This window comes from Streptomyces sp. NPDC001796 (assembly GCF_042892355.1).
Taxonomy (GTDB): Bacteria; Actinomycetota; Actinomycetes; order Streptomycetales; family Streptomycetaceae; genus Streptomyces.
In genome coordinates this window covers 113,700-171,157 of the sequence record NZ_JBIAUC010000004.1, presented here as the reverse complement: position 1 = coordinate 171,157, position 57,458 = coordinate 113,700, and the positions used below count along the sequence as shown (strand labels likewise).

General features: G+C 69.8%; 49 protein-coding genes and 1 pseudogene (2 of these 50 cut by a window edge). 28 read left to right on the top strand and 22 right to left on the bottom strand.

What is annotated here, in order from left to right; genetic code table 11:
- From ACFYZE_RS10370 to ACFYZE_RS10355, 4 genes are all read right to left on the bottom strand, one after another.
- A protein-coding gene (locus ACFYZE_RS10370; protein ID WP_388991441.1) for a multifunctional oxoglutarate decarboxylase/oxoglutarate dehydrogenase thiamine pyrophosphate-binding subunit/dihydrolipoyllysine-residue succinyltransferase subunit crosses the window boundary here: on the bottom strand, positions 1 to 2,835 show its 5' portion. It extends 996 nt beyond the left edge of the window; only the first 2,835 of its 3,831 coding nucleotides appear in the window; the start codon lies at positions 2,833 to 2,835; the stop codon falls past the left edge of the window.
- Between the two features lie 282 nt (positions 2,836 to 3,117).
- On the bottom strand, positions 3,118 to 4,227 hold the full coding sequence (locus ACFYZE_RS10365) for an ATP-binding protein (RefSeq protein ID WP_388990840.1): 1,110 nt from the start codon (positions 4,225 to 4,227) through the stop codon (positions 3,118 to 3,120).
- Complete coding sequence (locus ACFYZE_RS10360; RefSeq protein ID WP_388990838.1) at positions 4,224 to 4,961, bottom strand: response regulator transcription factor; 738 nt, start codon at positions 4,959 to 4,961, stop codon at positions 4,224 to 4,226. The genes ACFYZE_RS10365 and ACFYZE_RS10360 overlap by 4 nt, the downstream gene beginning before the upstream one ends.
- A gap of 112 nt (positions 4,962 to 5,073) precedes the next feature.
- Complete coding sequence (locus ACFYZE_RS10355) at positions 5,074 to 5,760, bottom strand: spermidine synthase (protein WP_388990836.1); 687 nt, start codon at positions 5,758 to 5,760, stop codon at positions 5,074 to 5,076.
- 234 nt (positions 5,761 to 5,994) lie between these two features.
- Here ACFYZE_RS10355 and ACFYZE_RS10350 point away from each other — a divergent pair, with 234 nt between their 5' ends.
- The 3 genes from ACFYZE_RS10350 (at position 5,995) to ACFYZE_RS10340 (ending at position 10,162) form a co-directional block, all read left to right on the top strand.
- Complete coding sequence (locus tag ACFYZE_RS10350; RefSeq protein ID WP_388990834.1) at positions 5,995 to 6,774, top strand: rhomboid-like protein; 780 nt, start codon at positions 5,995 to 5,997, stop codon at positions 6,772 to 6,774.
- Positions 6,775 to 7,063: 289 nt separating this feature from the next.
- Positions 7,064 to 9,481 (top strand): endopeptidase La, encoded by a 2,418-nt coding sequence (gene lon, locus ACFYZE_RS10345; protein ID WP_388990832.1) that lies wholly within the window; start codon positions 7,064 to 7,066, stop codon positions 9,479 to 9,481.
- Positions 9,482 to 9,649: 168 nt separating this feature from the next.
- Complete coding sequence (locus ACFYZE_RS10340) at positions 9,650 to 10,162, top strand: MarR family winged helix-turn-helix transcriptional regulator (RefSeq protein ID WP_388990830.1); 513 nt, start codon at positions 9,650 to 9,652, stop codon at positions 10,160 to 10,162.
- Positions 10,163 to 10,231: 69 nt separating this feature from the next.
- On the opposite strand, the gene ACFYZE_RS10335 is transcribed toward ACFYZE_RS10340, so the two are convergent.
- The gene (locus tag ACFYZE_RS10335; protein WP_388990829.1) at positions 10,232 to 11,020 is read right to left on the bottom strand and encodes a protein phosphatase 2C domain-containing protein; all 789 of its coding nucleotides are present in this window, start codon (positions 11,018 to 11,020) and stop codon (positions 10,232 to 10,234) included.
- A gap of 373 nt (positions 11,021 to 11,393) precedes the next feature.
- On the opposite strand from ACFYZE_RS10335, the gene ACFYZE_RS10330 reads away from it, so the two are divergent.
- The 5 genes from ACFYZE_RS10330 to ACFYZE_RS10310 are packed head-to-tail and all read left to right on the top strand — an operon-like array spanning position 11,394 to position 17,163.
- Positions 11,394 to 14,366, top strand: a complete 2,973-nt coding sequence (locus ACFYZE_RS10330) for a nitrate- and nitrite sensing domain-containing protein (protein WP_388990827.1) — start codon at positions 11,394 to 11,396, stop codon at positions 14,364 to 14,366.
- A complete protein-coding gene (locus tag ACFYZE_RS10325) occupies positions 14,363 to 14,866 on the top strand; it encodes a roadblock/LC7 domain-containing protein (protein ID WP_388990825.1) in 504 nt (167 codons plus the stop codon). Before ACFYZE_RS10330 ends, ACFYZE_RS10325 begins: the two co-directional genes overlap by 4 nt.
- Positions 14,863 to 15,267, top strand: a complete 405-nt coding sequence (locus tag ACFYZE_RS10320) for a DUF742 domain-containing protein (RefSeq protein ID WP_388990823.1) — start codon at positions 14,863 to 14,865, stop codon at positions 15,265 to 15,267. The genes ACFYZE_RS10325 and ACFYZE_RS10320 overlap by 4 nt, the downstream gene beginning before the upstream one ends.
- Positions 15,248 to 15,886 (top strand): ATP/GTP-binding protein, encoded by a 639-nt coding sequence (locus ACFYZE_RS10315; protein ID WP_388990821.1) that lies wholly within the window; start codon positions 15,248 to 15,250, stop codon positions 15,884 to 15,886. Before ACFYZE_RS10320 ends, ACFYZE_RS10315 begins: the two co-directional genes overlap by 20 nt.
- A 23-nt stretch (positions 15,887 to 15,909) precedes the next feature.
- On the top strand, positions 15,910 to 17,163 hold the full coding sequence (locus ACFYZE_RS10310) for a styrene monooxygenase/indole monooxygenase family protein (protein WP_388990819.1): 1,254 nt from the start codon (positions 15,910 to 15,912) through the stop codon (positions 17,161 to 17,163).
- Here the strand turns inward: ACFYZE_RS10310 and ACFYZE_RS10305 are convergent.
- The 4 genes from ACFYZE_RS10305 to ACFYZE_RS10290 form a co-directional block, all read right to left on the bottom strand.
- Complete coding sequence (locus tag ACFYZE_RS10305) at positions 17,136 to 18,185, bottom strand: hypothetical protein (RefSeq protein ID WP_388990817.1); 1,050 nt, start codon at positions 18,183 to 18,185, stop codon at positions 17,136 to 17,138. The genes ACFYZE_RS10310 and ACFYZE_RS10305 overlap by 28 nt on opposite strands.
- Before the next feature lie 102 nt (positions 18,186 to 18,287).
- On the bottom strand, positions 18,288 to 18,602 hold the full coding sequence (locus tag ACFYZE_RS10300) for a hypothetical protein (RefSeq protein ID WP_388990815.1): 315 nt from the start codon (positions 18,600 to 18,602) through the stop codon (positions 18,288 to 18,290).
- A gap of 10 nt (positions 18,603 to 18,612) precedes the next feature.
- Positions 18,613 to 19,338 carry a TetR/AcrR family transcriptional regulator gene (locus ACFYZE_RS10295; protein ID WP_388990814.1) on the bottom strand — a complete coding sequence of 242 codons (726 nt, stop codon included), beginning with the start codon at positions 19,336 to 19,338 and terminating at the stop codon, positions 18,613 to 18,615.
- Between the two features lie 187 nt (positions 19,339 to 19,525).
- Positions 19,526 to 20,455 carry a diiron oxygenase gene (locus ACFYZE_RS10290; RefSeq protein ID WP_388990812.1) on the bottom strand — a complete coding sequence of 310 codons (930 nt, stop codon included), beginning with the start codon at positions 20,453 to 20,455 and terminating at the stop codon, positions 19,526 to 19,528.
- Between the two features lie 137 nt (positions 20,456 to 20,592).
- Between ACFYZE_RS10290 and ACFYZE_RS10285 the strand changes: the two genes are divergently transcribed.
- Entirely contained in the window at positions 20,593 to 21,705 is a 1,113-nt protein-coding gene (locus tag ACFYZE_RS10285; protein ID WP_388990810.1) for a ferritin-like domain-containing protein, read from the top strand.
- A gap of 81 nt (positions 21,706 to 21,786) precedes the next feature.
- The gene (locus tag ACFYZE_RS10280; RefSeq protein ID WP_388990808.1) at positions 21,787 to 22,425 is read left to right on the top strand and encodes a Uma2 family endonuclease; all 639 of its coding nucleotides are present in this window, start codon (positions 21,787 to 21,789) and stop codon (positions 22,423 to 22,425) included.
- Here the strand turns inward: ACFYZE_RS10280 and ACFYZE_RS10275 are convergent.
- From ACFYZE_RS10275 to ACFYZE_RS10250, 6 genes are read right to left on the bottom strand one after another with little or no spacing between them, the layout of a single operon-like run.
- Positions 22,370 to 22,858, bottom strand: a complete 489-nt coding sequence (locus tag ACFYZE_RS10275) for a DUF3291 domain-containing protein (protein WP_388990806.1) — start codon at positions 22,856 to 22,858, stop codon at positions 22,370 to 22,372. The two genes, ACFYZE_RS10280 and ACFYZE_RS10275, sit on opposite strands and share 56 nt — an antisense overlap.
- Before the next feature lie 59 nt (positions 22,859 to 22,917).
- Positions 22,918 to 24,393: a penicillin-binding transpeptidase domain-containing protein gene (locus tag ACFYZE_RS10270; protein ID WP_388990805.1), complete on the bottom strand. Its 1,476-nt coding sequence runs from the start codon at positions 24,391 to 24,393 to the stop codon at positions 22,918 to 22,920.
- Entirely contained in the window at positions 24,390 to 25,763 is a 1,374-nt protein-coding gene (locus ACFYZE_RS10265; RefSeq protein WP_388990804.1) for an FtsW/RodA/SpoVE family cell cycle protein, read from the bottom strand. The genes ACFYZE_RS10270 and ACFYZE_RS10265 overlap by 4 nt, the downstream gene beginning before the upstream one ends.
- A gap of 50 nt (positions 25,764 to 25,813) precedes the next feature.
- Positions 25,814 to 27,094, bottom strand: a complete 1,281-nt coding sequence (locus ACFYZE_RS10260; RefSeq protein WP_388990803.1) for an ATP-binding protein — start codon at positions 27,092 to 27,094, stop codon at positions 25,814 to 25,816.
- Positions 27,091 to 27,924 carry a hypothetical protein gene (locus ACFYZE_RS10255; RefSeq protein WP_388990802.1) on the bottom strand — a complete coding sequence of 278 codons (834 nt, stop codon included), beginning with the start codon at positions 27,922 to 27,924 and terminating at the stop codon, positions 27,091 to 27,093. Before ACFYZE_RS10255 ends, ACFYZE_RS10260 begins: the two co-directional genes overlap by 4 nt.
- A gap of 60 nt (positions 27,925 to 27,984) precedes the next feature.
- Positions 27,985 to 28,491 (bottom strand): dual specificity protein phosphatase family protein, encoded by a 507-nt coding sequence (locus tag ACFYZE_RS10250; protein ID WP_388990801.1) that lies wholly within the window; start codon positions 28,489 to 28,491, stop codon positions 27,985 to 27,987.
- Positions 28,492 to 28,588: 97 nt separating this feature from the next.
- Between ACFYZE_RS10250 and ACFYZE_RS10245 the strand changes: the two genes are divergently transcribed.
- On the top strand, positions 28,589 to 29,392 hold the full coding sequence (locus ACFYZE_RS10245; RefSeq protein ID WP_388990800.1) for a nuclease-related domain-containing protein: 804 nt from the start codon (positions 28,589 to 28,591) through the stop codon (positions 29,390 to 29,392).
- Positions 29,393 to 29,467: 75 nt separating this feature from the next.
- Here the strand turns inward: ACFYZE_RS10245 and ligD are convergent, their stop codons facing one another.
- The gene (ligD, locus tag ACFYZE_RS10240) at positions 29,468 to 30,349 is read right to left on the bottom strand and encodes a non-homologous end-joining DNA ligase (RefSeq protein ID WP_388990798.1); all 882 of its coding nucleotides are present in this window, start codon (positions 30,347 to 30,349) and stop codon (positions 29,468 to 29,470) included.
- 62 nt (positions 30,350 to 30,411) lie between these two features.
- Between ligD and ACFYZE_RS10235 the strand changes: the two genes are divergently transcribed.
- Positions 30,412 to 31,491 carry a Ku protein gene (locus tag ACFYZE_RS10235; RefSeq protein WP_388990796.1) on the top strand — a complete coding sequence of 360 codons (1,080 nt, stop codon included), beginning with the start codon at positions 30,412 to 30,414 and terminating at the stop codon, positions 31,489 to 31,491.
- Positions 31,492 to 31,524: 33 nt separating this feature from the next.
- Here ACFYZE_RS10235 and ACFYZE_RS10230 read toward each other — a convergent pair whose 3' ends face one another.
- The gene (locus ACFYZE_RS10230) at positions 31,525 to 32,874 is read right to left on the bottom strand and encodes a beta-ketoacyl-[acyl-carrier-protein] synthase family protein (RefSeq protein ID WP_388990794.1); all 1,350 of its coding nucleotides are present in this window, start codon (positions 32,872 to 32,874) and stop codon (positions 31,525 to 31,527) included.
- Positions 32,875 to 33,056: 182 nt separating this feature from the next.
- Between ACFYZE_RS10230 and ACFYZE_RS10225 the strand changes: the two genes are divergently transcribed.
- The 3 genes from ACFYZE_RS10225 to ACFYZE_RS10215 all read left to right on the top strand — a co-directional run bounded on the left by ACFYZE_RS10225 (position 33,057) and on the right by ACFYZE_RS10215 (position 37,496).
- On the top strand, positions 33,057 to 33,539 hold the full coding sequence (locus tag ACFYZE_RS10225) for an SLATT domain-containing protein (protein ID WP_388990792.1): 483 nt from the start codon (positions 33,057 to 33,059) through the stop codon (positions 33,537 to 33,539).
- A gap of 173 nt (positions 33,540 to 33,712) precedes the next feature.
- Positions 33,713 to 34,819: an NAD(P)/FAD-dependent oxidoreductase gene (locus ACFYZE_RS10220; RefSeq protein ID WP_388990790.1), complete on the top strand. Its 1,107-nt coding sequence runs from the start codon at positions 33,713 to 33,715 to the stop codon at positions 34,817 to 34,819.
- Between the two features lie 256 nt (positions 34,820 to 35,075).
- Positions 35,076 to 37,496 (top strand): MFS transporter, encoded by a 2,421-nt coding sequence (locus ACFYZE_RS10215; protein ID WP_388990789.1) that lies wholly within the window; start codon positions 35,076 to 35,078, stop codon positions 37,494 to 37,496.
- A gap of 428 nt (positions 37,497 to 37,924) precedes the next feature.
- Here the strand turns inward: ACFYZE_RS10215 and ACFYZE_RS10210 are convergent, their stop codons facing one another.
- Positions 37,925 to 38,137, bottom strand: a complete 213-nt coding sequence (locus tag ACFYZE_RS10210; RefSeq protein ID WP_388990787.1) for a hypothetical protein — start codon at positions 38,135 to 38,137, stop codon at positions 37,925 to 37,927.
- 55 nt (positions 38,138 to 38,192) lie between these two features.
- A complete protein-coding gene (locus tag ACFYZE_RS10205; RefSeq protein ID WP_388990785.1) occupies positions 38,193 to 38,414 on the bottom strand; it encodes a hypothetical protein in 222 nt (73 codons plus the stop codon).
- Between the two features lie 756 nt (positions 38,415 to 39,170).
- Here ACFYZE_RS10205 and ACFYZE_RS10200 point away from each other — a divergent pair.
- The 7 genes from ACFYZE_RS10200 (at position 39,171) to ACFYZE_RS10170 (ending at position 46,020) form a co-directional block, all read left to right on the top strand.
- Positions 39,171 to 40,514 (top strand): toll/interleukin-1 receptor domain-containing protein, encoded by a 1,344-nt coding sequence (locus ACFYZE_RS10200; protein WP_388990783.1) that lies wholly within the window; start codon positions 39,171 to 39,173, stop codon positions 40,512 to 40,514.
- The gene (locus ACFYZE_RS10195; protein ID WP_388990781.1) at positions 40,507 to 41,523 is read left to right on the top strand and encodes an AAA family ATPase; all 1,017 of its coding nucleotides are present in this window, start codon (positions 40,507 to 40,509) and stop codon (positions 41,521 to 41,523) included. Before ACFYZE_RS10200 ends, ACFYZE_RS10195 begins: the two co-directional genes overlap by 8 nt.
- 1 nt (position 41,524) lies before the next feature.
- Positions 41,525 to 42,493 carry a hypothetical protein gene (locus ACFYZE_RS10190; protein WP_388990779.1) on the top strand — a complete coding sequence of 323 codons (969 nt, stop codon included), beginning with the start codon at positions 41,525 to 41,527 and terminating at the stop codon, positions 42,491 to 42,493.
- Entirely contained in the window at positions 42,472 to 44,202 is a 1,731-nt protein-coding gene (locus tag ACFYZE_RS10185) for a S1 RNA-binding domain-containing protein (protein WP_388990777.1), read from the top strand. Before ACFYZE_RS10190 ends, ACFYZE_RS10185 begins: the two co-directional genes overlap by 22 nt.
- Before the next feature lie 331 nt (positions 44,203 to 44,533).
- The gene (locus tag ACFYZE_RS10180) at positions 44,534 to 44,710 is read left to right on the top strand and encodes a hypothetical protein (RefSeq protein ID WP_388990775.1); all 177 of its coding nucleotides are present in this window, start codon (positions 44,534 to 44,536) and stop codon (positions 44,708 to 44,710) included.
- Positions 44,711 to 44,714: 4 nt separating this feature from the next.
- A complete protein-coding gene (locus tag ACFYZE_RS10175; protein WP_388990773.1) occupies positions 44,715 to 45,044 on the top strand; it encodes a hypothetical protein in 330 nt (109 codons plus the stop codon).
- Complete coding sequence (locus ACFYZE_RS10170; RefSeq protein WP_388990772.1) at positions 45,013 to 46,020, top strand: YrhB domain-containing protein; 1,008 nt, start codon at positions 45,013 to 45,015, stop codon at positions 46,018 to 46,020. Before ACFYZE_RS10175 ends, ACFYZE_RS10170 begins: the two co-directional genes overlap by 32 nt.
- Before the next feature lie 12 nt (positions 46,021 to 46,032).
- Here the strand turns inward: ACFYZE_RS10170 and ACFYZE_RS10165 are convergent, their stop codons facing one another.
- From ACFYZE_RS10165 to ACFYZE_RS10155, 3 genes are all read right to left on the bottom strand, one after another.
- Entirely contained in the window at positions 46,033 to 46,182 is a 150-nt protein-coding gene (locus ACFYZE_RS10165; protein ID WP_388990771.1) for a hypothetical protein, read from the bottom strand.
- Between the two features lie 986 nt (positions 46,183 to 47,168).
- A complete protein-coding gene (locus tag ACFYZE_RS10160; protein WP_388990770.1) occupies positions 47,169 to 47,324 on the bottom strand; it encodes a hypothetical protein in 156 nt (51 codons plus the stop codon).
- A gap of 179 nt (positions 47,325 to 47,503) precedes the next feature.
- On the bottom strand, positions 47,504 to 48,997 hold the full coding sequence (locus ACFYZE_RS10155; RefSeq protein WP_388990768.1) for a DUF4041 domain-containing protein: 1,494 nt from the start codon (positions 48,995 to 48,997) through the stop codon (positions 47,504 to 47,506).
- A 527-nt stretch (positions 48,998 to 49,524) separates the two neighbouring features.
- Here ACFYZE_RS10155 and ACFYZE_RS10150 point away from each other — a divergent pair.
- From ACFYZE_RS10150 to ACFYZE_RS10125, 6 genes and pseudogenes are all read left to right on the top strand, one after another.
- Positions 49,525 to 49,758 (top strand): hypothetical protein, encoded by a 234-nt coding sequence (locus ACFYZE_RS10150; protein ID WP_388990766.1) that lies wholly within the window; start codon positions 49,525 to 49,527, stop codon positions 49,756 to 49,758.
- 44 nt (positions 49,759 to 49,802) lie between these two features.
- Positions 49,803 to 50,027, top strand: coding sequence for a hypothetical protein (locus ACFYZE_RS10145; RefSeq protein WP_388990765.1), 225 nt, complete (start codon positions 49,803 to 49,805; stop codon positions 50,025 to 50,027).
- 90 nt (positions 50,028 to 50,117) lie between these two features.
- Positions 50,118 to 51,245: pseudogene (locus ACFYZE_RS10140) on the top strand (tyrosine-type recombinase/integrase); the annotation flags it as partial.
- A gap of 1,405 nt (positions 51,246 to 52,650) precedes the next feature.
- The gene (locus tag ACFYZE_RS10135) at positions 52,651 to 52,944 is read left to right on the top strand and encodes a hypothetical protein (RefSeq protein WP_388990763.1); all 294 of its coding nucleotides are present in this window, start codon (positions 52,651 to 52,653) and stop codon (positions 52,942 to 52,944) included.
- Positions 52,944 to 53,456, top strand: coding sequence for a hypothetical protein (locus tag ACFYZE_RS10130; RefSeq protein WP_388990761.1), 513 nt, complete (start codon positions 52,944 to 52,946; stop codon positions 53,454 to 53,456). The genes ACFYZE_RS10135 and ACFYZE_RS10130 overlap by 1 nt, the downstream gene beginning before the upstream one ends.
- Before the next feature lie 287 nt (positions 53,457 to 53,743).
- Positions 53,744 to 57,458, top strand: partial view of a LamG-like jellyroll fold domain-containing protein gene (locus ACFYZE_RS10125; protein WP_388990759.1) — the 5' portion only. 7,259 nt of this gene lie beyond the right edge of the window; the window shows 3,715 of its 10,974 coding nt (coding positions 1-3,715); it begins with the start codon at positions 53,744 to 53,746; its stop codon lies beyond the right edge, outside the window.

Below are 57,458 nucleotides of genomic sequence, written 5' to 3'. Positions count from 1 at the left end.
GCCCTCCAGGAGGAGGGAGCCGACCGCGAGGGTCTCGCCCATGCCCCAGTCGATCGTGCCGTCCTCGACCATCGCCGCCCGGCGCTGCAGCTGCGGCAGCAGACGCGGGTGCACGTGGAAGGAGTCGGGGATGTTGACCTGGGACTCGGCGATCCGCTTCACGACCTCCGTGGAGATCGCGGTGTTCACGGCGACCGGGAACTCCGCCTGCGGGTCCGGCACCGGGCCGGCGGTCGGCTGGGCCGTGGTGGCCTCGCGGACCTCCGTGAAGACCTTCTCCAGCTGGCCCTGGTAGTCCTGCAGCGCCTGCTCGGCCTCCTCCAGGGTGATGTCGCCGCGACCGATCAGGGACTCGGTGTAGAGCTTGCGCACCGAGCGCTTCTTGTCGATCAGGTCGTACATCAGCGGCTGGGTGAAGGCCGGGTTGTCCGACTCGTTGTGACCGCGGCGGCGGTAGCAGATGAGGTCGATCACCACGTCCTTGTTGAACGCCTGGCGGAACTCGAAGGCCAGACGCGCCACGCGCACGACCGCCTCCGGGTCGTCGCCGTTCACGTGGAAGATCGGGGCCTCGATCATGCGGGCCACGTCCGTCGCGTACATCGAGGAGCGCGAGGACTCGGGGGCCGCGGTGAAGCCGACCTGGTTGTTGATGACGATGTGGACCGTGCCGCCGGTGCGGTAGCCGCGCAGCTGCGACATGTTCAGGGTCTCGGCCACCACGCCCTGGCCCGCGAAGGCCGCGTCGCCGTGGATCGCCACCGGCAGGACCGTGAAGTCCGTACCGCCCTTGTTGATGATGTCCTGCTTGGCCCGGGTGATGCCCTCGATGACCGGGTCGACCGTCTCCAGGTGGGACGGGTTCGCGGCCAGCGAGACCTTGATCTGCTCGCCGTCCAGACCCGTGAAGGTGCCCTCGGCGCCCAGGTGGTACTTCACGTCGCCGGAGCCGTGCATCGACTTCGGGTCGAGGTTGCCCTCGAACTCGCGGAAGATCTGCGCGTACGACTTGCCGACGATGTTCGCCAGCACGTTCAGGCGGCCGCGGTGGGCCATGCCGATGACGACCTCGTCCAGGCGGGACTCGGCAGCGGAGTCGATCACCGCGTCGAGCAGCGGGATGACGGACTCGCCGCCCTCGAGGGAGAAGCGCTTCTGGCCGACGTACTTCGTCTGCAGGAAGGTCTCGAAGGCCTCCGCCGCGTTCAGGCGGCGCAGGATGCGCAGCTGCTCCTCGCGCTCCGGCTTGGTGTGCGGGCGCTCCACGCGGTCCTGGATCCACTTGCGCTGCTTGGGGTCCTGGATGTGCATGTACTCGATGCCGGTGGTGCGGCAGTACGAGTCGCGCAGCACGCCGAGGATGTCGCGCAGCTTCATCATCGACTTGCCGGCGAAGCCGCCGACGGCGAACTCGCGCTCCAGGTCCCACAGGGTGAGGCCGTGCTCGACGATGTCCAGGTCGGGGTGCTTGCGCTGGCGGTACTCCAGCGGGTCGGTGTCGGCCATGACGTGGCCGCGGACCCGGTAGGAGTGGATCAGCTCGAAGACGCGGGCGGCCTTGGTGACGTCGTCGTCGTGCGAGGCGTCGATGTCCTTGAGCCAGCGGACCGGCTCGTAGGGGATGCGCAGGGCCTCGAAGATCTCGTCGTAGAAGCGGTTCTCGCCGAGGAGGAGGCCCGCGACGATGCGCAGGAACTCGCCGGAGGCGGCGCCCTGGATCACCCGGTGGTCGTAGGTCGACGTGAGCGTCATGACCTTGGAGATGCCGAGCTTGTTCAGGGTGTCCTGGGAGGTGCCCTGGAACTCCGCCGGGTAGTCCATGGAACCGACGCCCATGATCACCGACTGGCCGGGCATCAGGCGCGGCACCGAGTGGACCGTGCCGAGGCCGCCGGGGTTGGTGAGGGAGACGGTGACGCCGGTGAAGTCGTCCATCGTCAGCTTGCCGTCGCGGGCACGGCGGACGATGTCCTCGTAGGCCTGCCAGAACTCGAAGAAGTTCAGCGTCTCGGCCTTCTTGATCGCCGCGACGACGAGCTGGCGGTCGCCGTTGGGCTTGACCAGGTCGATGGCGAGGCCGAGGTTGACGTGGTCCGGCTTGACGAGGGTGGGCTTGCCGTCCTTCTCCGCGTAGTGCCAGTTCATCGACGGCATCGCCTTGATGGCCTGGACCATCGCGTAGCCGATGAGGTGGGTGAAGGAGATCTTCCCGCCGCGGGCGCGCTTGAGGTGGTTGTTGATGACGATCCGGTTGTCGAAGAGCAGCTTCACCGGGACCGCGCGCACGGACGTGGCCGTGGGGATCTCCAGGGAGGCGTTCATGTTCTTCGCGACGGCGGCGGCGGGGCCGCGCAGCGTCACCAGTTCGGGGCCGGCGGGGGCCTCGGACACGGGCTCGTCCTTCTTGGGCTGGGCAGGGGCCGCGGCGGGCTTCGCGGCGGCGGGTGCGGCGGGCTTGGCCGGAGCCGGTGCGGCGGCCGCCGGAGCGGGCTTCGCCGGGGCCGGCGCGGCGGCCGGCTGCGGTGCGGCGGCGGCCGGGGCCTGCGGTGCGGCGGGGGCCGCGGGCGCGGCCTGCGCCGCCTGGGGCGCCGTGGTGGTCTCCGCGGCCCCCGCAGCCGCGGTACCCGACGGAGCCGAGGAGGCAGCCGCGGCGGCCCCCGGCTTGTAGTCGGCGAAGAAGTCCCACCAGGCGCGGTCTACCGAATTCGGGTCCTGGAGGTACTGCTGATAGATCTCGTCGACGAGCCACTCGTTGGGACCGAACGCAGCAGCGGGGTTCTTCCCGGCTTGGTCGTCGGTCGAGACGCTCGGGTTACTGGGGGACTGTGGCGACACGGCGGCAACCGCCCTCTTCCGCTTCACAAGGTGATTGGACAGCGGGAATAAAGGCTACGCCTCCAAGACCGCGAAGGTCAGGTCGGGCCGGTTCATCGTCGCGTAAGTCACATCGGAAAGTGCGTTTCAGGGGTTGAAATGGCGGGAAACAAGCGTGGTTCCGGTTGTGGGCGGGTGCGACGACCCGGACCCGGCGCGGGGAGTGCGCGGGCCTCTGCCTGATCACACGTGTCCGGCTGCGCGGACGGACGTGGATCTTGTTGCTCCGCTTCGAACTTTACGTCAACTTGGCAGAGATGGCTCTCCCGGAAGGGTGACCTGGATCCGGCAGCCGCGCGGGGATTCGGCCACACCGATCCGGCCACCGTGCAGATCCACCGCCCAGCGGGCGATCGCCAGGCCGAGGCCCGTGCCGCCGTCGCTGCCGGGCCCGTGCGGCCGGTTCACGGCGCCGCGGTTGAAGCGCTCGAAGACCCGGTGCCACTCCGACCGGGGGATGCCGGGGCCCTCGTCGAGCACCTCCAGCACCAGGGAGTCCGGTGCGGGGCCGCGCCGGGCCTTCACCGTGACGCGGCCGTGCGGCGGGCTGTGCTTGACGGCGTTGTCGATCAGGTTGGCGACGACCTGGTGGATCCGCTCCGGGTCCGCGTGCGCGGTCAGCTCCGGCGGGGAGACGTCGAGGTGCAGATGGACGTCCGTACGGGTGTGGCTGCCGGAGCCCGAGGCGATGCCCGCGCGCGCGGAGGACACCATCTGGGCCTCCTTGAGGACGCCCGAGAGGTACGGCCACACCTCGAAGCGACGTTTCTTCAGCGGAACGACGCCGTTGTCCAGGCGGGAGAGGTCCAGCAGCGTCTCCACCAGGCGTCCGAGGCGCTCGGTCTGCTTCAGAGCCGTGCGCATGGTCTCCGGGTCGGCTTCGGTGACCCCGTCGACGATGTTCTCCAGCACCGCGCGCAGCCCGGCGATGGGCGTGCGCAGCTCGTGCGAGACGTTCGCGACCAGCTCCTTGCGCTGACTGTCCTGGGCCTCCAGCTCGTCGGCCATCAGGTTGATCGTCTGGGCCAGGTCACCCAGCTCGTCCCTGCGGTTGTCGCGCACACGACGGCTGTAGTCGCCGTGCGAGATGGACCGGGCCACCGCGTTCATCTCGTCCAGCGGGGCGGTGAGCGAGTGCGCCACGAACTGCGTGATCAGCAGGGTGGCGATCATCGAGAACACCGTGATGAACCGCAGCTCGGTGGCGGTACGCACCGCGATCATCAGCAGGCCCGTGGTGATGAACACCGAGATGACGACCAGCGCGCCCAGCTTGGTCTTGATCGAGAACGGACGTACGCCGCCCCAGGGCTGCCCGGGGCTCCTCCGCGCGGCCGACCGCCCGTCGCTCATGGCGTCGGGGTCTCCAGGGCGTAGCCCACGCCGTGCACCGTCCGGATGCGCTCCGCGCCGATCTTCCGCCGCAGCGCCTTGATGTGGCTGTCCACGGTGCGGGTGCCGGAGGCGTCCGCCCAGTCCCACACCTCCGCGAGCAACTGCTCACGGGAGAGCACGGCGCGTGGCGTGTTGGCCAGGCACACCAGCAGATCGAACTCGGTGGGCGTCAGATGGACGTCCTCGCTGCGAACCCGCACCCGGCGCTGTGCGTGGTCGATCTCCAGTTCGCCGAGGCGCAGTATGCCGGTGCGCGGGGTCGAGGCGGCCAGCGCCGCCCGCTCCACCCGGCGCAGCAGCACGTGCACGCGCGCGGCCAGCTCCCGCATCGAGAACGGCTTGGTCATGTAGTCGTCGGCGCCGACACCGAGCCCGACCAGCATGTCGGTCTCGTCGTCGCGCGCGGTGAGCATCAGCACCGGCACCGGGCGCTGGGCCTGCACGCGTCGGCAGACCTCCAGGCCGTCGAAGCCCGGCAGCATGATGTCGAGGATCAGCAGGTCGGGCTGCCAGGCCTCCGCCGTGTCGACCGCCGCCGGACCGTCACCTGCCGTTTGCACGAGGAATCCCTCCGCGCGCAGACGGGTGGCGATGGCGTCGACGATCGTCTGGTCGTCCTCGACCACCAGGACGCGCCGCTGAGCGCCCGGGGTCGCCGTCGTGCCGTTGTGGGAGGTGTGTGTCTGCTCCATCGCCCGCCCCTGGGGTTGCTTTCCGGAATCCGTGGGGTGATCCCATGACTGCGTTTGACGCTTGAATGATCCGCGTCAGGGATGCAGCGTACGGGGAGTTACCGCCGGTCGGCTATCCAGGTCCGATCGCGAGGTGCACGACGTCGGGAACGCCCCGGGCAACGGGGACCTCTTCGGTACGCACCTGCCGGAACCCGGCATTCCTAAGGGTTCCTTCAAATTCCGGAGAAGGCTCGGCCGACCAGACCGCGAGCACACCGCCGGGTTTCAACACCCTTGCGCAGCTTGTGAGTCCGTGCGTCGAGTAGAGGCTTCCGTTGTCGTCCGTGACCGTCCACGCGGGGCCGTTGTCGATGTCCAGGCAGAGGGCGTCGTACGTGTCGGATGTCTCATTGACGTGGGCGACGAGGTCGGCCTCCACGATGTGGGTGCGCGGATCGGCGAGCGCGTCGGCGGACAGCGTGGACAGGGGGCCGTCGAGGTGCCAGTCGATGACGGCGCGTTCGCGTTCGACGACGGTGATGCGTCCCCAGCGGGGGTCGGCCGCGGCGTGCGCGAGCGAGAAACCGACGCCGAGTCCGCCGATCAGCACGCTCGGGTCCGGGCGGCCGTCCAGGGCGTTCGACGCGGCCTGCACCAGCAGCCGTTCCGAGCGTCCGTCGGAGGTGTCCATCAGGAAGCAGCCGTTGGCGATGATCTGCAGCAGCTCACCGTGGCGCCGCAGCACGACCTCGCCGTGCGGTCCCTCGCGACGGTCCAGGACCACCGGGGTCTCGTGGGTGTCGTACGGATGAGGCATGAACAACATTCTGGTGACCGGCGGTGCGGGGGACGACGGATTTTCTCCGGCGATCGAACTGGTTTTCCCGCAGGGGTCGAACGGAGCGCCGATGCCGCCGGCAGCCGCGCGCGGTCGGCCCGGACGCCGGAAACAGCTGGGAAGTTGCTATGAATCGCGTCTCGGGTGGCGTCGGTCATAGACAGCGACCGGCGCGGCGCGAAGGGTGGAGCGTGACGGAAGGAGCGCCGCACCTTGGAACGTACGGTCTCGGCGGCTGACGCCGTGCTCACGCCCCCCGAGACGGGCGCGCCGCTTCTGGACGGCATGCCGCGCCAGCGCACGGCGCCGCAGCCCGTCGCGCCCCCGGCTGCGCTCCCGGTGCCGTGGACGGCACCGCGCCTGGTGTCGCTGCTGCCGGGCCCCAAGCGGGCGCCGTTCACTTTCGGCTACGCCGCCCTGCTGCTGGTGACCTCGCTGTTCGCCCAGTTCGCCGACCCGTCGCTGATGGACGCCCTGTACCAGGGATCCAGCACGGACGTCGCGCATCTGATGCGCAGTCCGGCGGTGGTGCTGCTGACCAGCGCGCTGTGGATCGCGGGCGGGGTGATGTCGTACTACACGCTCGTCTTCCTGGTCGTGCTGACGGCGCTGGAGCGGCGGATAGGCGGCGCGCGCACGGCGGTCGTCTTCCTGCTCGGGCACGTTCTCGCGACGCTGGGCACCGAGGTCCCGGTCGGCCTCGCGGTGCTGGCGGGCCATCTGCCGGACAGTTCGCTGCACCGCCTCGACTACGGCATCAGCTTCGGCGTGGCGGCGAGCCTGGGCGCGCTGACGGGATTGCTGCGGCCGTGGCTGCGCTGGACCGTGCTGATCATGTTCACCGCGCTACTCCTCCAGGACCTGGCCGAGTTCACGGACCCGCTGAGCAACTGGGGTCATCTGCTGGCGCTGACGGTCGGCATCGCGACCTGGCCGCTGGTACGGCGCTGGGCCCGGACCGGCGCCGAAGCCGAGGTGGCGCCGGCTCGGTAACTCCGGCCTCCGCCCGGCGGTTCCGTTGTCACGCGCCCCTCAGGCGGCGCCGTCGTAGGTTCCGCTCGCGGACGCCGTCCCGGGCTCTCGCCGTGATCCGTCCCGGCCTCTCGCGGTGATCCGTCCCGGCCTCTGCCGGTGATCTTCCCCCCTTCCCCCGGCGCCGATCCGGGCCTGGTCACAGCACTCGCAGCAACTGATCGCTGACAGCGAACAAGGGTCGGGGAACAATCGAATCCTCTCGTGCATTGAGTCTGCACAGCTCAACTTGACTGCCGAAGGGGAGATCATGGCTTCGACGTCCTCACCGCTCACCCTGCCTGTGCTGCCGCTCGACGGCGAGGTTGTGCTGCCCGGCATGGTGGTCCCGCTGGACCTGAGCGACTCCGAGGTCCGCGCGGCGGTGGAGGCCGCCCAGGCGGCCGCCCGTTCCGAGCCCGGAAAGCCGAGGGTCCTGCTCGTTCCACGCATCGACGGCACCTACGCCGCCACCGGTGTCCTCGGCACCGTCGAGCAGGTCGGCCGGCTCGCGGACGGCGACCCGGGCGCCCTCATCCGCGGCCTGGGACGGGTGAAGATCGGTGCGGGCACCACCGGACCCGGCGCGGCACTCTGGGTCGAGGGAACACGCATCGACGAGACGGTTCCCGACCCGCTGCCCGGCCACGTCACCGAACTCGTCAAGGAGTACAAGGCCCTCGCCGCCAGCTGGCTGAAGAAGCGCGGCGCCTGGCAGGTCGTCGACCGCGTCCAGGCCATCGACGACGTCTCAGCGCTCGCCGACAACTCCGGCTACTCGCCCTTCCTGACCACCGAACAGAAGGTCGCACTCCTGGAGACCACCGACCCGGTGGCCCGGCTGAAGCTCGCCACCCAGCAGCTCCGCGACCACCTCGCCGAGCAGGAGGTCGCCGAGTCCATCGCCAAGGACGTCCAGGAGGGCGTCGACAAGCAGCAGCGCGAGTTCCTGCTGCGCCGCCAGCTCGAAGCCGTCCGCAAGGAGCTGCGCGAGCTCAACGGCGACACTAAGGAGGGTGAGGAGTCCGACGACTACCGCGCCCGCGTGGAGGCCGCCGACCTGCCCGAGAAGGTCCGTGAGGCCGCGCTCAAGGAGGTCGACAAGCTCGAGCGCACCAGCGACCAGTCCCCCGAGGGCTCCTGGATCCGCACCTGGCTCGACACCGTGCTGGAGATGCCCTGGAACGAGCGCACGGAGGACGCGTACGACATCCGCGGCGCCAGGGGCGTCCTGGACGCCGAGCACGCGGGCCTGGAGGACGTGAAGGAGCGCATCACCGAGTACCTCGCGGTGCGCAAGCGGCGCTCCGACCGGGGTCTCGGCGTCGTGGGCGGCCGCCGCGGCGGCGCCGTGCTGGCGCTCGTCGGCCCGCCCGGCGTCGGCAAGACCAGCCTGGGCGAGTCCGTCGCGCACGCCATGGGCCGCAAGTTCGTCCGCGTCGCCCTCGGCGGCGTCCGCGACGAGGCCGAGATCCGCGGCCACCGCCGTACGTACGTCGGCGCCCTGCCCGGCCGTATCGTCCGCGCCATCAAGGAGGCCGGTTCCATGAACCCGGTCGTCCTGCTGGACGAGATCGACAAGGTGGGCTCCGACTTCCGCGGCGACCCGGCCGCGGCCCTGCTGGAAGTCCTGGACCCGGCGCAGAACCACACCTTCCGCGACCACTACCTGGAGGTCGAACTCGACCTGTCGGACGTGGTGTTCCTCGCCACGGCCAACGTCCTGGAGGCCATCCCGGAGGCGCTCGCCGACCGCATGGACATCGTCCGCCTGGACGGCTACACCGAGGACGAGAAGGTCGTCATCGCCCGTGACCACCTGCTCCCGCGCCAGCTGGAGCGGGCCGGTCTGGACAAGGACGAGGTCACGATCGACGAGGCCGCGCTGCGCAAGCTCGCCGGCGAGTACACCCGCGAGGCGGGCGTGCGCACCCTGGAGCGGTCCATCGCGCGGCTGCTGCGCAAGGTCACGGCCCAGCACGAACTCGGCGAGCGGGAGCTGCCGTTCACCGTCCGGGACGAGGACCTGCGCGGGCTGCTCGGGCGCCCGCACCACGTGCCCGAGTCCGCCCAGGACCCGGCCGAGCGGCGCACCGCGGTCCCCGGTGTGGCGACCGGCCTCGCGGTCACCGGCGCGGGCGGAGACGTCCTGTACGTGGAGGCGTCGCTGGCCGACCCGGAGACGGGCGCGGCGGGCCTGACCCTGACCGGTCAGCTCGGCGACGTGATGAAGGAGTCCGCGCAGATCGCCCTCAGCTTCCTGCGCTCCCACGGCGCCGAACTGGAACTGCCCGTCGGCGACCTGAAGGACCGGGGCGTGCACATCCACTTCCCGGCGGGCGCGGTCCCCAAGGACGGTCCGAGCGCGGGCATCACGATGACGACCGCGCTGGCCTCGCTGCTGTCGGGCCGGCTGGTCCGCACGGACGTGGCGATGACCGGTGAGGTCTCGCTCACCGGCCGGGTCCTGCCGATCGGCGGGGTGAAGCAGAAGCTGCTCGCCGCGCACCGGGCGGGGGTCACCACGGTGATCATCCCCAAGCGCAACGAGCCCGACCTGGACGACGTCCCGGCGGAGGTGCTGGACAAGCTCGACGTCCACGCCGTCACGGACGTCCGCCAGGTGCTCGAGCTGGCGCTGGCGCCCGCCACGAGCGACGCCACGCCGGAGGTTCCGGTGGCGGCGTGACGGACGCTGCCGGATGAGGGAAGGCCCGGGTTTCGTGAGGGAGGCCCGGGCCTTCGCCATGGACCGGTGCTGCCGTTGGTCTACGCCTGCGAAATACTGGCGCAGCTGCGGCGACGGCGACCTACGGCGGAAACTTAGAGGAACGGGACAGCGGACCAGGTGACTGACGTGCACGAGGACGGAAACGGCGAGCGGCGTCCGGTGGACCCGGGCGCGTCGGCGGAGGGTGCGGACCGGGCCGGTGGCGTGAACCAGGAGTTCCTGGCGCTGGAGCGCGAGCTGACCGTGTTCCTGCGGCGCGCCCGCGCCAACGCCGGCCAGATGGCCCGGGAGGTCCACCCGGACCTGGAGTCCGCCGCGTACGGGCTCCTCGTACGGCTGGACGAGTGCGGCCGCCAGCGCGCCACGGAACTCGCCGCCTACATCGGTGTCGGCAAGGCCACGATGTCCCGCCAGCTGCGCGCCCTGGAGGAGTTGGGTCTGGTCGCCCGGGAGCCCGACCCGGCCGACGGCCGCGCCTGGCTCGTGCACCTCACGGAGGAGGGCCACCGGCGCGTCGGCCTCGTCCGCGAGGCCCGCCGCGCCCGCTATGTGAGCCAGCTCGCCCACTGGGACCCGCGCGAGGTGGCGGAGCTGGCACGGCTGCTGCACCAGTTGAACCTGGGCATGGACAAGCAGTAGCCGTAGGGGTGGCGGGAGCCCCACGAGGGCGCCGGCCCTGAGGGGAGGCAGGCCTACGGGGCACGACCCCTACGGCTCCACGTACACCACCGTCGCGTCGTCGTGCGTCTTGCTGCGGCCGAGGTACGCCCGTTCCTCACGGTCGGCGCTCTCCAGCGCCCGTACGCGCTCCACCAGCGCCGCCGCGCCCTCCTTGCGGACGACCGTGAACAGATCCGTCCAGTCGCCCTGGCGGAACTTCTCCATCCAGCGCGTCGCCCCGTCCGTCAGGCCCAGCAGGGCGCGCACCCGCCCGCGCGGCAGTTCCCCGGTGACGGCGCGGGCCGCGACCGAGGGGTCCGCGGCCGCCGTGAAGAAGCCGCCCTCCTTGTTGCGGACCGTCGCGTCCACCAGCGCGTCCGTGGCCAGCGCCGCGCGCGGGAGGCGGGCGAGGCGGTTGTCCAGGAGGGCGGTGACCGTGCCGTCGGGGGCCTCGACGAGGAGCGCCGAGTCCGACAGGACGAGGTACTCCACCGCGGCATCGGACCAGCGGGCGAGGACCACGGTCGCCTGGGGTGTCCGCGGGTGAGAAAGCTCACAGGTGGCGGAGTGGGTGTCGGCGGTGCGGAGAACGGCCTCCGCCAGGACCTCCGGCAGTGTCAGATTCCTGTGTGAAACAGACAGTTCGGTCAGCAGGCCGCCCAGACGCGCACAGAACCAGGGGACGGAATGCAGACAGCCGTCGTCGCCGGCCGGCGGGGTCACCCCGTCCAGGACGACCAGCGCCCCGCCCTGTCCCGAGGCCGGTAGCGCGAGCGCGGCGAAGTCCTCGTTCGGGTGCTTCGCATCGCCGGGTTCGGACGTCAGCTCAATACGCATCCAGCCAGTCTGCACGAGGTCTTCACAAGGTCCACGAAAGGCTGTCAACGGTCGCCGGATCGACGCGAGCGCGCAGGTCAGCCGCCTGGTTTGGTACGGAATAATCGCTTCCGGTGAAGCGTGGCGGCGAATATTGCCAAAGTGCGCCGCAGACGTCCAACCGGCCCACCGCGCAAGACCTCCGCACGCGCCAGAGGAACTTGCCCGCCAACTCCCCACCGATGTTCACTCCTTCGGGTGGCGGGTCAGGCGAAGCCGGACCTCTGCTCACCGGCACTGGGAGGGTCGGAAGCCGTCGTACCGGGTCGGCATTCCCGTTGACGGAACGTCACCCCGGGCCCATGGGTACACGAGTGAGGAAGTGCGAGCACCGGTGCAGAAGACGCGGCCTCGGAGCACAGGCAAGCAGACGGCCCCCGCGCAGGGGGCCTCGTCCGAGTCCGCGGGCCACGGCCGCCCCGCCCATGTGCGCAATCGGCTGATCGTCGCCGTCGCCGTGGTCGCCGCCGCCGTCGTCGGGGCAGGGGCGCCGAGCGTCGTCGCCGCCTCCGGGCAGCTGCACGACTCCCAGAACCTGGTCACGCTCGCCGAGCAGACCCAGGACGCGCTCGTCCTCGCCCACTCGCTGGCCGACGAACGGGACGAGGTCACCTCGTACGTGGCCGCCGGGCGCCCCGGGTCCAAGGCGCCCGCCGAGCAGCAGCAGGCCCGCGTCGACCGGGAGATCGAAGACCTGCGCGCCAACCCGGACCTCTCCGCCGGACTGCGCAAGGACCTCGACGACGTGGCCGCGGTACGGCGAGCGGCGCTCACCGGAAAGAGCACCGCTCTCCAGGCGCATCAGGCGTACTCCGACGCCATCACCGAGCTGCACGCGCTCGCCGAGCAGCTTGCCGAACAGATTCCGCCGCGCGCGGGCTCCGGCGCCCACTCCCTCGCCGAGCTCGACACCGCCGTGCAGCAGGCCGCCGCCGCCCGCGGACTGCTCCTCGCGGCCCTGAACATCCCGCACACCACCCGGACCGTCATCAGCCCGGTCACCGGCCTGCCGACCACCACCAGCACCTCCTCGGACGCCGACACCAAGCAGCGCGACGCGCTCACCGCCGCCGCCCAGCAGGCCGCCGTCCGCTCCGACGCGGCGATCGCCGGCTTCCGCGACACCGCGCCCGCCGCGGCCAAGTCCTCCTACGACTCCACGGTCACCGGCCCCGAGGTGTCCTCCGCCGAGAAGTACCTCGCCTCCCTCACCGACCAGCCCACCCTCTCCGACAGCGACCTCGACCTGAGCACCAAGAAGGTCGACGCCGCGCTGTCCGCCCGCGTCGACCTGATGCGCGGCGTCGAGTCCTCCCTCTACGAGGCCCGCAGCAAGGACCTCGCCCAGCTGCGCGACGACGACGTGACCGCGCTGGAGATCCGCATCGCCGTCCTCGGCGCCATCCTGCTGGTCGCCGTCGGCATCGCCATGGCCATGGCCCGCAGCCTCACCCGCCCGCTCGCCGTGCTCCGCCTCGGCACCGCGCGCGTGGCCGCCGACCCGGCCGGCGAGGAACCGGTGAAGTTCACCGGCCGAAACGACGAGTTCGCGCAGGTCGTCCGCTCCGTCAACGCCCTGCACGCGCACGCCGTCGCCCTCCAGGACCGCCTTTCGACCCTGGAGGCCGACCGCAGGCACCTCGTCGGCCAGCGGCAGACCATGGCCGACGAGCGCGAGAGGCTGCGCGCCGAACTCGCCCAGGCCGCCGCCCACCTGCAGCAGGTCCGGCACAGCATCCACTCCACCTTCGTCAACCTCGCCCTGCGCACTCTCGGCCTGGTCGAGCGCCAGCTGACCGTCATCGAGGGCCTGGAGGAGCGGGAGCACGACCCGGAGCGGCTGTCCACGCTGTTCAAGCTCGACCACTTCGCCACGGTCATGCGCCGCCACAGCGAGAACCTCCTCGTCCTGGCCGGCGCCGAGCACGTCCAGCAGCACGCCGGGCCGGTGCCGCTCGTCGACGTGGTGCGCGCCGCCGTCAGCGAGATCGAGCGCTACGAGCGCGTCCGTATCGCCGCGCTGCCCCCGCACGCGCACGTCGCCGGGTTCGCCGCCGACGACCTGTCGCACCTGGTGGCCGAACTCCTGGAGAACGCCACCTCGTTCTCGCCGCCCGACGTCCCCGTCGAGATCTCCGGCTGGCTCCTGGAGAGCGGCGAGGTGATGCTCTCCGTGCAGGACGAGGGCATCGGCATGGCCGCCGAGCGGATGAGCCGGCTCAATGCCCGGCTCGCCGACTTCGACCCGGAGGACTCCTACGACCAGGAGAGCGGCGAGGGCCTCGGGCTCGGCCTGTACGTGGTGGCCCGCCTCGCCCACCGGCACGGGGTGCGGGTGCAGCTGCGGGAGCAGAAGCAGGGCGGCATCGCGGCCGTCGTGGTCCTGCCGAGGCCGCTGCTCGCCGAGGCGCCGGCCGCGGCGGTACCCGCCGGGGCCCCGATGGCCGGGGGCGTGCCCTCCTTCTCGCTGCCGGGCGCGGACGCGGAGGTCAACTCCAACGTCCTCAGCGGCCGTGCACGGCTCGCGCCGGGGAGGCCCGGGGGCGACGAGGACCCTCTGATCACGGCGGCGGAGGAGGCTGTACGGGAGCGGGAGCAGAGCGAGCAGCGGCAGGAGCCCGCGCACGCCGAGGAACCCGTGGGGGACGACTGGGGCGCACCGCGAGCCGAACCCGTACGGGACGACTGGGGCGCACCGCACGCCGAGTCCGTTCGCGAGCCCGCCGGCCCCGAGCCCGCCGCCGAGCCCGAGTACGGTCCCGAGACCACGATGGAGCTGTTCCTTCCGTCGCCCCGCGTGGAGCCGTCGCCCCGTGCGGAGGAACCCGCAGCGCCCGCCGACATCCCCGCTCAGGCGGCGGCCGACCCCTACGCCATCGGCCCGGAGAGCCACGAGCGCACCGTGGACGAGGGCGAGCCGCGCCCCGCCGCGCAGGCGCCCCGCAGCCCCGCGCCGGAGCCGCCCGCGCCGGACGCGCTACAGGACCCCGAGGAGCCTCAGGAACCCGAGACCCCCCGGCTCACCGCCAAGGGGCTCCCCAAGCGCACCCCCAAGATCTCCGCGCCCGCGCCGGCCCCGCGGCCGCGCGCCGGCGGTGTGGACGCCGAGGCGCTGCGCCGCAGGCTCGGCGGGTTCCACCGGGGAGCCAAGGAGGGTTTCCGCCACGTCGAGGCGGAGATCGCCGAGCGGACGGGGGAGACCAAGGCACCCGGGCGCCGGCCCACGGCCTCACCTCAGCACGCGACACCCGGCACCGCACAGGACGTTGAATCATCGGGGGGCACAGTCGAGGAGGCAAGCAGTTGACCGCGTCCAGTATCTTCGGACTGAGCAGGGAAGCCCGCAACCTGCACTGGCTGCTGACCAACCTGGTGGAGGAGGTGCCCGGCATCCTGTCGGTCGCGGTGGTCTCTTCCGACGGCCTGCTCCTGCTCTCGTCCGACCCCGGCCGGGTGGCGGATGCCCGCGCCGGCCGCGACGGAAGGCCCAGCGGCCCCAAGGGGTCCGCCGCCGACCTCGCCACCATCGTCTCCGGCATCGGCAGCCTCACCATCGGCGCCGCCAAGCTGATGGACGCCGGCCGGGTCAAGCACACGATGGTCGCGATGGACGAGGGCAGCCTGTTCGTCATGTCCATCAGCGACGGCTCGCTGCTCGGCGTGCACGGCTCCGCGGACTGCGACATGAGCGTGGTGGCGTACCACATGGCGCTCTTCGTCGGCCGCGCCGGACACGTCCTGACGCCCGAACTCCGCAGTGAGCTGCGCAGGTCCCTCGAGGCCGAGTCGGCAGGGAGCGCCCGATGAGCCGGACACAGAAGAAACTGCCCGTCCGCGGCGGCGAGCGCAAACCCGCCCGCGTACGCCCCTACTCCCTCACCGGAGGCCGTACCCGCTTCGGCCACGTCCTGCTCGTCGAGACCTTCGTCGCCGCCCTGGACGCCCCCGAGGAACGGCGGGAACTGACGAATGGTTCACTGTCCACCCGCGTGATGCCGGAGATGCGGGCCATCGTCGAACTGTGCCGCCGTATGCGCACGGTGGCGGAGATCGCGGCACTGCTGAAGATGCCGCTCGGGGTGGTCCGCGTGCTCCTGAGCGACCTCGCGGACCAGGGAAAGATCCGTGTGTACGGAACCGGTCACGGCACGGGAGCGCCGGACCGCGCTCTGCTGGAAAGGGTGCTGAGTGGACTCCGTCGTCTCTGACGCCGCCCCGGGCGTCGACCGACTCGTCGAGCGCGACGAGGAACTGAAGGCCTGGCAGACGGACCGTACGCGTGCCCCGATAGCCACGAAGATCGTGGTGGCGGGCGGCTTCGGCGTCGGCAAGACCACCCTGGTGAGCGCCGTCTCGGAGATCACGCCCCTGCAGACCGAGGCGCTGATGACCGAGGCCAGTGAGGAGACCGACGACCTCACCGGCACCCCGGACAAGCTCACCACCACCGTGGCCATGGACTTCGGCCGCATCACGCTCGACGACGACCTGGTGCTCTATCTCTTCGGCACACCGGGCCAGCAGCGGTTCTGGTTCATGTGGGACGACCTGGTGCGCGGCGCGATCGGAGCGGTCGTCATGGCCGACACCCGGCGGCTCGCGGACTGCTTCCCGGCGCTCGACTACTTCGAGAGCAGCGGCCTTCCGTACATGGTCGCCGTCAACCACTTCGACGGCAGTGAGCGGTTCGAACCCGAAGACGTGCGCGAGGCCCTCACCATTCCCGCACACATACCTGTCATGATCATGGACGCGCGCCGCCGGATCTCGGTGATCGAGACCCTCCTGGCCCTCGTCGGCCACGCGCTGGACGTCACCCCCGAGTAGTCCCCCTTAGGAGCACCACCCGCATGCGGAAGATACTCGTCGTCGGAGCCGGCCAGTCCGGACTCCAGCTCGCCCTCGGCCTCCAGTCGCACGGGTACGAGGTCACCCTGATGTCCAACCGGACCGCGGACGAGATCCGTACCGGCCGGGTCATGTCGACGCAGTGCATGTTCGACACGGCGCTGCAGCACGAGCGCGACCTGAAGCTGAACTTCTGGGAGTCCCAGGCCCCGAAGATCGAAGGACTCGGCGTGTCCGTCGCCGCTCCCGGCTCGTTCGACCCGGGCCCGTCGCAGCGCGCGATCGACTGGGTGGCGAAGCTCGACGGGTACGCGCAGTCGGTCGACCAGCGGCTGAAGATGGCCGGCTGGATGGAGACGTTCGCGCAGCGCGGCGGCCAGCTCGTCATCCACGGCGCGGCGGTCTCCGACCTCGATTACTTCTCCCGCACGTACGACCTGGTGCTGGTGTCGGCCGGCAAGGGCGAGCTGGTGTCGATGTTCGCCCGGGACCCGGAGCGGTCCCCCTACAGCGAGCCGCAGCGCGCGCTCGCCGTGTCGTACGTCCACGGCCTCGGGCCGCGCCCCGAGCACCCGGACTTCGACGCGGTCCGCTGCAACCTGGTCCCGGGCGTCGGCGAGCTGTTCGTCATGCCGACGCTCACCACCTCCGGCCGCGCGGACATCCTGTTCTGGGAGGGCATACCCGGCGGCCCGCTCGACGTCTTCAAGGGCGTCAAGGACCCCGGCGAGCACCTCTCCCTGACCCTGGAACTCATGGAGAAGTTCACGCCCTGGGAGTACGCGCGGGCCACCAAGGTCGAGCTGACCGACGCGGGCGGCACACTGGCCGGGCGGTACGCGCCCACCGTGCGCAAGCCGATCGGACGGCTGCCCGGCGGCGGACTGGTGCTCGGCGTCGCCGACGTGGTCGTGGCGAACGACCCGATCACCGGGCAGGGCTCCAACTCGGCGTCCAAGTGCGCGGCCGCGTATCTGGCCTCGATCCTCGAACACGGGGACAAGGAATTCGACGAGGCGTGGATGCAGCAGACGTTCGACCGCTACTGGGAGACGGCGCGCCACGTGACCAAGTGGACGAACGCGATGCTGGGCGTGCCGCCGGAGCACGTGCTGAACCTGATCGGAGCGGCGGGGGCCATGCCGCCGGTGGCGCACCGGATCGCCAACGGGTTCAACGACCCCTCGGACTTCGAGAACTTCTTCTACGAGCCGGAGAAGGCCGAGGCCTACCTGGCGTCGGTGGCCGGCGCCTGACCTGACGCCTCCGGGCGCACGGTGCCGGACGCCGTCGGCCCCTCGGCCGTCGGCGTCCGCGCCGCGTCGGGCACACCGGAGGCCGGGGCCGTCTGCTGGGCCGCCGCGGCCGTGTCCTGCTCGTACCGGGCCAGGGCGGCCAGTTGTTCGGGAGTGAGGGAGGCGAGCCGCTTCTCGATGTCCTTCAGCCGCTGTTCGACGTCGTCCCGCGCCTTCTTCTGCTGGTCGGTGAGGGTGAGCTGGTCGTCCAGCGCCTTACGGGCCGCGCGGGCGACGGCGTCGGCGCTCCTCTCGGCGTAGGTCAGCTGGTTCACGGTCGCGGCCCGCTCCCGCGTCAACTGGCCGATCAGATGGCCTTCGTCGAGCGCGTGCTGCGGGTCGCGGGCGAACAGCAGGCGTACGTACGGGGAGAGGGACGTGCTGCCTTGGTACTGCTGCCGGGCCAGCCGGCCGGCCGCGACGCGGCTGCTCTGCAGGTCGAGCCGGGTCCTGGCGAGCCGCCCGTCGAGCCGGGCCACCTCCGCCTGGCGCTGCTTGAGCTTCTCGGTGGTGGCGTTGTAGGCATCGGTGGCCTGCTCCGCCGAACGGTAGAGCTGCTGAAGGTCGGTCAGGAGCTGCGCGACGGGCGGGGTGCTCGGCTGGGGTGTGGTGGTGGGGGCGGGGTCCGGTCGGGCCGTGGTGCTGAGGCTCGGGTCCGGTCGGGCCGCGTCACTGAAGGTCGGGTCCGGTCGGGCCGTGGTGCTGAGGCTCGGGTCCGGTTCGGCCGTGGCGCTGTGGGTCGGGTCCGGTTGGGCCGTGGTGCTGGGAGTCACGTCCGGTTCGGGCGTCGTGCTCGGCCGTGTGTCCGGCTCGGCGGTGGTGCTCGGCGCGGGGTCCGGCTGGGCCGTGGCGCTGGGCAGGGGGTCCGGCTGGGCCGTGGCGCTGGGCGCGGGGTCCGGGTCGGCGATCGCCGGCGCGGCGGCGAGCAGGGCCCACGTGGTCATCGCCGCCGTACCAGCCAGGCGCCGCAACCTTTCTGACATGTCATCACCTCCGCATGCCGGGTGGTCCCTCCACCTCGCACCGGCAGGATGAGACGGGTGCGGCCCGTGCGCGCGCCGAGTGGTCGGTTCGGCGCAGCGAGGTCACTCGTGGGCGGTGTCCGGGGCGTCTCCCGGCGTGGCGCCCGGCGTCCGGCGCGGCTTCGGCCACGGCCACCGCAGACGGCCGCCGGTGTCCCCCTCCGGGTCGTACTCGTACTTCCAGCCCGGGTGGAGACCGAACCTGCCGCTCGGGCCCGCCTGGACGCGACGGTAGACGAGGACGGTGGGCGGACCGCCGGCCGCGTCCGGGACCGGCACGCGGTACGTCTTCGGGGGGTGACCGGTGAGGCCGAGCAGGACGGGCAGGACGCGCCCGTCCAGGGGGCCGCCGACGAACGGGGTGTCTTGGCTCTTCACGCAACCAGTGTCACAGCAGGTGACCGGCGTCGCCGAGCACGGGCAGGACGCGCCGGGCCAGGGCGCCGACCGGGCCCTCGGCGCTCTCCAGGGCCAGCGCGGAGCGGACCACGGCGGCGGTCTGCGCATCACGTGCCGCGGTGGCGACCAGTCCGGCCACGAACTGGTCCACCAGCCAGTCCCGCAACTCCTCGACCGGGGGCTGCTTGTCCTGGTCGAGCCATATGAGGGAGGCGGCCTCGACGGAGGTGATCCACATGCGTACGGTCATCCGCAGCCCGGGGCCGGGGTCCTCGACGCGGAGGTGGCTGAGGATGTGCTCGGCCGCGGCCCGGCGCACGCCGTCGACTATGGCGGTGGTGCGGGACGTCTCGACCACGCTGCCGCCCTGGAGCAGGGCGCTGAAACCGGCGTCGTGCCGGGCGACGAAGGCGAGGTAGCGGTCGAGGGCGCGGCCGAGGCGGTGGCTGAGCGGGCCCTCGGGGGGTTCTGCGAAGCACTGCCGCAGGTCGTCGGCGGCGGAGCGGAGTGCGGCCTCGTAGAGCTGCTGCTTGCCGCCGGGGAAGTAGCGGTAGACGAGGGGGCGGGAGACGCCGGCCGCCTCCGCCACGTCGTCGAGGGAGACCTCCTCGGGGGCGCGGTGCGCGAAGAGGGTGAGCGCGGCGTCGAGGAGTTGCCTGCGGCGTTCTTCCACGCTGAGCCTTCGGTACGCGCGCGTGGTGGCCTCGGAGGTCATGTTCGCAGCGTAATCGTGTTGCCGGGAGGACGAGGCACCCGGAGCCGCAGCGGCCGTGCGGGGGGCCGCGCCCCCGGACCCCATCGGCCTGAACGGCCTCGTCCTCAATCTCCCCCACTCTCGGCTCCGCTCGAGCGGGGGGACCCCCACGAGGGGCTGAGAATGCAGACCCGAAGCGGAGACGTACTCATGCCAGCAACCCCGACGACCTCCACAGCCGTCGGCCCACACCCCTGAGCACCCCGATGTCGTCCAGGAAGTCCGTCAGCCTCTTCGCTCCCGTCTGCATGACCTCCCGGCGGTGGCCGCTCGCCCTCACCTGGGCCATCGCCTCGCGCTTGTCCAGGCCCACGTTCGTGTAGACCTCCGGGTTCACGAAGGCCACCGAGAACACGCGTGCGAACTCGCCGGACGTGATGCGGGTGAACTCCTGCGACCACCGCGGGGCGGTCAGCATCTGGCGGCGCAGTTCCTCGCGGGCGTAACGGACGTGGCGGGCCTCCTCGACCACATGGATACGGGTGACCCCGCGGATCAGGGGCTGCACCCGCTCGTCGGGGAACGTCAGCCGCTGCATCCAGTCCAGGACCTCCTCGCCCAGCAGAGTGGCCGTGAAGGAGCCCGGCGTCGTCGAGACCGTCTTGAAGACGCGGCCCAGGTTCTGGTGCGCCCGGCTCACCGGGTACCAGGGCGTGTCGCCGTGCGCGATCAGCCGGGCGAACATCTTCGAGTGCCGGCACTCGTCCTCGATCTCGGTCAGCGCGTACCGCACGTGCGCGCTCGTCGCCGCCTTGTCGTAGATGTGCCGGACGAGCAGCTGCATCAGGATGATCTCGAACCAGATGCCGAGGGAGGCGAGCGCCGCGGCCTCGTGCTGGGAGAGCCGGATCCGCTGTTCCTCGCTCATCCGCCGCCACAGCGGTGTGTCGTACAGCGACACCAGCTCCGGGGGCCAGAACCACTTTCCTTCCTCGTAGGGCGCGTCCCAGTCCAGTTCCTCGTCCGGGTCGAAGGAGTGTCTGGCTGAGGAGGCGAGAAGCCGCTCCGCCACCTGCTCCCGGTCCTTGAGCAGTCCGAGCGCGTCGCGCAGCACGTCTGTTTCCGTCACGGTCGTCATCGCTGTGCCCACCATCTCGTCGTACGGGCCGCCTGTTACCCGCGGTCACCGTCTTATGAGACTGCTTGTCAGCAAGGTCGTCAATCCCTTGCGTTCCACTTGTTGACGCGGCGTCTACCTCATGTGAGCGTGTGCTCATGCCGACGTTTGAGCTGTACGCCAAGGAGCCGGAGGAACCCCTCTGGCAGGTGCCCGCGAGTGGCGCGGCCCGCTTCAGCTGGGAGTACGACGACGGGCGCGACCGGCTGCTGGCCCTGTACCAGAAGGGCAAGGACAAGCAGTGGGACGGGCAGAAGCGGATCGACTGGGACCTGGAGGTGGACCCCTACGACCCGCTCGGCACACCTGACGAGGCGATGACCCTGTACGGGACGCCCTACTGGGCGAAGATGACCGACAAGGACAAGGGCGAGCTGCGCAAGCACTACGCCTCCTGGCAGTTCAGCCAGTTCCTGCACGGCGAGCAGGGCGCGATGGTGTGCGCGGCGCGGATCGTGGAGTCGGTCCCCGACATGGACGCCAAGTTCTACTCGGCGACCCAGACGATGGACGAGGCGCGGCACGCGGAGATCTACGGCCGCTTCCTGCACGAGAAGATCGGGATGCTCTACCCGATCAACGACAACCTCCAGGCGCTCCTCGGAGACACCCTGCGGGACAGTCGCTGGGACATGCCGTACCTCGGCATGCAGGTCCTCATCGAGGGCCTGGCGCTCGCCGCCTTCGGCATGATCCGCGACACGACGGACAAGCCGCTGCCCAAGCAGATCCTCGCGTACGTCATGCAGGACGAGGCCCGGCACGTGGCGTTCGGCCGCATGGCGCTGCGGGACTACTACAAGCAGCTCACGGACGCCGAACTGCGCGAACGCGAGGAGTTCGTCATCGAGGGCTGCTACCTGATGCGCGACCGGCTGCGCGGCGTGGAGGTGCTGGAGAACTTCGGCATCCCCAAGGCCGAGGCGGAGGCGTACAGCGAGAATTCCGAGTTCCTCCAGCTGTTCCGCCAGTTGCTGTTCAGCCGCATCGTCCCGTGCGTGAAGGACATCGGCCTGTGGGGCAAGCGCCTCCAGCAGGCCTACGTCGACATGGGCGTCTTCGAGATGGGCGACTCGAACCTGGACCTGCTGATGGCGCAGGACGAGGAGATCGCCGAGAAGCTGGACGTGGAGCGCTTCGCAGCGGAGGAGAGGGAACGGGTCGCCGAGGTGGAGGAGGCGATCGAGGAGGGTCATCGTCTCGGCGGCTGATCACTCGACCGACGGGCGAATCGGCATATTCGTCTGGGTACGCTGGCCGTACCGGGCAGACTCCGCCGCATGGGAGCAATCATGAGCGCCGCACGTGACTACGGTCTGGACGACGACTACGAGTGGGCTCGTCCGCCGGAGGGTGGCTGGACGGCGGACGACCTCGACAAGCTTCCCAATCTTCCTCCGCACACGGAGCTGATCGACGGGAGTCTTGTCTTCGTGAGTCCGCAGACTCGTTTCCATGCACGTGCCATGCTCTTGCTGGTGAACGCTCTTCTGGATCAGGTGCCGGAGGAACTGGACGTCATCCACGAGATGACCATCAAGCTCGACAAGCGCAATCGACCGGAGCCCGACGTCCTGGTTTTCCGTGCGGACGCCGACGCCGGTCCTCGGCAGACCTGGTACCGGCCGGAAGACGTCGTCATCGCTGTCGAGGTCGTCTCGGAGGACTCGGAAGACCGGGACCGGGAGGTGAAACCGCGGAAGTACGCGCGGGCGGGCATCCCGCACTACTGGCGCGTCGAAGAGAACAAGGGTCTTCCGGTGGTGTACGTCTACGAACTCGACCCCGCAACCCAGGCCTACGGCCTGACCGGCATCTTCCACGACAAGCTGGAACTGACCGTCCCCTTCCCTCTCACCATCGACCTGACCGCGATCAACCGCCGCCCACCGGTCGCGCCTCCCTCGGAGGAAACGACGTCCGCAGGGTGAACGCGTACTCCGTCGGCCCGTGCGCGCGGAGGTGAAGCAGCCGCTCCTCCGCCTCCGCCACCGTCGGGCGGTGGCCCGCCGGGACCCACCACAGGGCCGTCACGGCCTCTTCCAGCCGCTCGAACCACTCCCGGCGCCGCGCCAGCATCTCCCGGTGCAGGCCCTGGTACATGAACGCCGTCAGCGCGTCGATGTCGCGCCACATCGTCAGGTTGATGATCAACCACTCGTCCCCGAACACGGGGACGTCCGTGGCGTTGCCCGAGTCGTCCTTCAGCCGCCAGACGAAACCGTCGAAGTCGTCGGCCGCCGCGTTCACGGGGTCCAGCGCCTCCACGAAGTCCTTCAACTGCGGTGAGTCCAGTGGGGCCTTGAGGCGGGCGATGTTGACCTGGGCGAGTTCGTGGGCGGAGTGCGGCTGATCGGTCGTCATGCACCGCACGGTAGGTCGGGGTCACGCCGGGCGACAGCCCCCGTCTCAGTCCCTGGACCTCAACCCCTGCCGTGTGGCCGGGAGTTGAGCACCGCCTCCATCACCGCCTTCGCGATCGGCGCCGCGTCCCCGCCCCCGCTGACCTCCCCCTGCCGGCCCGCCGCGTCCTCCACCACCACCGCGACCGCCACCGCCGGCTCCAGCGCGTCGTCCGCCTGCGCCCAGGAGATGAACCAGGCGTACGGCCTCTCGGAGTTGTCGAGGCCGTGCTGGGCCGTGCCCGTCTTGCCGCCCACTCGGGCGCCGGGGATCGCCGCGTTACGACCCGTGCCCTTCTGCACCACGTCCGTCATCATCTCCCGCAGTTGTTCCGCGGTGGTGGCGCTCATCGCCCGGTGCAGGGTGCGGGGGGTGGCCGTGGAGACCGTCTCGCCGTCCTTGGTCGTCGTGCGTTCCACCAGGTACGGCGCCTTCACATCGCCCCCGCCGGCCACCGTCGCCGCGACCATCGCCATCTGCAGCGGTGTCGCCCGGGTCTCGAACTGCCCGATCGAGGACAGCGCCAGCTGGGAGGCGTCCAGCTTCGCGTCGAACGTGCTCGGCGCCACCGCGAACGGCACCCTCAGCTTCCGCTCGCCGAAGCCGAAGTTCGCCGCCGTGCCCGTCATGTTCTTCAGCCCCACCTCCACGCCCAGCTTGGCGAACACCGTGTTGCACGACCAGGTGAAGGCGTACCGCAGCGACGCGTCCGCGCAGTCGTCGGTCTCGTTGGTCAGCTCGGTCCTCGAGCCGGGCAGCCGGTAGGGGTCGGGGGAGTCCGTCGGCGCGTCGAGGTCCGTCACCACCCCCGCCTCGAGGGCCGCCGCGGCCGTTACCACCTTGAACGTGGAACCGGGCGGATACGTCTGCCGGATCGCCCGGTTGAGCATCGGCCGCGCCGCGTCCCCGTTCAGCCGCTTCCAGGCCCGGGCCACGGACGGCGACGTCCCGGACAGCTCCCCGGGGTCGTACGACGGCGTCGAAACCAGCGCCAGGATCCGCCCCGTCGTCGGGTCGACCGCGGCCACCGCGCCCGCGCGCCCGGCCAGCCCCTGGTACGCCGCCCGCTGCGCCGCCCCGTTCAGCGTGGTGACGACATGGCCGCCGGGGAGGCGCTTCCTCAGGACACCGTTCCACAGCGGAAACGGATCGAGCAGCGGGTCGGTGCCCGACAGCAGCGCGTCCTCGGTGTGCTCCAGCAGCGTCGTCCCGTACACCTGGGAGGCGAAGCCGGTGACCGGCGCGTACAGCGGCCCGTCGGTGTAGGTGCGGGTGTGGCGGAACATGCCGCCCGTGTCCCGGGACCCGGTCACCGGGCGGCCGTCGACGAGGATGTCACCGCGGGGAGCGCCGTAGCGGGCGATCATCTGCCGGCGGTTGGCCGGGTTGTCCCCGTAGCGGGCGGACTCGAGGATCTGCACCCGGGTGGCGTTCGCCAGCAGGGCGATCAGCAGCACCGCGCACAGGGCCGCCGCCCGGCGGATGTACCTGCTCACGATGGGGCCGTCCGGTCGTACTGACTGCGGGCCGAGTCACTGATCCGGATCAGCAGCGCCACGATGATCCAGTTGGTCACCAGCGACGAGCCGCCCTGCGCCAGGAACGGCATCGCCATGCCCGTCAGCGGGATCAGGCCCGTCACCCCGCCCGCGATCACGAACACCTGGAGCGCCACGATCGACGCGAGCCCCACCGCGAGCAGCCGCCCGAACGGGTCCCGCAGCGCCAGCCCCGCCCGATAACCGCGCTCCACCAGCAGCGCGTAGAGCAGGAACAGCGCGCACAGGCCGGCGAAGCCCAGTTCCTCGCCCGCCGTCGCCAGGATGAAGTCCGACTTCACGGCGAAGCCGATCAGCACCGAGTGCCCGAGGCCGAGCCCGGTGCCGAGCGCGCCGCCCGCGGCGAACGCGAACAGCGACTGGGCGAGCTGGCCCGCGCCCTGGCCCGCCTCGATCGACGCGAAGGGGTGCAGCCAGTCCTCGACCCGGGCGTGCACGTGCGGCTCCAGCCGGCCCACGGCGAACGCGCCCGCCGTCGCGAGCAGCAGACCGACCGCGATCCAGCCGGTGCGGCCCGTGGCGACGTACAGCAGGACCACGAACAGCCCGAAGAACAGCAGCGAGGTGCCGAGGTCGCGCTCGAGGACGAGAACGCCGACGCTCAGCAGCCAGATCGCCACCACCGGGCCGAGGACCCGCCCGGTGGGCAGCTGAAGCCGCCACACCCGGCGGCCCGTGAACGCCAGCGCCTGCCGGTTGGCGGCCAGGTACCCGGCGAAGAAGACCGCGAGCAGCAGCTTCGCGAACTCGCCCGGCTGGATGGAGAACCCGGCGACCCGAAGCCAGATCCGGGCGCCGTTCACCGCCGGGAAGAAGATCGGCAGGGTGAGCAGGGCGAGCGCGGCGCCCCCGCACAGGTAGGTGTAGCGCTGGAGCACCCGGTGATGGCGCAGCAGCAGGACGACGGCGATGAACAGCGCCACGCCGAGCGTCGACCAGGACAGCTGGGTGGGGGCCGCCCGGTGGCCCGGGGTCTCCAGGTCGAGACGGTAGATCAGCACCAGTCCCACCCCGTTGAGCAGTACCGCGATGGGCAGCAGCAGGGGATCGGCACAGGGGGCGCGCAGCCGCACCGCACCGTGCCCGAGCAGCGCGAGCGTGCCGAGCCCGGCGCCGTAGCGGAGCGCGCCCGGCGGGAGGGTGCCGTGCCGGGCGAGGCCGACGGCGCAGTAGCCGTACACCGACAGCAGCACGGCGAGGACGATCAGGCCGAACTCGGTTCCCCGGCGCCGGGGCAGGCGCAGCGCGGGGGCGGGGGCGTCCGCCGGCGTCACGGTCCTCGCTCCTGGCGTTCCGGGCGGGATCATGTGCGGAACGTAGCAAGCGGTGAGCGGTATGTCCCGTTATGTGAAGGCAATCAGCCCGATCCGGTACTCCTTGGCGTCTCTGGGAGGGAGAGCGTGGCCATGGCCCCGCCGTCCGGCGCGTTGGCCAACTCCAGCCGGGCGCCCAGCACCTCCGCCTGACCGAGCGCGATCGTCAGCCCCAGGCCGTGCCCCTTCGCGCCGCCCTCGGTGCGGAACCGCTGCGGCCCATGCGCCAGCAGGTACTCCGGATAACCGTCCCCGTGGTCCCGTACGGTGACCCGTGCACCGTCGACCGTCAGCACCACCGGGCCCCGCCCGTGCCGGTGGGCGTTCGCCACCAGATTGCCGAGCACCCGCTCCAGCCGCCGCCGGTCGGTCGCCACGCACGCGTCCCGCACCACCCGGACCTCGACCGGGGGGCCCGATGCCCGCACCACCCGCTGCGCCAGCGGCGCGAGCCTCTCCTCGGCCAGCTCCAGGCGTTCGCCGCCCGCGTCCAGGCGGGAGATCTCCAGCAGGTCCTCGGTGAGCGTGCGCAGCGCCGCCACCCGGTCCCGCACCAGCTCGGTCGGCCGCCCGGGCGGCAGCAGCTCGGCCGCCGCGTGCAGCCCCGTCAGCGGGGTGCGCAGCTCATGCGCCACGTCCGCGGTGAACCGCTGCTCGCTCAGCAGCTTGCCCTGCAGCGTGGCCGCCATCGTGTCCAGGGCGCCCGCGACCGCGGCCACCTCGTCCTGGGGGCGCGCCGGGTTCCTCGCGCGCCGGTCGTTCACACGCGCGTCCAGGTCGCCCGCGCTGATCCGCCGAGCCACCTGCGCGGTGGCCTGCAGCCGCCGGGTCACCCGGGTCACCGCGAACGCACCCACGCACAGCGTCGCGCCGCTCGCCAGCGCCGATGACCACACGATCGCCTCGTCCAGGGCGTCGATGATGCGGGCGCCCTGCGCGTAGTCGACCTGCACGGCGAGCGCCCGTCCGCCGTCGGCCGGGCCCGCAGCCCACATCGTGGGCTGCTGATCGCCGCTCCCGACCATCGTGCCCCGGTACCCGTCCGCCGCCAGTTCCCGCAGCGGCGCCGGCAGTCCCGGCGGGTCGACGCCCGCACCGTGCGGCAGCCGGTCGCCCGCCTCGTACGCCTGCGCCGCCTCCGTCAGCCGGGCCAGCGCCCGGCCGCGGGCCTCGCCGACGGTCCGGTCGGTGACCTGGACGTGGACGAGCACGCCGAGCAGCGCGGCCAGACCACAGCACATGACCGTGATGAACGCGGCCGCCTTCCAGGTCAGCGTGCCGGTCCAGCGCGGCAGCCGGCCGAGCGTGCGGCCGAGGGTCCTCATCGGGCGCTCTCCGACGGGACGGGCCTGGCCGGGGGAGAGGCGGACGGGACGGGCGAGGCCGAGGGAGAGACGGACGGGGCCGGTGCGACCGGCCGACGCGGGGGCGCGGTGCCCACCCGCACGATCTCGTCCCGGGTCGCCAGCATGGCGTGCTGGTGCGGATCCCAGGTCCACTCTGTGCGGAACTCGTAGCCCGGCAGCGTCGACGGCGAGCGGATGATCACCGTCGGCCCCGCCAGCTCCACGCTGATCACGCTGTCCGAGGTGCCCATGACCTGCACCAGCCGGTGGTGCTCGACGGTGTACACGCGCACCGCCAGCTGGCCGTCGGGGAAGCGGATGCCGAGCACCATGTCGTCCTCGCCGTCGCCGGTGAGGTCGCGGTAGTACGCCCGCAGGACCGGGCACTGCCGCCCCAGCGGGCCCGCTGCGCCGCAGTCCTTCAGCCGCTCGCGCGTCTCGGCGTACATGGCGAGCGGGCCGGAGTACGTGTCCGGGTGCGCGGCGACCTCGGCGCGTACGACGTCCAGGGGATCCACCCGCCGGATGTCATCATCCGGAACGGTGATGCCCTTGACGGTCTCGGTGTCCGCCTCGCCGTAGTCCAGGGCGGGCGTGGAGGCGGGCGGCAACTGGGGCCACAGCCGCATCGGGCCGACGGCGGTGGCGGTCGGGCCCGCGCCGCGCAGGGCACCGGAGTCGCCGCAGCCCGCCAGCAGCAGGGCGGCCACGGCGACGCCGAGGGCCGCGCCCACGCGACGGCTGCGGAACGCCGTGCGCACGGGACGGCTGGGGAACGCCGTGCACACGCGACGGCTGCTGGGGCACACGGGGGCGTCCGTCCTTCTTGCTCACCTGATGACCGGTTGTTCTACGACCGGCCAGTGAGGTTACTCCGCGAGTTCCTCCAGGAGGCGGGCGGTGTCCAGGCCCGCCCGCAGGTACTCCACGAACAGCTCGTTGTGCAGCGCCCAGGGCCCGCGTCGGGCGCGGATCATGCGGATCGCCTCCTCGGGGGTGTGCCCGGCCCGGACCAGCGCATGCGCGACGACCAGACCCGAACGGTTGTACCCGTGGTAGCACCGGACGAGCACCCGGCGCCCGTCCTCCAGCGCGTCGTCGGCGGCCTGCGCCAGCCGCATCACACCCGCGAGCTGCGTCCCGTCCAGCGGGCCGTCCGGGATCGGCCACACATGGTGCTCGACGCCGTCGTCAGGCCCGTGCCCGGGCAGCCGCAACAAGGTCAGCACCAGATCGAACTCATCACGTACGACGGCGAACTCCCGCTCCCCGGAGCGCCCCCTGAACTCGTGGCCGCCCATCCACAGACCGGGCACGATCTCGCTCCACGGGCTCTCGGGAGCCGGAACATCGGGTTGCTTTCTGCGGGTCCGCAACGGCGCCTCCCACCGAGTCCCCAACTGCTCACAAAGGTAGCCGGGTTCTTGCCCCCGGAGCACCCCGCCTGTTCCCATGGTCCAGGGGTGATGGCGCATGGACGGACTGCGCGTCGTGCCGACCTGGCGGCACGGACAGGAACGCCTGTACGTGTGCAGCACCGACGGCCGGAACATCGCCTGGTACGACCGGGAGACCGGGCGCGTCAACCTGCTGAGCGAGGACCTGCGCGAGGACGTGCTCGACGCGCTCGGCCCGTTCGTGACGGGCCCGGTGACTGTCGGGCCGCCCCCCGTGCCCACCCCCGCCGAGCTGGCCCGGCTCTCCCTCCACCCGGACGACGACCTGGCACCGAACCGGCCCGGCGAGGCCCTGTTGATCGCCCTGGACCGCGACCCGGGCCCCACCCACCGGCTGCGCCCGGACCCACGGCGCCGGGCGCTCGCCGCCGAGCAGGCGGTCGGTGAGGCGCTGGACGGCCTGGAGGGCGCGGGCTGGCGCACCCTGCACTCGGTGCCGCTGCCCGGTGGAGACCGCATCCACCACCTGGCGATCGGCCCCGGCGGCCTGCTGGCGGTGCACTCCCTCTACGCCCGCAGGCAGCGGGTCCTCGTCGCCGACCCGATGGTGACCGTGGGCCGCCAGGAGGCGCGGCCGCTGCTGCGCCGGGTGAGCGCCGACGCGGACCGGGCGTCGTACGCGCTGACGGCCGAGGTCCACCCGGTCCTGATCGTCACCGAGCCCGCCCGCCTGGAGATCAGGACCCCGCTGCGCAGGGTCCGCGTGCTGAAGGACACGGACCTCCCCGCCCTGGCCCGCTCGGGCGGCATGCTGAAGCCGGCTGACGTGGAGGCGTTGCACGCGATGGCACGGGACCGGCACACGTGGTCCCGGGTGTGACCGTGGGACGACGGCGCATCGCAGGGGCTCGGGGCAGTGGAACCGCTTGGCCCCGGAGCAGTGGACCGCTCGGCCTCAGGGCAGTGGAACCGCTTGATCCGGGTCGCAGAGCGCGGCCATGAGGTCCCCGTACGCCTGCAACCGGGGGGCGATGTCCGCGGCGCGGAAGACGAGACTGCCGGGCGAGGCGCAGTCCCTCACCTCCTCCCAGGTCACCGGCGCCGACACGGTGGGCTCCGCCCGGGCGCGCAGCGTGTACGGCGTGGCGGTGGTCTTGCGCGCCGCGTTCTGGCTCCAGTCCACGAAGACCTTCCCGGGCCGCAGACTGCGGGTCATACGGTGGACGACCAGGCGGGGCATCGCCTTCTCCGCCTCCACGGCGAGCTGCCGGGCGTAGTCCGTCGTCCGCTGTGAAGGCGTCTGTTCCACGGTGGCGAGCAGATGCAGCCCCTTGGAGCCGGAGGTCTTCGCGTACGCCTCGATCCCGTCCGCCGCCAGCCGTTCCCGCAGCCACAGGGCGACCTCGCAGCACTCGACGATCGCCGCCGGTGCCCCCGGGTCGAGGTCGAAGACCAGCCGGTCGGCGATGTCCGGCGTGTCGATGCGCCACTGCGGGGTGTGGAACTCGGTGACGAGGTTCGCCGCCCACATCAGGCTGGCCAGGTCCTGGATCAGCACCATGCGGGCCGCGCCCTCCGTACGCGGCACCTCGGCGGTGGTGACCCAGTCGGGCGTACCCGGCGGCACGTTCTTGGCGAAGAACAGCTGTCCGTCCGGCCCGTCCGGGTAGCGCAGGAAGGACAGCGGGCGGTCCCGGAGGTGGGGCAGCAGGGCGCCGGCGGTGGTCGCGTAGTAGTGCAGCAGCTCGCCCTTGGTGAAGCCGGTCGCGGGATGGAGCACCTTCTCCAGGTTGCTGAGCGCCAGCCGTCGGCCCTCCACCTCAGTGATCGGCGTCATACGATGAGAATCCCATGGGAACCCCATGAAATCGCCCGACCTATCCGGAAAAGGGGCGGAACGTGCGATCCATCTGGAACGGCGCCATCTCGTTCGGCCTGGTGAGCATCCCCATCAAGCTGATGAACGCCACCGAGAACCACTCGATCTCCTTCCGTCAGATCCATCTGGAGGACGGCGGCCGGATCCGGTACCGCAAGTTCTGCGAGCTGGAGGACCGCGAGGTGGCGCAGGCGGAGATCGGCAAGGGGTACGAGGACGCGGACGGCTCGGTCATCCCGATCACGGACGAGGACCTGTCCCAGCTGCCCATCCCGACCACCAAGACGATCGAGATCGTGGCGTTCGTCCCGCAGGACCTGATCGACCCGCTCCAGATGGACACGGCCTACTACCTGTGCGCGAACGGCACCCCGGCCGCCAAGCCCTACACGCTGCTGCGCGAGGCGCTGGGACGCACGGGAAAGGTGGCGATCGCGAAGTTCGCCCTGCGGGGCCGGGAACGGCTCGGGATGCTGCGCGCGGTCGGCGACGTCCTCGCCATGCACGCCCTGCTGTGGCCGGACGAGATCCGCGCACCGGAGGGCGTGGCACCGGAGGGGAACATCACGGTCCGGGACAAGGAGCTCGACCTGGCGGACGCCCTGATGGACACGCTGGGGGAGGTGGACCTGGACGAGCTGCACGACGAGTACCGCGAGGCGGTGGAGGAACTGATCGCGGCGAAGGCGGAGGGCAAGGAACCGCCGACGGCGCCGGCGCCGGAGGGCGGCAAGGTGCTCGACCTGATGGCGGCGCTCGAGAAGAGCGTGCGCGTGGCCAAGGAGGCGCGGGGGGCGGGCGAACAGGAGGCGGAGCAGAAGGCCGAGGTCAGACGGTTGCCGCAGCGGAAGGCGGCGCGTACGGAGCCGAAGGAGACCGGCGGGAAGAAGAGGGCGCCGGCGGCGAAGAAGACGGCGGCGAAGTCGGGGACCACGGCGAACAGGACGGCGGCCAAGCAGAGTTCGGCCAAGCAGAGTTCGGCCAAGCAGAGCACGACGAAGCAGACCGCGGTCAAGCAAGGCGCGACCAAGAAGACGGCAGCCAAGAAGACGGCGGCGAAGAAGACACCGGCGAGGAAGGCGAGCGCGAAGGGGGCTTGAGACACCGGCGAGGAAGGCGAGCGCGAAGGGGGCCTAGCGCAGCCGCCGCAGCGCCAGTACGGCGTTGTGGCCGCCGAAGCCGAAGGAGTTGCTCAGGGCGAGGTCGCCGCGTGAGGGGAGCGGGCGGGCGCGGCCACGGACCACGTCCAGCGGAATCTCCGGATCCTGGGAGTCCTCGGGACGGTGGGCTGTCGCGCCGATCGTCGCAGGGATGAGCCCGTGGTGCAGGGTCAGCACCGTGGCCACGGCCTCCACACCGCCCGCCGCGCCCTGCAGATGCCCCAGGTGGCCCTTGACCGCCGTGACCGGCACGGCGTCGCCCAGCACCTCCCGTAGCGCGATGCCCTCCGCGAGGTCGCCGTCGGGCGTGGCGGTGGCGTGCGCGTTCACGTGGACGACGTCCGCGGCCCGTGCCCCCGCGTCCCGCAGCGCCCGCCGCAACGCGAGCACGATCCCGGCACCGGACGGATCCGGCGCCGCCATGTGGTGCGCGTCGGCGGACAAGCCCCACCCGGCCGCCTCGCAGTACGCACGCGCCCCGCGCGCCCGTGCGTGCTCCTCCGCCTCCAGCAACAGGAACCCGGCGCCCTCGCCGTTCACGAACCCGTCGCGGTCCTTGGCGAAGGGCCGGGAGGGCGAGACGTCCCCCACAGCGTGCCGGGACAAGGCCCGCAGCGCAGCGAACGACGCCATGATCGCCGGTGTCACCACCGCCTCGGCGCCGCCCGCCAGGGCCACGTCCACGTGGCCGTACCGAATCCGGTCGACCGCCTGCCCGATCGCCTCGGTCCCCGAGGCGCAGGCACTCGTCACGGTGCGCGCCTCCCCGGTGATCCCCAGGTCGATCGATATCTGAGAGGCGGCCTGCGAGGGCACGGTCATGGGGGTGGTGAGGGGCGAGACCGCGCGAGGCCCCCTCTTCCGCAGCACCCGGTCCCCGCCGACCAGCACGGAAGCGTCGCCGAGGATGGACCCTACGGACACGCCGACGCGCTCGGGTTCGAGCCCGCTGTCCATCGCGCCCGCCAGATCGAATCCGGCATCCCGCCAGGCCTCCCGTGCCGCGAGCACCCCGAATTGCGCGGCCCGGTTCATCCGCCGGGCCCGCGGCCGGGGCAGCAGCGCGGCGGGATCGGTGGGCACGGTCCCGGCCGTGCGGACGGGCAACCCGGTGAAGTCGTCACCCGTCAACTCGGATATCCCGCACCGCCCGTCGACAAGCCCCTGCCACAACTCGGCCACCCCGACACCGAGCGGGGTGATGGCTCCGAGCCCGGTCACGAGGACCCGCCGCGGCGTGGCACCGCGGGTCGGCCGGCGAGAGCCCGGGCGGTGGCGTACGAGGTGGCCGGGGGCCTCGTCCTGTTCGGTCGGCTGAGGCAACCCGGCGTCCGGAAGCGGCGGTCGGGGCGAGGAGGAGGCAGAGGGGCGCATGGTGCCACGCAGCTTTCCGTGGATCCGAACGCTGCTGCCCCCAGGCCCGGTTGTGCTGTCCGTCGGTCAACTCCACTGTACGTCTCCCGCATACGGGACGGGGTCGGGGCCGCATAGGACACCATGGAGCCATGCGCCGACGTAGACCGGACACCAGCTCGTGGATCGAAGCCCCAGACCCGGTGCTCGCACTCGCCCGGGAGGAGCTGGCCTTCTACGAGGAGGTGCGCGACTCGGCCCGCAAGTGGTACCGCGTCACCGAACTGGGAGCCCTGGCCACCTCGTCGTCCACGGTGGTGGCGGCAGGGCTCCATGCTCCCGCCTGGCTCACCGCTCTCATCGCGGGCGGCGCCCTGTTCTTCACCGGGTTCCGGCAGGTGTTCGGGCACGGCCCCCGTTACGTCCTGGCGGCGCAGTCCCGTGAGTCCCTGCGACGAGCCCTCAACCGCTACCAGTTGCGCCCCGAGGCCGACCGGGACACACGAGCGCGACAGGAGCTGCTCGCCGCAGTGGAGCAGGTGGGCGACGAGGAACTGCGGCAGTGGGTCCAGCAGCGGCAAGGGACCGCCTTGGACGGCAACGGCCCGGACAGCGGCTCACCGGCGCTTTCCTGAACCCGGCACGGGCCCGCGCCGAGCGGCGCCCGCCCACACCATCGCTTCACGGAACACGCACACGACCGCATCGAAAGTTTAGGGTTCAAGAGTTAGTCTGCCCCGGCAGTCGAGTGACCGAGAACGACTGATCCGCGCGGCACTCGCACCCCACCAGGCACAGGAGACCCGGCGTGCGCGACGGTGATGTAGTGGTGATCGGCGGCGGTTACGCGGGCGTTCGCCTGGCAAAACGGCTGGACGCCCTGGCCAGGGTCACGTTGGTGGACCGCAAGGAGGTCTTCTTCCACCGCATCGCCTCCCTGCGCGCGGGCGTGCGCCCGGAGTGGACGGCCACTCCTTTCATTCCGTACGACCGGCTGCTGCGCAACGGCCGTGTCCTCGTCGGCAAGGCGGTCCGCATCGACACCGCCGAGCGGCACGTGGTGCTGGCCACCGGCGAAAGGCTGCCGTACGACGTGCTGGTGATCGCCACGGGCGCCGACTACCCGGAACCGGCGCGCTTCACCGGCACCACCACCGACGAGGCGGCCAAGTCGTTCGCCGGACACCAGCAGCACGTGGCCACCGCCGACCACGTCCTGGTCGTCGGCGGCGGGCCGTCCGGTGTCGAGCTCAGCGCCGAGATCCGCCTGGTCCGGCCGGACGCCCGGGTCACGCTCGCCCACGCCGGGCCGGAGCTGCTCCACTCCACGGGCAGCACGCGGGCCGGCCGCAGGGCTCGCGCCTGGCTGGAGTCCCACGACGTGGAGGTGCGGCTCGACTCCTTCATGTCCCCCGGCAGTGCCTTCGGCACCTATCGCGACGCTCACGGCGACGTCGTCGACGCCGACCTCTCCTTCTGGGCGACCGGCACCACCCCCAACACGCTCTGGTTGCGGCTGGCCGGTCACGGCGACTGGCTCGACGGTGCCGGTCATGTGAAGGTCGACCGGACGCTCCGGGTCGAGGGGTGGAGGGACGTGTTCGCCGTCGGTGACGTGAACGACGTCAGGGAACTCAAGATCACCCCTGCCGCGCTCGCCCAGGCGGACATCGCCGCCCACAACATCCGCGCGCATCTGCGGGGTTCCGGCAGGCACCGCAAGGAGCCCCGCTTCTACCGGCCGAGCCGCCGCACCCCGCTCATCGTGCCGTTCGGCCCGGCCGCCGGAGTGACCGTGATGCCCGTGCCGGGCGGCGAAACCGCCGTCCTGGGCAGCCGCACCAGCACCCTGGCCAAGGCCAGGACGCTCCTGACGCCGTATATGAGACGCCAGCTCGGCTACACCGCGGCCTGAGGCGCCGACGGGACGACGATCGAAACGTTTGCGTTTCGCTACGAGGTTCCCTACTCTCGGGACGGTGTACGAAACCGTTTCGGACAGACGGTCTCCTGCCTTCTCCCCGAAGCGACCTCCACACCGGCCGAGCATCGAACGAACCGACGCCCACACCCCGTACCCCGAGCGCTGGACGGACACCGTCGTCCTGCTCCGCCTCGAGGCAGAAGGCACTGAGCCACCCGGAGCCCTTGAGCCCCGCAAGAGGGATCACATGGAATTCATCCAGACCGAATCCGCCCCGGCCACAGATTCCGGCCGAACCCACCACCACGCCCAGCCCAAGCACCGATGGTGGGCGCTGGGCGTGATCGCCCTCGCCCAACTCATGGTGGTGCTCGACGCCACGATCGTGAACATCGCACTGCCGTCCGCCCAGCAGGACCTGGGCTTCGACAACAACGGACGGCAGTGGGTCGTCACCGCCTACTCGCTCGCCTTCGGCAGTCTGCTGCTGCTCGGCGGCCGGCTCGCCGACCTGTTCGGCCGCAAGACCACCTTCATCATCGGCCTGGTCGGCTTCGCGGCGGCCTCCGCACTCGGCGGGGCGGCGAACGGCTTCACCATGCTCGTCGTCGCGCGCGCCATCCAGGGCCTGTTCGGCGCCCTGCTGGCTCCCGCCGCGCTCTCCCTGCTGACCACGACCTTCACGGACACCAAGGAACGCGCGAGGGCGTTCGGCGTCTTCGGCGCCATCGCCGGTTCCGGCGCCGCCGTCGGCCTGGTCCTCGGCGGCCTGCTGACCGAATACCTGAACTGGCGCTGGACGCTGTACGTCAACGACGTCATCGCGGTCTTCGCGCTGATCGGCGCCATCGTCTTCATCAGCCGCTCGGTCCCGGCCCAGCGGCCCCGGCTGGACATCCCGGGCGTGATCCTGGTCTCCGGCGGCCTCTTCGGCGTCGTCTACGGCTTCGCCAACGCGGAGACGCACGACTGGAGCAACTGGATGACCTGGGGCTTCCTGGCCGCGGGCGGTGTCCTGCTGCTGGCGTTCTTCCTCTGGCAGACCCGGGCGAAGCACCCCCTCCTGCCGTTGCGGGTGCTGGCGGACCGCAACCGCGGCGCCGCCCTGTCCACCGTTCTCATCTCGTCCGCCGGCATGTTCGGCGTCTTCCTCTTCCTCACCTACTACCTGCAGGCGACGCTGGCCTACTCGCCGGTGAAGAACGGTGTGGCCTTCCTGCCGATGGTGGGCGCCCTGATGGTGATGGCGCAGCTGTCCACCAACGTGCTCGTGCCGAAGATCGGCCCCAAGGTCATCGTGCCCATCGGCATGCTGCTGGCCGCCGGCGGCATGGTCTGGCTGACCCGCCTCGGCCTGCACAGCGGCTACGCCGCGCATGTGCTGCCGCCCCTGCTGCTGATGGGCGCGGGCCTCGGCCTGTCGATGCCCGCGGCGATGAGCTACGCGACCCTCGGCGTCCAGGCCAGCGACCAGGGCGTGGCCTCGGCGGCCGTCAACACCACGCAGCAGGTGGGCGGTTCGGTCAGCACCGCGCTGCTCAACACGCTGGCCACCAGCGCCGCGACGGACTACGCGAAGCACCACATGACCGACCCGCTGGTCAAGGCGAACGCCGCGCTGCACAGCTACTCCACCGCGTACTGGTGGTCGGCCGGCTTCTTCGCCTTCGCGGTGCTGGTGACGGTGCTGCTCTTCCGCCGCAAGGCGACGCCTCAGCCGGCTGCGGACACGCCTGCCGCCCCGGCCTCGGGGGCCGCTGCCCCGGAGGCCGCCCCGGCCACCCCTGAGCCCGAGCCCGCGGCCGTCGCCGTCGCAGGGGACACCGGCGGCCGGGCCACCGACCGCCCGGACCTCGAGATCGACGGTCCGGACCTCGAGATCGACCGCCCGGACATCGAGATCGAGGGTCCGGGTGTGATCCGCGGCCAGGTGCGGGACGGGGCGGGCACACCACTGGCTCGCGCCGCGATCACGGTGCTGGACCCGACGGGCCGCCAGGTCGCCCGGGCCACCTCGCGCGAGGACGGCTCGTACGCCGTGCACACCTCCGCACGCGGGAGCCTGGTGCTCATCGGCTCGGCGGCCGGACACCAGCCCCAGGTCGCCACGCTGTCCCTGAACGGTGCACCGATCGCTTACGACCTGGTGATGCCCGCCGGCACGGGCACCCTGTCCGGCACGGTGCGCGACACGGGCGCAGAGGCGCTGTCCGGAGCCCTGGTCGTGGTCACCGACGAGCGCGGCGCCGTGGCGTCCTCGACGACGACGGGGACCGACGGCGCCTACCGGATCGCCGACCTCCTCCCCGGCGACTACGCGGTCACGGTCACCGCGGCGGGCCGCCGCCCGGCAGCCTCCCTGGTGACGGTCACGACCGAGGGCACCCACCACGACATCGAACTCCGCCCCGCCGCCGACGTGCGCGGCACGATACGCACCCGGGACGGCCGCACGGTGGAGGACGCCCGGGTCACCCTGCTGGACGCGGAGGGCAACGTCGTGGCGGCCCGCTCCACCGGCCCGGACGGCACGTACGCCTTCACCGATCTCTCCGGCGAGGAGTACACGGTGGTCGCCAGCGGCTACCCGCCGGTGGTCACGCCGGTGAAGATCGACGGGGGCGGGCGCCAGCAGGTGGACGTGTTGCTGGGGCACGAGGAGGCGTAGGGGTCCGGCAACGGCGGCCGCCGGCCCGGACCGTCCGACGGGGCGGTCCGGGCCGGCGGCCGCCTGCGGCAGGGCTGACTCGACGTCGGTCCCGGTCCGCGGACAAGCCGCAGTTCCCCGCTCGATCTTGTGCGCTCGTGGTGCGGAGCGCCGCGGCCGGTGCGAGTCGCGGACGAGACTTCGAGACTTCGAGCAGGGACCGGCGACCGGTCAGTACTCCCCGCCGACACATGGCGGGCGTCCGATCAAGGCCGCTGCTGGTGAAGTGAGGCGACCCCTGTCGCGCGATGGCCTGGCCCTAGGGAAGGACCCCGTACACGGCCGCGTCCGAACGGCGGTGAACGGGGCTGAATGAGACGGAAACCGAATCGGCCGCATTCCTCACGGCAGCATTTGAGACGGCGGGCGGCCAGTTGCCGCAGCCACCGTCATTCGTGGAGCTGAGCCGCCTCGGGCCGCACCGCGAGCATGCCCGAGCCGGGCTCGTGTGCGTCCTCGAACAGCAAGGTCTCGTCCTGCCCGAAGTCGGGGGCCTGGAAGGGGTTCGTCGTCGGAGGCGGTGATGCTGCAGCGGAGCGGCGGGGTTGCCCGTCCAGGGCGGAGAACAGTGGCGTCTGGTCGATGAGAGGTCTCTCTTTCATTACAGGCCCCTGAAGGCGCTGGCGTGCTCTGATGCCCTGACCGGGCACAGCGGTCCTACAGCTTGGTCATCTTGGCGTACGGGCTCAAGATCCGCATTCGCGCGGAGCCGAAATCCACGAGCGCCGCGATTCCGTCCTCGACGCCGATCACCCGGCCGAGGCCGTAGACGTCATGGGTGACCTGGTCGCCCGTGGCGAAGTGCTTGGGAGCCGGCGTGACCGGGGCCTTGAAGGGGCTGGTAGGCAAGTGACGCTTCGGTGCAGCACGCTTTGTCATGGCTCAGTATGAGCCTACGCGCACCCCGTTTGCTGTGGCCGTCGGCACAGATCCGGACGGCAGCAACCGCGTCAGGCCACTGACCTGGGGATTTCGAGACCAGATACGGCAAAACTCGACCGCAGGCCTCCCCTGCTGACAGTGGCTGACCACCGCGTCCGGCACGGTTGCGGCACGAACCTCAGCCGACGACGGTCGGCCACGGCAGCGAATGAGGTCGAGCGTGCCCGTGACCCGCAGAACACCGTGGACCTGTGTGCGGGCTCGAACGCCTTTGGAAGCGGCCGTCGCGGAGCTGGGCAGGGTGTCCCCCGACACGGCCGAGCGCCTCGCAGAACTCCTGCGCCCGGCATTGATTGGCACACGGATTCGACCGAGACCGCGACGGCGACGAACACGCATCGATCACCGCCGAGGAACACGGCTTGGTGCACCTCGGGACCGTTCGCCTTGAAGCGGCCGCACTGCTGCCGAAGCCGAGCACGGCAGGACTGTTGCGCGGAGCAAGAAGCGACGGCTGAACCACCTTTGGCCGCCCGGCGGTCCACACCTGTGGGTTGAACCGCTGTTCGACACCGGGTGGCCGCAGTCCGAGCGTGTTTCTGCGATCAATTCGCCCAGCCCCGTAGGACGGCGTTCTACCGGCGCCCCCGGTCCCGGCCGAGCCGCATGCAAACGGGTGACACCAGCCCGGGAAGCTGCGATCATGCTGACTTGCAATGTCGCTTGCCAAGGCCGCGGGTCGGGGAGTGCTAATTGATCAATCCCACAACACGGAAGCCGCGGGTTTTCATCAGCCACAGCTCACGGCGGCGCACCGCGGAGGAACTGCGCGAAGGCGACACGCCCAACCGGCATCATTACCGCAAGGAGTTCCTGGGCTTCCTGTTGGACCGGCTGGAGAGCGCGATTGGTGACGCGGGATTCGAGGTGTGGGTCGACCGCAGCCAGATCGCGGCGGGAGAGGAGTTCGAGCAGAAACTCAGCTTCGCACTCTATACCTGCGACATCGGTATCATCCTGATAGATCTCGACGCACTCGACTCGGCATATGTGCGTAAAGAGTCGACCATTCTCATGTGGCGGCACCAGATGGACGGCATCTGGACAATCCCGGTCCTGCTTTCCGGTGTGAACGCGACCGACCTGGCCGGCAGTCATCTCGGCCCCGCCCCGGTCGGCCTCAGTTCGCTGTCACTGCTGAGCGCACCGTCGTCGAAACTCAATCGGCAAGCGGCAGAGGAACTCGCCGACCTGATCACCGGAGAGCTCACCAAGGGTGCGAAGCTGCCGGAACGGGATTCGCCTTCGACCCGCTGGATCCAGGACTTCGTCGAACTCACTTCCGGCGTGTCGGTGGAGCGGTTGTGGCGCGTTGCCGAGCCCCTCGGGGTTGACCGTGCCGAGTGGCAGCGCGCCCGGGAGCCACATGCGATGGTTGCTGCGGCGATGCTCGGTGCGGATCTGCACAGCGTCTACAAGGCACTCGTGCAATTGATGAGCCTGGTCGACGAGGAAAAGGCCAGGGCGAAGACCGTGCAGCGGGCGTTACCCCTGTGGGTGGATCTGGACGCGGCCAAGATCGTGGTGGATGTCGGCGCCCTGCCCGCTGACCAGCGAGTGCTCGCGATCGCGACTCCGGCCTACCGCCTCGGCAGGCACGTGATCGAGCGCGGCACCTTTTCGGCCCCGGAGTATGCCACCCTTCCGGTACCCGACCCGGTGGGCGAGGAACCATTCGCCGAATTGCTGCACCGGTACGAGACCACCCTGCGCCGCACGCTCCACTTCTTCGGCGACGACACCTCCGAGACCTTTGCGAGTGAACTCGATGCCCTGGGAGGCAGGGTGTTCACGCTGATGCGTTGTGAGCACCTTGATCCGACCACCACGGTCCGTCTTCTCGAGGCGCTGCGCAAGCGTTTACCGGGCATCGTGTACGTGCTTCTGGGGAGAGGGGAGAGCAATGTGTGGCGCAAAGTTGAAGCGCCGATGGTCTATCGCAGCCCACGCGCGGACTGGGAGCGAAGCGCACGCCGATATGTCAGCCGTATGGCCAGCCTGGTTGGCGAAGAGATAGCAGTGGAGAGCGATGACTGACGAAACCGCTCTCGACGAACTCCTGACCTGTGTTCAGGATTTCCGGGACACCGCCGACGCCGTCGCGGAGTCCCGGGGCGACCTGAGAGACGGTCGGGTGTACGTCGTATCGGACGAGATCAAGACTGCGATCAAGGTCGCGATCGTCACCGGCCGGCCATTGCTGCTGTCCGGTCCGCCAGGCTGCGGAAAGTCCAGTCTGGCCAGCTATGTGGCGCGCAATCTCGGTCTGGCCTACAGCGAGTTCACCGTGACGGACGGCGCGCAGCCACAGGAACTGCTCTGGCGCGTCGACACGGTACGCCGGCTCAATGACGCGCAGTTGGGTCGGTTGAACACGCCGGACGGCCCGAACTCGCTCAACCAGTACATCGACCCCGGCCCACTGTGGTGGTCCCTCGATCCGAAGACGGCCCGTCGGCGAGGAGCTTCGGGCGAGGCGAGCGCTGTGCCCGACGCCAGACCGCCGAGCCAGTTGCGGGACCACCATCCGACTCGGTCCGGTGCCGTGTTGCTGATCGACGAGATCGACAAGGCGGACAGCTCCTTCTGCAACGGCCTGCTGGTGCCGCTGGGCAGTCGGCAGTTCTTCGTCCCCGCCATCGACACCATGGTGGTCGCCGACGAGACACAAGTGCCGGGCAGCCCGATCGTGCTGATCACGACGAACAACGAACGCGACCTGCCGGATGCCTTCGTACGCCGCTGTATCGCCCTGTCCATTCCCCCGCCGACGCCGGAGAAGCTCGTCGAGATCGCACTGCGGCACTTCGGCCGTCGGGCGCAGGAGCAGGACACCCAGCGACAGATCACCACGCTGGCTCAGCGCATGGCCGGTGGCGATCACCAGGGCAGTACGTCCTCGACGCCGAGCACCGCAGAGTTCCTCGATCTGGTGCGGACGCTGCTGAGCCTGAAGATCGACATCGATGGCGCCGAATGGAACATCGTTCAGCAACTGATCATCGAGAAGCGGGACGTCCGCAGCTCCCGGATGATGGAGTGGTGACTTGTTCGAGCTCGCCGACGCGCTCAAGATCGTGGCGATGCGCAGCCACTTCGACGATCTCGATCTCGCCCTCCGATACGTCGGCTGCGTTCGCTCGACGGAACCGTCGGAGGTGGTCCCGCCGGCCGACATCCCGCCGGTCGGCGCCGACGAGCTCGATTACCCCGAGTTCGAGGACAGCGTGCCGCGCTCAGCCGCAGCGGATGGCTGGGCCCAGCTCAGCGAGGCCGAGTTGGAGGAAGTGGCACGAGAGGCGAAAGCCGGCGAGGACGGCGGGCGCCGGCGGCAACGGCACCGGTCAGGCCCGAACGACACCAAAGCGTATGTGATCCCACTGGTCCTCGAACCCACCGAGGAACAGGAGCAGCCGGCGCCCGCATACACCTCGGTCGCGCCACCCAGGCCGGCAAGCCGCAGTCGGTCCACCGCGGCGCGCTCGGCGATCAACCCGAGGACCGGCAAGGCCACCATGCACGCTCTGCTGAAGCGGTCCGCCGAGAGCGCAGAGATCGACGTCGACGCCGTCGTCCAGCGGCTGGCGCTGGCGCTGCCCGTCAACGTCGCCCCACGGGTGAAACGTAATCTGACAGTGCCGCCGATGCACCTGCTCTACGACACAAGCCTGCTGATCGGCCCGTACGCCGACGACGTGCGGCACCTGGTGGGGCTCGCGCGTTCGCTCTTCGACGCCGACTACCTGGAAGTCCGTGCCTACCGCAACACCATCCGCGGCGGTTGCGGCAGTGGCCCTGTCTGGACTTGGGGCCCGTTCCGCTTTCCTCGGGTGCCGGCGACGGTGGTCTTCATCACCGGGAGCTTCGGCGGCGATCTCACCGCCCGAGTGCGTGAGTTACAGGAGATCGTGAGTGAACTGGAACGTAAGGGGCACCACGCCTGCGTCCTGTGGCTGGGTGAGCCGCCAAGGCCTGCTGAAGGAACGTTGCGATCATGGCGAATGATCCGCACCTGAACTATCTGTCGTCAGCGCTGCGCGACTGGCTGGCCCAACCGCTGGCGGACGAGACCGACCCGGACGTCCTGGTGCTGGCAGGCATGCTGTGCACCCCACCGATCATTCCGTACCGGTTGTTGCGGCGCATGCGCCGCAGCGTGCTGCCCAGGCCGGGCACGCTCGGCATCGAGGGTGTGCTGTGCTCGGCGTGGTTCGTGGAAAGCCTCGCGACGGACGGCTTCGTGTTCGCTCCGGACTTCGTGTACGGACTGCGTACTCGGCTGCGCGCCGGCTTGGTCGGCCGGGACCTCGGGGCCGACCGAGAGGGGTTGCGCCGGCTCATTGATGAGGAGACGGCTGAGCTGTCGCCGCTGCTTCGGCTCGAGGAGCGGCTGTGCTGGGCCTACGGCACCGTTGCCGATTTCAGCCCGACGGTCGACAAGATCTTCACGGACGTCGTGTGCACGATCGTCCAGGAGAACCGGCCGCAGGCCCTGATCTGGGCAGCGGGCGCGTTCGCCCGCCTGCCGCGTGAAGTGATCGTGGGTTCCGGGGCATGGGTGCTTGCGCACTTGTGCGGCGTCGCCGGCCTGCCCCGTCCGACTGTCGACTGGCCGGAGGACGGTGTCGACGAGGGACTGCTGCGCATGGCGCTCCCGCTGTTGCCGGACGCCCTGCTCGGACTGCACCGCGACGGGGAGACCCTGGAGATCGGGACGATAACCCGCCGGCGGCGAACCGCGATCGCCGTGCCCGCCGTGTCCCCCAAACTGCTCACCGTCGAGCCGGAAGGGCGTGACGCGCAGGTCGTCGACCTGTCGACCGGACCGGTTCGGCTCGAAGTCGGCCGGTCGGCCGTGAGCATCCAGGACATGCGTGGGCGTACGTACCGCTTGGCCGCTTTCACCGGGGCCGTGCCTCCGGAGGAGTCGGTCATGGACGAGGCCCTCGCCGAACTGGATCGACGATGGCGGGAGCGGGCGGAGATGGAGGCCACAGTCACCCGGTCGACCGGCACCGGGAGTGGCCTCATCGTTTCGTTCACTGATTTCCCGGGATGCACAGGATTTCTGCCGGCCAGTAGGGCCGACGTCACGCCGTTCACCCACCGACGGCTGGAAAAGCTGGTCGGCTCCACCATCCGCGTGCGAGTCATCAACTTGGACAGGTCACTACAACGAGTTGTAGTCGAACGGGTCCGGATGCGATGGTCCACCGGGAACCTGGCAGTCGGTGATGAGTTCGAGGGCCCGGTCGTATCCAAGGTGAATTTCGGCATATTCGTCTCGTTCTCGGCCGCCGCCGGCTTTGCGGACGACTTCAAGCTGCACGGTCTCGTGCACAGGACCGAGTTGAGCTGGACGCAGACATACGACAACGCCGCCACATACCCTGTTGAAATCGGCGACATGGTTCGCGTCCGCGTCATCGAAATCGACGCGGACAGGGAGCGCGTCATACTGTCCATCAAACAAACGCAGGCGGATCCTTGGACAAGGGCGTCTCAGCTGTATCGTGTCGGTGATCAGATCACGGCCAGAATAACGAAAGCCGTGCCTTTCGGCTGGTTTCTTGAGATGGTCAAGGGTTTTGACGCGCTCCTGCACATTTCCGAGGCTCCCGAAGGCAGCACCTTCGATGCGGGCACCCAGCTCACGGTCTGGGTGATAAACGTCGACCATGAGCAGCACCGCATGTCACTCACATTGCGGCGCCCACCGTGGTGAGTTGGCGCTCGAACGTGTAGGTCAGCGCAAGCTGCCGCACACCGTACACCGCACCCCACGTATGTCAACTCCCAAGCAATTTTTCTGGACGGGCAGACGGGGATGCTCGGCAATCTTGAGAAGAACGTCGCCGAAGTTCGTTATCTGCTCTACAAGTAAGTAATTTCCTTGAAGCGTTGAGTCCTGTGGAAAGAGCGAGCGGATCCTGACAATGACGAGAGACGAAGCCGTCGAGGCGGCACGTGTTCACCTGCGGGGCATTTACTGAGACGGTCCGCCGACCATCGTGATGCAGCCGGAACTCTCCGTTGAGCACGAGGCGGCGTGGGCCGTGCGTTTCGACAGTCAGGAGCACATAGACACCGGTGACATCACCCAGGCGCCGATGGTGCGGGTTGTCCCCGTCTTCAAGGACGGGGCGTTTGTGGGATTCCCTCCCTCCGCCTACACCACCGAGCAGTTGAAGACATGGCTCGCCACGGGGCAGCGGCCCAGGAAGCCGTTCTGAGCCCATGAGTGATCCGGCATCGCAGGCCGAGGACTGGTTGCGGCAGACCTACCGAGGCATGGTGGAACTGTCCGGCTCCGGCCCGGTCGTTGAACGGCCCCAGGCATGGGTCTTCGGTTGCCGCGCGCGGCCGGTGCCCGGCTACCCGACGACCTCCATGTTGACCTCGCTGCTCGCGGTTCCCAAGAGCGGCAGCAATCCGTTCCACCCTGCCACCGACGATCCCTGGGCGGATCTGGAGGCCTTCGACCGTACTCCTGGGCCGCGCGACCCCGCAGCGCAGGCGCTGCGCACCAACGCACGTGGCTGTCTGCTGGCCGCAGACGCGCCTTGAACGGCGGCAGAGCCACGCCGTTGTGTGGCGGCCCTTCCATGAGGCACCGGGCTGGTGGGACCGTATGATCCACTGGCACTTCCCCGCGGCCGAGGTGTCGGCCTGTGCGGGCTGGGAAGAGGTGATCGCCGCGGTGCAGGAGCCGGGTCCGGGCACCCGCGGCGTGGTCTGGATCCGCCGTGAGGCCTACGGTGCAGAGGCGACAGGACACCTGGTCTACGCACACAACAACGGTGGCCAGGTGGTGCTTCTCGATCCCCAGGCGGGTCGGCTGGCGCGTCTTGAGCCCACTGGGATCCGTCGGCTGACCCTGGCCCGCTTCGCGGGTGGCGGCGGCAATGAAACCGGGCCCGGGGCACCTGCCTGGCGTCGTCAGGCCCCTGACCTTGCGTCGGCGATCAGGAAGGCGGAGGAATGGCTTCTGGGCACATACAGAGGTGAGGTCGCCCTGGTCGATTCCTCGCCCGCCGACGAACTCGCGCGCGGTTGGCTGTTCGCCTGCAACACCAAGGCGTTCCTCGCCGGCGGACGCCCAGCTGACGCCATGCTGGACGCCGCCCTGGTCGTGCCCAAGGACGAGGCCGAGCCGTTCGGGCTGCCCAACTCCGATCCATGGGGCTGGCTCGCGCGTTGGGACGGCGGTACGGAGCCGGGCGCCGAGGGCCTCGATCTGCCGCCGAAGCCGGGGCCGGCGAGGTGGATGCCACAGACGATGGGCCGACTGGGGACCGTGGTGTCCGTCACGGACCACACGGAATGGGCAACCATCTTGGCCGAACTCGCCACCTCTTCCGAGGGAGCTCGCGCGGTGGTCTGGATCCGTCGCGAGGACCGCCGTGGCCGCGAATCCGTCGGCTTGCTCGTCGTCGCTGCCCACACTCCCAAGGGCCTCGTGCTGATCGACGCCGCGCGTGACGCCCCTGCTGCACCGGACGACACGGGGGTGCGCTCGCTCCACGTCCTCCGCTACGGCTGAGGGCCGGTGGCGTCAGAGCGCCTGGAGCCCACGGTCGAACTCCGAGTCGGCGAACTCGCGGGCGGCTTGAGCGTCGCCGGTCTGAGGAGCCCGGAGGTGGCTGCAGGCGCTGATGGCCGTATCCGGAGCCGTCGTGGCAAGCGGCGTAACGGTGTCGGGCATGACGGCTCCTAACGTACGGGCCGCCCCGCTGATCGTGGCGGCCTCGGAAGCGATCTTCCAGCCGTTGTCGTAGCGCCGCTCGTACTCACGAACAAAGCCACAGGGCTTTCTCCCACGTACCAGATTGTCGCGACGGAGCCGTGGGTGTCCGCCGTGGGCGCCCGCCGGGCGGCAGGCCCCGCCGGAGTGGTGAGGGTGACACTGGGCCTCTGCGCGGTGTGTCGCAGGTGAGCCGGCGCCGGATCAGTACGCTCCCTCGGGTCCTGGACCTCTGCCAAGCGGGCTCCGCTCCCATTCGGTAGGAGCGCGGATCAGATCTAGGGCAAACCGCTGCGGCGCCTACGCAAGGCGCGGCTTGACGGTCCGGTATGAGTGTCTCGTCGTGGACGGCTGCGAAGGGCAGGAGCTGGGCCGCCGACAGGCGGCCGTTGTCCTGGCAGTCCTGCAATGTCTCGTTGAACAGCAAGAGCAGCATCAGAGAGCCGACCAGGATTCGCCGCACCAGCCCGTCGTAGCAGGCCTGTTCCGATGTATTGGGTGCCCGAGTGGGCTCACACCCGCGCAAACTCCACGACCGGTGCGGCGAGCGTCGTCTGGGGTGGATGACCTGCAGGTTTGGGCCAACGATGGCCAGAAGGCGACCGCCAAGGAAGCGTCGCCACATATGCGGCAAAGGCCCGCCTCCCGGCGAGGGAAGCGGGCCGGGCACCTTGACCTGCAAAAATGTTGGTTACGTCGGTCCCCCCGGCGGGGGACTCGGGACATGGGCGCAGGGAAAATCGCCGGTCGGAGGCGGCCAGCTCGTGATTCAGTCCGTTGTCCGGCTGAACCGGTAGCGCCGTGGGCCGGCCGTAAGGGCTGGGGCGGAGGCGATCTGAGCTCGCGCGTTGGTTGGTGGCCATGCACTCGGCGACGACATCGACGATGGCCTGACCGACTGGCCGTGTCGCAGGTGTGGAGCTGAGGGTTCCGGTGTGCGGTCGGGCTCAGATGATCTCGCTAACGGCGTCGTAGATCTCGTCCACACGCTCGGGTTGGAGTTCAGGGCGCGCGTAGTTCGCGGCACGGATCGACTGGAGGAAGTCCACAGGGAGGGCGACGTGGTAAGTGTGGAGGTAGAAGCGGAGGTCTCCACGCCACACCCACTCGCCATCTGCCGGCGACCGACGTGCGGGGCCTTCTGCTGTACTCGATGTGTTTCGTCTGTTGGTCTGCCGCTCGGCCGGGAGCGGCAGACCAGCGCTGTAGCCCGGACGAGCGGCAGTCCGACCAGTGGGCCGCAGAGGATGTGGCGCGATCCCTATCGCTGGATCGGATGTGATCAACTCGTCTGGCTGGCCCGCCACTCCAAGGCGTGAGGCTCTTCCGTGAACTCGACAAGGTGCTGGCCGGCGTACCGCTGGAGCGCATCGCGCACCTCCGCCGGGGTGACGCGGAAGAACTCCTTTCGGGCGTTGACGCGGTTGACTCGATGGTTCGCGAACTCCTGATGCAGTTGGGATTCCAGGCCAACTGCGTCCTTGCTGAAGATCAGTGCGTGGACATCGAACCGGAACGGCACTGATGCGCCGCTCAGCTCGTAGACGCGCTCCAGTGGTTCCAGGCGTCGCGTCATCCCGATCTTGACCATCCGCTCCCCGAAAGCGCCGATGTTCGAGATCACGTATACGTACCCAGCGCGGACATTGGCGGCACGCGCCTCGACGGAACTGAGGGACTCTTCGATCTCTGCCAGCTTGGCTTCCATCTCCGCTACCGCGTCGGTGTCCCCACGCTCCCGGAGCCGCTCCAAAGCGGCCTGGTAGTGGCTCAGCTCCTTCTGCAACTTCTCCCGCTCGCGCTCCAACTCCCGTTGGGCAGCCGCCTCTTCCTTCTCGCGTGCTCGGATCTCCCGCTGAGCTTCCTTCTCCTCCTCTTTCTTCTGAAGGTAGTCGGCAGTCAGTTGCAGCTCGCGCACGCGGGCGTCGTGGTAGGCGTCCGAGATACGGATGTTCATGGTGGCCCCGAGCTTGGCGATGGTCTCCCGGCTCTTGTAGAGGCGGTCAATCAGGGAGTTCAGACGGTGGGGGCGCATGGAGCGCACCGCGTAATCCGCCTCGGCGTTGTAGGCCCTGAGCATGAGCTTCGAGAAGTCCCGTACCATCTTGCGCCCGGCGCTGGCAGACCCGTTGACCGTCCAGTCCTGAGCTGCGAGTACCGCCTGGTCGGTTCGCGCAAGCTTCTTGATATCGGCCTGCAGTGACTCCAATCGAGTGCGGTAGGCAATGGCATCCTGCAGCAGATGCCGGTAGGCGTAGATTCCGACCTGCTGAAGCATTGCCGTTTCGTCGGTGGCCACGACCTGAGCCTGGAGTTCGGCAAGTCGGTTACCGGCCTGATAGGTCTCCTGCCGAACCCTCTCCGCCTCTCTCCGGGCAAGCTCGGCGTCCTTGGAAGCCTTCTTCGCTTCCTCTTTCTGCTTCTTCACCTCTTCGCGCGCGTTTTGGCGGATCTGCTCTGCGTCGGCTTCCGCAGCTTCGCGCAAGGCAGCGGCTTCCTCGCGCGCCAGACGCAGCGCTTCGAGGACCTGCACGGCATCCATGCCCTGCGTGCGCGCTATCCAAGCTCGCAGCTGTTCGATCTCTTGGGTCTCGTCGCGCCGACGTCTGCCGAACAGGCCACCACGGCGAGCAGACGCAATGGGCGCCTGTGGGAGTGCGGCGGGCTCCGCTCCAACGACCAGGTCGGCGTATGTCGGGCCGGGCCGCGCGGTCAGCGCGCCGTGGACGTCCGCAGCTTGGCCAGCCAGTGCCGTGACGTCAGTGCTGACGCCCACAGCACTCACGCTATTCGTGGTGTCGGGCACCCACAGCTGCCAACCTGGCGGCGGCGGTGGCCACGACGGGTCCGGGTGCCATCCCGGGGGCGGCATCCATTCCGGAGGCGGTGCCGGCCAACCTGGCGGCGGATTGAACCGATACAGCATGCACGCCCCCCAACCCGGCCTGTCCCCACAGGCCGACACATCGGGTCCACAGCTCGTGCGGCCTCGAGCGCGGACAGTTAGTAGACGGAGCGTACTACTTGCCCAGGCCAACGACCCCGAGCGATGGGCCGCCCAGGATCCTGCGGGGGTACTGCATGCTCGACCCCACACCGCTCTGCGTGCCCTATGAGGAAAGTGGACTCCGAGGGGTGGCTGACTGCGGTCATTCTCGGCTTCTGCGCGGGTTGGGCAGGAGGCGTGCCGCTCAAGGTGCCTCCAGGTCTGTCCGCCAGTGTGATCCGGTGACCCGACAGCCAGGCCCTCGTACATGGCGCCAATGGTGGCCTGGGAAATCGAACACATGATTGAATCTAGCCATGCGATCGTTTCCCGCCGATCTCGCCCGGATGCAGCAGGAGTGGAGCGTCACCTACCGGCAGCTCGCCGAGCGGCCCGGCCGTACCGAGCTGCGTCGGCGCCTGTACCGGCTGTCGGCTCAGATGTTCTTCCATCCCTACTGGCAGCAACGGCGCCCAAGCCCCACCGCGTGGCAGGACCTGCGTGACCTGGGGCGGTCAAGCCGGGACCTGAGTGAGCGGCGTCAGCAATGACGCGCTGGAATGCGGGGCCGCATGTCCCTGATGATCCTGCAGACATGTCCGGTCCGATTCGCGTGATCGTGCATCCGCCGTCGCCCACAGGTGGCCGGCGCGTGCGCGTGGATGGCGAGATCCTCGGGCTGGCTCACAACGTGGCCGACGTCGCCGAGTTCCTCCGCCGCGCCGGGCTGGAGATCGACCCGGCAGAGGTGGCCGGGGCGCCGTGGGTCGACTGGCGCGGAGTGGGGCCTGGGTGCTGGGGGCCGGAGACGAGCAGTTGATCGCCCCGCGGCTTCCGCTATTGGCCCGGCCGCCTCACGTGATCAGTAGCGGAAGCGAGCCGTAGCGCCGTCGACGTGAAGGAGGAAGTTCTGAAGTACCTGGCCATGAAGTGGCCGCACGCGGCGCCGAACACGCGCAACGGGATCAATGAGGCCCTGACTGCCGTGACGATGGCCCTTCTGGACGATCGTCCGGGGTAGCCGTCCGAGGAACTGATCAGGAAGGCACTCCGCAACTGGGCCTTCGTCCTTCCCGGTCAGGACGAGCGTGAATTGCCGACCGAGATCGCGAACACCTTGCATGGGCTGGCCAAGGCGTCGCGCCCGCTCTCGGACCTCGGTGACGCCGCGATCGGCAGGGCCGTCCTGGACTCGCTCAAGCTGAAGCTCGACGGGACGGCGGCGGCCGCGGAGACTGTCAGGCGGAAGCGTCGGACACTGGTCAACGCGCTGCACTACGCGGTGGACCTCGGAGAGTTTAAAGAGAACCCGATCACGGCCATCCGATGGAAGAAGCCGAAGGTTGCCGGGGAGGTCGATCTCCGGGTGGTCGCCAATCCCGAGCAGGCTCGTTCCCTGTTGACTGCGGTCTCGTACGTCGGTGGGTACAGCCGGGCGCGTGGCCGCCGACTGGTTGGCTTGTTCGCCTGCATGTACTACGGCGCCCTGCGTCCCGCCGAGGCCGTGGGCCTCACCAGTGCCGATCTGAAGCTGCCCGGGGTTGGCTGGGGGACGGCACTGCTGAACCGGACACGTACCAGTGTCGGCAAGCAGTGGACCGACTCCGGCGAGACCCACGACGACCGAGGCCTCAAGAACAGGCCGGCCGAAGAGGTCCGGCTCGTACCGATCCCGCCCCAGCTCGTTGCCATCCTTCGGCAGCACCTCGAGACGTTCGGCACTGCCGAGGATGGACGATTGTTCACCAACGAGCGCGGGGGAGTGGTCGGCTCGTCCACCTACTACCGCGTCTGGCAGGAGGCTCGTGCGCTGGCGCTCCCGCCGGCCGCGGTCGCCTCGCCGCTCGCCGCCCGGCCGTACGATCTCCGGCACTCGGCGCTATCGACCTGGCTTAACCCCGGAGTGGACCCGACTGAGGTCGCCGAACGCGCTGGCAACAGCGTTGAGGTCCTGTTGAGCCGCTACGCCAAGTGCATCGACGGTCGGCAGGAGATCGCAAACCGCAAGATCGAGGAATTGTTGCGCGAGTACGAGTGAGCGCATGTGGTGTCAGCCTTAGGCCCCCGGACCTATCTGGGGGCCTTAGGCCATTGCTGCAGCTGACCAGGGGAAACACCCGGAGATCCGGCCTGGTCCTCCACGCTCCACTCGGTGGGCACTGCTCGGCCGTGCTGATACTGCGCTCGGACGAGCCGGATGCCGCAGTCGAAGGTGATCGCAGGAAGTTCCGTCTGGAATTTACCGAAAAGCTATTGACTCATGACATTCAGTGCGCATCATGGTGAGTAGGCCATAACACCGAAAGAGTTGCAAAGTCGATCAGGACGTCTAGTCGGCGTAGTGACTTGGACAGGATGTGGTTGAGGCCCCCGGCAAGCCGGCGCGATACCGAGGCGACAGTGACGACTGAAGCTTCAGGACACGTGCAGTACTACCGGGGACTGTTTTTTGCCCTCAGAGCCTTCGCACGGCTGGGTGCCGGTGCGGAGGTTCTGGCATGCCCACTCTCAGCGGAACCGAAGAGCAGCAGGCGTAGTCCGTTCCTGCAGGCCAGACCTACGCATTGAGTATGTCGGCGCTCGTCGTGGAGGTCCTGGCCGGGACTACCCGGCACGCGGTCGCGACGTTGACGCGGCGGTGTTGCCCGGGGCTCAGATGCGGCTCTGACGGGGCCGGCCTGTTCGGCTTTGTGCGTGAGTTGGGGGAGTGTCCAGGGGCGGGGTGAAGTCTTCGTCTGGGACCACGAGACCGATAGCCGGTTCATGGTCGTCGGCGGGCTGCACCGGTACCTGGAGCGGGCTCTGCAAGAGAGTTGGGGGACTGGTACCCAAGGCGTCAGGCCTCTGGTTCCGCCAGGGCCTTGGCGTTTTGCTAGAGCTGACCTGGGCAGACGCCCCAAGATCCTGTCCACGAATAGTCCACAGACCCCGTCCTTCCTGCGTGGTCGTGCAGCGGTTGTACCGTCTCGGGCAGCGCTCGCTTGGCACCCCGTCCGGCGTGCCAAGCCACGTTCCGACGGCCGCTCCGCATTGCAGGAAACGGTCACCGAGGTTCTCGCGGAGGTGGAGCCTGGGATGCCTGCGGTGCCAGGCATCAGACCGTCGTGGGCCGTCACTTCGGCCGCTCATGTCCCGTGTGATCCGCAGGCGCTTCGGGCTCTTGCGAGCCGGGGTCGGCAGCGCCGGCCCCGCGAGACCGCCAGTCGTCGCTTGCCCGACCGCCTACCGGTTCGACCGGACGACGAGTTGGACTGAGTACCGCGAACCGGTGTCCGGCTGTCGAGGTGATGCCGGAGGCCGTGCGATAGCGTTCCCCGATCCTGAGCCGGGTGGTCATCACAAGATGATCGCTTCGGTCCTTGCTGCCTTTAAGGGGGTAGTCCATGACGTCATTGCAGAAAGGTCGCGGTTCCACCGGCGGTGATGGCCGACGGAAGTGCGTCTTGAAGTGGGTGAGTCGGTGCCTGCTGGCGCTTGTGCCGCTGGGCAGTGTCGGTCTGCTGTGTCCGGTGCCGTCGGCTGTTGTCGCCGCGCGGCGGCGGAGGCGGGCGGACTGGGTCGCCTTCGCCGGCTTCATGGTCCTGTGGTTGCTGTGGATAGCGGACCTGGCCGAGTCGCCGGACGGCGGGACGGGTTTGGCGTTCGCGGGAAGTTTCGTGCTGTTGGTGGTGAGCACGGTGGGTGCGGCACTGCACTCTCTGCTCGCCTGGTCGGACCGGCCGCAAGGGGAGTTGTGATGCTGGAGATGCGGGGTCGTGCCCGGTGGATCACTGGTTCGGCGGCTGTCCTGGTTGTTGCCTCTGTCGCTGTGGCGTTCTGGCTCGAGGGAGGAGGTTCGGACGCGCCGCAGGTGAGGGCGCGCCAGTACACCTCGTCGGAGGCGTGCCTGTTGACGGACGATCGAGGGATCGCCGGGAGGCAGGCGGCGTTGGTGTGGGCGGGCATGGAGGATGCTTCGCTGGCCACGCACGGGAAGGTGTCGTACCTCCAGGTGGCCGGCCCGGCGACGGTGCCGAACGCGATCCCGTATGCCAACTCCCTTCTACAGCGGCACTGCGACATGGTGCTTGGGGTCGGGACCGCGCAGGCCGGGGCCGTCGCACAGGTGGCGCAGAAGGCATCGAGGGCGCGGTTCGTCGTGGTGGGCAGCGGCGGTGGGCCTGCGCGGCGGAATGTGACAGCGGTGAGCCTGTCCGCTGACACCCGCAAGGAAGTCGCACACGTGGTGGAAGCTGCACTGCGTCGGTAGCCGAGGGAAATCACCCCACAGCCCGTCAAATCCCATGAGTGGAGGGATCCTTGGCTGGCTCGCCCCTTATCTAAAGTTTACTCAGATGATCTAGCTGCTTGGTGATCATTCCTGCCAGGGTTGGCTCGTTTCTGCGCCTATCTTGTGCGGAGTTGGTGACCATGCGTCGTCGTTCCTTGTACCGCTCGCGTCGGCGGTTTGTCTTGCCCCGACGCTTGCGGCGCGCTGTGGCAGTTGTGACGCTGGTCGGCTTCGCACTGATGCTGACGACGCAGGATGCGATGGCGATGGGAGCGAGTCTCCCGTCGCTGTCGATGCCCACCCTGAGTGGATTCGTCGACTGGCTGACGGCGGGTCCGTCAGGTTGGGGCAATGTGCCGCGGCAGGCCTCGGGCACGGCGGCGGGCCACGGTCACTACGCCTCCGCTTCGGCCACCGAGGCCCACCGTGGGGCGGGGCACCGGCCGGGCAAGGGCAAGGGGGAACTGCCCGCCTATGCGCCCTACGCCCGCCACCCGGGTCGAGGCCTGAGTCACACGGTGACCGGGTTCTCGGCCAAGACGAGCCGCCGTATCGCCGCCAAGTCCTCGGCAACATCGGACTACTTCGCGAACGCCGACGGTTCGGTCACCCGGAAGATCACCCAGCGACCGATCAACTACCGGGATGCATCAGGTGCTTGGCAGGCCATCGACACCGGTGTGCAGAAGGAGGCATCGGACGGGCGCTGGCATGAAAAGGCCAACTCCCTGTCGGTCGACTTCGCTTCGTCGGCGAACGACAAGGTTCTGACCTCCTTCGCGGTGGACGGCAGCCACTCGCTGTCCTACAGCCTGCAGGGTGCGGCCAAGGTTGCCGGAACGGCTTCGCACGCGAAGGTCACCTATCCGGGCGTGCTGCCGGAGACCGACCTGTCGCTGGCTCCGCTGGCGACCGGGGTGAAGGAGTGGATCGTTCTCCACTCCGCGCAGGCGGCCGGCACCTGGACCTTCCCGCTCGCGCTCAAGGGCCTGACGCCGGTCCAGAAGAAGGACGGCTCCATCGCGCTGGCCGACGCCTCCGGCAAGACGGTGGCGGAGATCCCGCATGCCTACGCCTACGACTCCAAGGTCGACCCCCGCTCCGGGGATCCGGCCACCACGCACGCCGTGACCTACCGACTGGTGCACACCGGCGGGCGGTGGGCGCTGAAGGTGACCTTGGACGCCGCGTGGCTGCACAACCCGGCCCGTGTCTTCCCGGTCACCGTGGACCCCGAGGTTCAAGACGGCTGGACGACGACGTATGCAGAGTCGGGTTCGGGCAACGGCGGGGACCACTCCTATGAGGAGTTCCTGAAGATCGGCTCGTACGACTCGGGGACGACCAAGGCCAACAGCTTCGTCAACCACTGGTACACCAGCTGGGACGGCTCCGGCGTCACGGTGACGGCCGCTTCGCTGAACCTGTTCGACACGTGGGCGTCGACCTGTACCGTGGAGCGTTTCGATGTCGCGCAGATCACGCAGTCGTGGACGCCGAGTTCGGTGACGGCCTACCCCGGTCCTTCCTACGGGGCGTCGATCGGTAATGCCACCCCGACGGTTTCCCACGCCTGTGCGAACACCTCGTCGGACCCGACTGTCGGTGACTGGGTGAACGTGCCGCTGTCCACCTCCGCGATCCAGGGCTGGATGAACGGCACGACGGCCGACTACGGCCTGGCGGTGTACGCGTCCACCGCGGACAACCTGCACTGGAAGAAGTTCGGCTCCTTCATGGACCCGAGAAACGGCCCGTGGCTGGACGTGACCTACACCGGCAACTCCGGTCCGCAGCTGTACCAGCAGTACCCGAACAACAACGCGGTCGCCTACACCACCACCCCGGAGCTGACCGCCTGGGCGGCCGGGGCGAACTCGACGGGCAGCAGCAGCACCCTCAAGTACGACTTCACGGTCTACGACAACACCAACACCAAGCTCGCCGACTCGGGCCTGATATCCACCGGGGACTGGACCGTCCCTGCGGGCACGCTGACCTGGGGGCAGACCTACTACTGGCGGGTGCAGGCCTACGACGCCTCGATCTGGTCGCCCGCGCTGCCGCTGTCGGCGCTGAACATCCAGGTTCCGCAGCCGTTGATCACTTCCGGGCTGTCGCAGAACAGCAGTGAGCACGGCTTCGATCCGGCGATCGGGAACTACACCACCTCCGACATCGATGCGAGCGTGTCCAACTCGGGCCCCGCCCTGGATGTGGACCGCGACTACAACTCACGTGACCCTCGATGGACGGGCGCGTTCGGCGCGGGCTGGTCGAGCGTGTTCGACGCTCAGGCGAGCGAGCAGTACAACGCCGCCGGCTCCGTTACCGGGGTCACGGTCACCTATCCGGATGGCTCCCAGGTCGGCTTCGGCAAGAACGGCGACGGCTCGTTCTCGCCGCCGTCAGGCCGCTGGGCCACGTTCAAGTCCATCACGGGCGGCTATACGCTGACCGACAAGAACGACACCGTCTACACGTTCACCCAGCCGCTGGGTTCCGGGGCCTATGGGATCTATTCGATCACCGACGCAAACGGCCGGGCCCTGACCTTCACCTGGTCCGGCGGCCACGTCAGCCAGATGGCCTCCGCGGTCTCCGGCCGGTCCCTGCATCTGACGTGGTCCACCCCTACGGGTGCGAACGCGGCGCATGTGGCCAGCGTGTACACCGACCCGGTCTCCGGCACGGACCAGAACACCGACCTGACCTGGACCTACGGCTACTCCGGCGACCAACTGACGTCGGTGTGCGCGCCGACCGACGGCACGAAGTGCACGACCTACGCCTACGGCTCCGGCTCGCAGTACCAGAACGCCTCCTTGGACCTGGCCCCGTACACCCTGTGGCCGATGTCCGAGGCTTCGGGCACCACTGCCAAGGACGCGGTGCTGGCCAACGAGGGCACGACGAATGCCACCTACAACAACGTCACGCTGGGCCAGCCGGGCCCGTTGACCGGGGGGTCCGCGACGGCGGCGGGCTTCAACGGCACTTCCTCGGACATGGTGCTGCCGAACAACCTGGGCAACAACACCAGTTCCGGTGCGCTGTCGTTGTGGTTCAAGACCTCGGCCGGTCCTGGGGTGCTCTACTCCTACGCTTCGACGCCCGTCTCCGCGGGCAGTGCCACCGGGTATTACACCCCTTCTATATATGTGGGCTCGGACGGCAAGCTGAATGCCGAGTTCTGGTACAGCGGTGGCGCCGCGCCCATCGTCAGCTCGTCGGCGGTGACGGACGGCAAGTGGCATCACGTGGTGCTGTCGGCGGCGGGCAACTCCCAGTCGCTGTTCCTGGACAACACCAAGGTCGGCACCCTGTCCGGCACGGTCTCCATTCAGAGTGGGGTGGCGTTCGGCGCCAATCAGCCGTTCAACTACATAGGCGTCGGCTTCCTCGGCGGCGGCTGGCCGGACGAGCCGAACTACAGCACCACCAGCAAGACCGGCTACGCCACTTACTTCAACGGTTCCATCGCTGATGTCGCCTGGTACAACCGGCCGCTGGTCGCCGCCGACGTCAACGCCCTGTACCGGTACGGCACGCACGCGGCAAGCCTGCTGACCACGATCACCCGGCCCTCCGGCAACAAGTTCGCGCAGGTGGCCTACGACCCGGCCACCACCACTGTCACTCAGCTCACGGATGAGAACGGCGGGGTGTGGAAGCTCGCCGCCCCGTCCGTGACCGGCTCCTCGCAGACCTACCGCGGCGCGGTCCTCGGCGGGGCCCCGGCCGGGTACTGGCGGCTCGGGGACGCCGCCGGATCCAGCGCCGCAGCGGACGAGGTCCGCGGCGGCACCGCCACCTACAACGCGGTCACCCTCGGCGCGGCCGGCCCGTTCAGCGACCAGAGTGCCGCCTCGTTCAACGGCACCTCCTCCTACCTGCAGCTGCCTGCTTCCACCGCCACGGTGACCACGGGGCCGAACTCGGTGGAGATGTGGTTCAAGATGCCGTCCGGCAACACCGCCG

Excerpts from the sequence above, each read along its gene's own strand:
- ACFYZE_RS10365 (WP_388990840.1), bottom strand. The coding sequence starts at position 4,227 with ATGAGCGACGGGCGGTCGGCCGCGCGGAGGAGCCCCGGGCAGCCCTGG.
- ACFYZE_RS10360 (WP_388990838.1), bottom strand. The coding sequence starts at position 4,961 with ATGGAGCAGACACACACCTCCCACAACGGCACGACGGCGACCCCGGGC.
- ACFYZE_RS10355 (WP_388990836.1), bottom strand. The coding sequence starts at position 5,760 with ATGCCTCATCCGTACGACACCCACGAGACCCCGGTGGTCCTGGACCGT.
- lon (WP_388990832.1), top strand. The coding sequence starts at position 7,064 with ATGGCTTCGACGTCCTCACCGCTCACCCTGCCTGTGCTGCCGCTCGAC.
- ACFYZE_RS10335 (WP_388990829.1), bottom strand. The coding sequence starts at position 11,020 with ATGCGTATTGAGCTGACGTCCGAACCCGGCGATGCGAAGCACCCGAAC.
- ACFYZE_RS10320 (WP_388990823.1), top strand. The coding sequence starts at position 14,863 with ATGAGCCGGACACAGAAGAAACTGCCCGTCCGCGGCGGCGAGCGCAAA.
- ACFYZE_RS10310 (WP_388990819.1), top strand. The coding sequence starts at position 15,910 with ATGCGGAAGATACTCGTCGTCGGAGCCGGCCAGTCCGGACTCCAGCTC.
- ACFYZE_RS10305 (WP_388990817.1), bottom strand. The coding sequence starts at position 18,185 with ATGTCAGAAAGGTTGCGGCGCCTGGCTGGTACGGCGGCGATGACCACG.
- ACFYZE_RS10295 (WP_388990814.1), bottom strand. The coding sequence starts at position 19,338 with ATGACCTCCGAGGCCACCACGCGCGCGTACCGAAGGCTCAGCGTGGAA.
- ACFYZE_RS10290 (WP_388990812.1), bottom strand. The coding sequence starts at position 20,455 with ATGACGACCGTGACGGAAACAGACGTGCTGCGCGACGCGCTCGGACTG.
- ACFYZE_RS10285 (WP_388990810.1), top strand. The coding sequence starts at position 20,593 with ATGCCGACGTTTGAGCTGTACGCCAAGGAGCCGGAGGAACCCCTCTGG.
- ACFYZE_RS10280 (WP_388990808.1), top strand. The coding sequence starts at position 21,787 with ATGAGCGCCGCACGTGACTACGGTCTGGACGACGACTACGAGTGGGCT.
- ACFYZE_RS10275 (WP_388990806.1), bottom strand. The coding sequence starts at position 22,858 with ATGACGACCGATCAGCCGCACTCCGCCCACGAACTCGCCCAGGTCAAC.
- ACFYZE_RS10265 (WP_388990804.1), bottom strand. The coding sequence starts at position 25,763 with ATGATCCCGCCCGGAACGCCAGGAGCGAGGACCGTGACGCCGGCGGAC.
- ACFYZE_RS10260 (WP_388990803.1), bottom strand. The coding sequence starts at position 27,094 with ATGAGGACCCTCGGCCGCACGCTCGGCCGGCTGCCGCGCTGGACCGGC.
- ACFYZE_RS10245 (WP_388990800.1), top strand. The coding sequence starts at position 28,589 with ATGGACGGACTGCGCGTCGTGCCGACCTGGCGGCACGGACAGGAACGC.
- ligD (WP_388990798.1), bottom strand. The coding sequence starts at position 30,349 with ATGACGCCGATCACTGAGGTGGAGGGCCGACGGCTGGCGCTCAGCAAC.
- ACFYZE_RS10225 (WP_388990792.1), top strand. The coding sequence starts at position 33,057 with ATGCGCCGACGTAGACCGGACACCAGCTCGTGGATCGAAGCCCCAGAC.
- ACFYZE_RS10215 (WP_388990789.1), top strand. The coding sequence starts at position 35,076 with ATGGAATTCATCCAGACCGAATCCGCCCCGGCCACAGATTCCGGCCGA.
- ACFYZE_RS10210 (WP_388990787.1), bottom strand. The coding sequence starts at position 38,137 with ATGAAAGAGAGACCTCTCATCGACCAGACGCCACTGTTCTCCGCCCTG.
- ACFYZE_RS10205 (WP_388990785.1), bottom strand. The coding sequence starts at position 38,414 with ATGACAAAGCGTGCTGCACCGAAGCGTCACTTGCCTACCAGCCCCTTC.
- ACFYZE_RS10195 (WP_388990781.1), top strand. The coding sequence starts at position 40,507 with ATGACTGACGAAACCGCTCTCGACGAACTCCTGACCTGTGTTCAGGAT.
- ACFYZE_RS10185 (WP_388990777.1), top strand. The coding sequence starts at position 42,472 with ATGGCGAATGATCCGCACCTGAACTATCTGTCGTCAGCGCTGCGCGAC.
- ACFYZE_RS10175 (WP_388990773.1), top strand. The coding sequence starts at position 44,715 with ATGAGTGATCCGGCATCGCAGGCCGAGGACTGGTTGCGGCAGACCTAC.
- ACFYZE_RS10165 (WP_388990771.1), bottom strand. The coding sequence starts at position 46,182 with ATGCCCGACACCGTTACGCCGCTTGCCACGACGGCTCCGGATACGGCC.
- ACFYZE_RS10150 (WP_388990766.1), top strand. The coding sequence starts at position 49,525 with ATGCGATCGTTTCCCGCCGATCTCGCCCGGATGCAGCAGGAGTGGAGC.
- ACFYZE_RS10145 (WP_388990765.1), top strand. The coding sequence starts at position 49,803 with ATGTCCGGTCCGATTCGCGTGATCGTGCATCCGCCGTCGCCCACAGGT.
- ACFYZE_RS10130 (WP_388990761.1), top strand. The coding sequence starts at position 52,944 with ATGCTGGAGATGCGGGGTCGTGCCCGGTGGATCACTGGTTCGGCGGCT.